At 40.1% G+C, this 57,671-nt stretch carries 47 protein-coding genes, 2 tRNA genes and 2 pseudogenes (2 of these 51 only partly in view); 28 read left to right on the forward strand and 23 right to left on the reverse strand.

Going from position 1 to position 57,671, the window contains the following annotated elements; all coding sequences use genetic code 11:
• A protein-coding gene (locus BDD26_RS12460; RefSeq protein ID WP_115826697.1) for a nucleoside hydrolase crosses the window boundary here: on the reverse strand, window positions 1-23 show its 5' portion. Its footprint begins 904 nt before the window's first position; 23 of the gene's 927 nt are visible here — the first part of the coding sequence; its start codon is at window positions 21-23; its stop codon lies beyond the left edge, outside the window.
• Between the two features lie 256 nt (window positions 24-279).
• Between BDD26_RS12460 and BDD26_RS12465 the strand changes: the two genes are divergently transcribed.
• Window positions 280-936, forward strand: coding sequence for a Crp/Fnr family transcriptional regulator (locus tag BDD26_RS12465; protein ID WP_115826698.1), 657 nt, complete (start codon window positions 280-282; stop codon window positions 934-936).
• Here BDD26_RS12465 and BDD26_RS20220 read toward each other — a convergent pair.
• Complete coding sequence (locus BDD26_RS20220; RefSeq protein WP_244922729.1) at window positions 917-1,057, reverse strand: transposase; 141 nt, start codon at window positions 1,055-1,057, stop codon at window positions 917-919. The genes BDD26_RS12465 and BDD26_RS20220 overlap by 20 nt on opposite strands.
• 57 nt (window positions 1,058-1,114) lie before the next feature.
• The gene (locus BDD26_RS12475; RefSeq protein ID WP_115826699.1) at window positions 1,115-1,885 is read right to left on the reverse strand and encodes an SDR family oxidoreductase; all 771 of its coding nucleotides are present in this window, start codon (window positions 1,883-1,885) and stop codon (window positions 1,115-1,117) included.
• Window positions 1,886-2,255: 370 nt separating this feature from the next.
• On the opposite strand from BDD26_RS12475, the gene BDD26_RS12480 reads away from it, so the two are divergent.
• A complete protein-coding gene (locus BDD26_RS12480) occupies window positions 2,256-4,250 on the forward strand; it encodes a BCCT family transporter (RefSeq protein ID WP_115826700.1) in 1,995 nt (664 codons plus the stop codon).
• Window positions 4,251-4,404: 154 nt separating this feature from the next.
• On the opposite strand, the pseudogene ccdB reads toward BDD26_RS12480, so the two are convergent.
• The 4 genes and pseudogenes from ccdB to BDD26_RS12500 form a co-directional block, all read right to left on the reverse strand.
• A pseudogene (gene ccdB / locus BDD26_RS12485) lies at window positions 4,405-4,713 on the reverse strand (type II toxin-antitoxin system toxin CcdB).
• Window positions 4,714-4,884: pseudogene (locus tag BDD26_RS20660) on the reverse strand (type II toxin-antitoxin system CcdA family antitoxin). It lies immediately after the preceding pseudogene.
• Between the two features lie 403 nt (window positions 4,885-5,287).
• Window positions 5,288-5,686: a type II toxin-antitoxin system VapC family toxin gene (locus tag BDD26_RS12495; RefSeq protein WP_115826701.1), complete on the reverse strand. Its 399-nt coding sequence runs from the start codon at window positions 5,684-5,686 to the stop codon at window positions 5,288-5,290.
• The gene (locus BDD26_RS12500) at window positions 5,683-5,934 is read right to left on the reverse strand and encodes an AbrB/MazE/SpoVT family DNA-binding domain-containing protein (protein ID WP_115826702.1); all 252 of its coding nucleotides are present in this window, start codon (window positions 5,932-5,934) and stop codon (window positions 5,683-5,685) included. The genes BDD26_RS12495 and BDD26_RS12500 overlap by 4 nt, the downstream gene beginning before the upstream one ends.
• A gap of 734 nt (window positions 5,935-6,668) precedes the next feature.
• Between BDD26_RS12500 and BDD26_RS12505 the strand changes: the two genes are divergently transcribed.
• From BDD26_RS12505 to BDD26_RS12515, 3 genes are all read left to right on the forward strand, one after another.
• The gene (locus tag BDD26_RS12505) at window positions 6,669-8,210 is read left to right on the forward strand and encodes a hypothetical protein (RefSeq protein ID WP_115826703.1); all 1,542 of its coding nucleotides are present in this window, start codon (window positions 6,669-6,671) and stop codon (window positions 8,208-8,210) included.
• Window positions 8,211-8,284: 74 nt separating this feature from the next.
• A complete protein-coding gene (locus BDD26_RS12510; RefSeq protein WP_244922730.1) occupies window positions 8,285-8,965 on the forward strand; it encodes a Ku family protein in 681 nt (226 codons plus the stop codon).
• A 13-nt stretch (window positions 8,966-8,978) separates the two neighbouring features.
• Window positions 8,979-9,413 carry a hypothetical protein gene (locus BDD26_RS12515; protein WP_115826704.1) on the forward strand — a complete coding sequence of 145 codons (435 nt, stop codon included), beginning with the start codon at window positions 8,979-8,981 and terminating at the stop codon, window positions 9,411-9,413.
• A 106-nt stretch (window positions 9,414-9,519) separates the two neighbouring features.
• Here BDD26_RS12515 and BDD26_RS12520 read toward each other — a convergent pair whose 3' ends face one another.
• Window positions 9,520-12,327: an autotransporter family protein gene (locus BDD26_RS12520; protein ID WP_115826705.1), complete on the reverse strand. Its 2,808-nt coding sequence runs from the start codon at window positions 12,325-12,327 to the stop codon at window positions 9,520-9,522.
• An 879-nt stretch (window positions 12,328-13,206) separates the two neighbouring features.
• Between BDD26_RS12520 and BDD26_RS12525 the strand changes: the two genes are divergently transcribed.
• The 7 genes from BDD26_RS12525 (at window position 13,207) to BDD26_RS12555 (ending at window position 16,751) form a co-directional block, all read left to right on the forward strand.
• Window positions 13,207-13,650, forward strand: a complete 444-nt coding sequence (locus BDD26_RS12525; RefSeq protein ID WP_038261820.1) for a PTS sugar transporter subunit IIA — start codon at window positions 13,207-13,209, stop codon at window positions 13,648-13,650.
• A 29-nt stretch (window positions 13,651-13,679) separates the two neighbouring features.
• Window positions 13,680-13,967: a PTS sugar transporter subunit IIB gene (locus BDD26_RS12530; protein ID WP_038261818.1), complete on the forward strand. Its 288-nt coding sequence runs from the start codon at window positions 13,680-13,682 to the stop codon at window positions 13,965-13,967.
• A gap of 12 nt (window positions 13,968-13,979) precedes the next feature.
• Window positions 13,980-15,236 (forward strand): PTS ascorbate transporter subunit IIC, encoded by a 1,257-nt coding sequence (locus BDD26_RS12535; protein WP_038261815.1) that lies wholly within the window; start codon window positions 13,980-13,982, stop codon window positions 15,234-15,236.
• Window positions 15,237-15,320: 84 nt separating this feature from the next.
• On the forward strand, window positions 15,321-15,440 hold the full coding sequence (locus BDD26_RS20230) for a CPCC family cysteine-rich protein (protein ID WP_244922811.1): 120 nt from the start codon (window positions 15,321-15,323) through the stop codon (window positions 15,438-15,440).
• A 51-nt stretch (window positions 15,441-15,491) separates the two neighbouring features.
• Window positions 15,492-15,944: a hypothetical protein gene (locus tag BDD26_RS12545; RefSeq protein WP_099119393.1), complete on the forward strand. Its 453-nt coding sequence runs from the start codon at window positions 15,492-15,494 to the stop codon at window positions 15,942-15,944.
• 94 nt (window positions 15,945-16,038) lie between these two features.
• Entirely contained in the window at window positions 16,039-16,314 is a 276-nt protein-coding gene (locus BDD26_RS12550; protein ID WP_115826706.1) for a helix-turn-helix domain-containing protein, read from the forward strand.
• A 107-nt stretch (window positions 16,315-16,421) separates the two neighbouring features.
• Window positions 16,422-16,751: a hypothetical protein gene (locus BDD26_RS12555; protein ID WP_339353119.1), complete on the forward strand. Its 330-nt coding sequence runs from the start codon at window positions 16,422-16,424 to the stop codon at window positions 16,749-16,751.
• Window positions 16,752-17,063: 312 nt separating this feature from the next.
• Here the strand turns inward: BDD26_RS12555 and BDD26_RS12560 are convergent, their stop codons facing one another.
• The 8 genes from BDD26_RS12560 to pgaA all read right to left on the reverse strand — a co-directional run bounded on the left by BDD26_RS12560 (window position 17,064) and on the right by pgaA (window position 27,240).
• Window positions 17,064-18,071: an EAL domain-containing protein gene (locus BDD26_RS12560; protein ID WP_244922731.1), complete on the reverse strand. Its 1,008-nt coding sequence runs from the start codon at window positions 18,069-18,071 to the stop codon at window positions 17,064-17,066.
• Between the two features lie 338 nt (window positions 18,072-18,409).
• The gene (yfiB, locus tag BDD26_RS12565; RefSeq protein ID WP_115826708.1) at window positions 18,410-18,895 is read right to left on the reverse strand and encodes an outer membrane lipoprotein YfiB; all 486 of its coding nucleotides are present in this window, start codon (window positions 18,893-18,895) and stop codon (window positions 18,410-18,412) included.
• Window positions 18,892-20,154 carry a diguanylate cyclase DgcN/YfiN gene (gene dgcN / locus BDD26_RS12570; protein WP_115826709.1) on the reverse strand — a complete coding sequence of 421 codons (1,263 nt, stop codon included), beginning with the start codon at window positions 20,152-20,154 and terminating at the stop codon, window positions 18,892-18,894. The genes yfiB and dgcN overlap by 4 nt, the downstream gene beginning before the upstream one ends.
• Window positions 20,155-20,158: 4 nt before the next feature.
• A complete protein-coding gene (yfiR, locus tag BDD26_RS12575; RefSeq protein ID WP_115826710.1) occupies window positions 20,159-20,740 on the reverse strand; it encodes a regulatory sequestration protein YfiR in 582 nt (193 codons plus the stop codon).
• Window positions 20,741-20,926: 186 nt separating this feature from the next.
• Window positions 20,927-21,358, reverse strand: coding sequence for a poly-beta-1,6-N-acetyl-D-glucosamine biosynthesis protein PgaD (pgaD, locus tag BDD26_RS12580; protein WP_115826711.1), 432 nt, complete (start codon window positions 21,356-21,358; stop codon window positions 20,927-20,929).
• Window positions 21,358-22,683 carry a poly-beta-1,6-N-acetyl-D-glucosamine synthase gene (gene pgaC, locus BDD26_RS12585; RefSeq protein WP_038261797.1) on the reverse strand — a complete coding sequence of 442 codons (1,326 nt, stop codon included), beginning with the start codon at window positions 22,681-22,683 and terminating at the stop codon, window positions 21,358-21,360. Before pgaC ends, pgaD begins: the two co-directional genes overlap by 1 nt.
• The gene (pgaB, locus tag BDD26_RS12590) at window positions 22,676-24,727 is read right to left on the reverse strand and encodes a poly-beta-1,6-N-acetyl-D-glucosamine N-deacetylase PgaB (RefSeq protein ID WP_115826712.1); all 2,052 of its coding nucleotides are present in this window, start codon (window positions 24,725-24,727) and stop codon (window positions 22,676-22,678) included. Before pgaB ends, pgaC begins: the two co-directional genes overlap by 8 nt.
• A gap of 29 nt (window positions 24,728-24,756) precedes the next feature.
• Window positions 24,757-27,240, reverse strand: a complete 2,484-nt coding sequence (gene pgaA, locus BDD26_RS12595; RefSeq protein WP_115826713.1) for a poly-beta-1,6 N-acetyl-D-glucosamine export porin PgaA — start codon at window positions 27,238-27,240, stop codon at window positions 24,757-24,759.
• A gap of 665 nt (window positions 27,241-27,905) precedes the next feature.
• Between pgaA and BDD26_RS12600 the strand changes: the two genes are divergently transcribed.
• The 7 genes from BDD26_RS12600 (at window position 27,906) to BDD26_RS12630 (ending at window position 35,866) form a co-directional block, all read left to right on the forward strand.
• The gene (locus BDD26_RS12600; RefSeq protein ID WP_115826714.1) at window positions 27,906-29,270 is read left to right on the forward strand and encodes an isochorismate synthase; all 1,365 of its coding nucleotides are present in this window, start codon (window positions 27,906-27,908) and stop codon (window positions 29,268-29,270) included.
• Window positions 29,271-29,401: 131 nt separating this feature from the next.
• Window positions 29,402-31,126 (forward strand): 2-succinyl-5-enolpyruvyl-6-hydroxy-3-cyclohexene-1-carboxylic-acid synthase, encoded by a 1,725-nt coding sequence (menD, locus tag BDD26_RS12605; RefSeq protein WP_115826715.1) that lies wholly within the window; start codon window positions 29,402-29,404, stop codon window positions 31,124-31,126.
• Window positions 31,123-31,923, forward strand: a complete 801-nt coding sequence (gene menH / locus BDD26_RS12610) for a 2-succinyl-6-hydroxy-2,4-cyclohexadiene-1-carboxylate synthase (protein WP_115826716.1) — start codon at window positions 31,123-31,125, stop codon at window positions 31,921-31,923. Before menD ends, menH begins: the two co-directional genes overlap by 4 nt.
• A 12-nt stretch (window positions 31,924-31,935) precedes the next feature.
• A complete protein-coding gene (gene menB, locus BDD26_RS12615; protein WP_115826717.1) occupies window positions 31,936-32,793 on the forward strand; it encodes a 1,4-dihydroxy-2-naphthoyl-CoA synthase in 858 nt (285 codons plus the stop codon).
• Entirely contained in the window at window positions 32,793-33,803 is a 1,011-nt protein-coding gene (menC, locus tag BDD26_RS12620; protein WP_115826718.1) for an o-succinylbenzoate synthase, read from the forward strand. The genes menB and menC overlap by 1 nt, the downstream gene beginning before the upstream one ends.
• Entirely contained in the window at window positions 33,794-35,212 is a 1,419-nt protein-coding gene (gene menE / locus BDD26_RS12625; RefSeq protein ID WP_115826719.1) for an o-succinylbenzoate--CoA ligase, read from the forward strand. Before menC ends, menE begins: the two co-directional genes overlap by 10 nt.
• A gap of 111 nt (window positions 35,213-35,323) precedes the next feature.
• Window positions 35,324-35,866 carry a YfaZ family outer membrane protein gene (locus tag BDD26_RS12630; RefSeq protein WP_115826720.1) on the forward strand — a complete coding sequence of 181 codons (543 nt, stop codon included), beginning with the start codon at window positions 35,324-35,326 and terminating at the stop codon, window positions 35,864-35,866.
• Window positions 35,867-35,992: 126 nt separating this feature from the next.
• On the opposite strand, the gene tyrP is transcribed toward BDD26_RS12630, so the two are convergent.
• From tyrP to BDD26_RS12645, 3 genes are all read right to left on the reverse strand, one after another.
• Window positions 35,993-37,138 (reverse strand): tyrosine transporter TyrP, encoded by a 1,146-nt coding sequence (gene tyrP / locus BDD26_RS12635; RefSeq protein ID WP_342353467.1) that lies wholly within the window; start codon window positions 37,136-37,138, stop codon window positions 35,993-35,995.
• A 504-nt stretch (window positions 37,139-37,642) separates the two neighbouring features.
• A tRNA-Thr gene (locus BDD26_RS12640) sits at window positions 37,643-37,718 on the reverse strand.
• Window positions 37,719-37,724: 6 nt separating this feature from the next.
• Window positions 37,725-37,812 (reverse strand) — tRNA-Ser (locus tag BDD26_RS12645).
• 212 nt (window positions 37,813-38,024) lie between these two features.
• Here BDD26_RS12645 and rcsD point away from each other — a divergent pair.
• Window positions 38,025-40,724 (forward strand): phosphotransferase RcsD, encoded by a 2,700-nt coding sequence (rcsD, locus tag BDD26_RS12650; protein ID WP_115826722.1) that lies wholly within the window; start codon window positions 38,025-38,027, stop codon window positions 40,722-40,724.
• 8 nt (window positions 40,725-40,732) lie between these two features.
• On the forward strand, window positions 40,733-41,383 hold the full coding sequence (gene rcsB / locus BDD26_RS12655; protein ID WP_038261116.1) for a response regulator transcription factor RcsB: 651 nt from the start codon (window positions 40,733-40,735) through the stop codon (window positions 41,381-41,383).
• A gap of 90 nt (window positions 41,384-41,473) precedes the next feature.
• Here the strand turns inward: rcsB and rcsC are convergent, their stop codons facing one another.
• Complete coding sequence (rcsC, locus tag BDD26_RS12660) at window positions 41,474-44,362, reverse strand: two-component system sensor histidine kinase RcsC (protein WP_115826723.1); 2,889 nt, start codon at window positions 44,360-44,362, stop codon at window positions 41,474-41,476.
• A gap of 239 nt (window positions 44,363-44,601) precedes the next feature.
• Window positions 44,602-47,241 carry a DNA topoisomerase (ATP-hydrolyzing) subunit A gene (gene gyrA / locus BDD26_RS12665; RefSeq protein WP_115826724.1) on the reverse strand — a complete coding sequence of 880 codons (2,640 nt, stop codon included), beginning with the start codon at window positions 47,239-47,241 and terminating at the stop codon, window positions 44,602-44,604.
• 209 nt (window positions 47,242-47,450) lie between these two features.
• On the opposite strand from gyrA, the gene ubiG reads away from it, so the two are divergent.
• The 7 genes from ubiG (at window position 47,451) to BDD26_RS12700 (ending at window position 55,831) form a co-directional block, all read left to right on the forward strand.
• Window positions 47,451-48,185: a bifunctional 2-polyprenyl-6-hydroxyphenol methylase/3-demethylubiquinol 3-O-methyltransferase UbiG gene (gene ubiG, locus BDD26_RS12670; protein ID WP_038261110.1), complete on the forward strand. Its 735-nt coding sequence runs from the start codon at window positions 47,451-47,453 to the stop codon at window positions 48,183-48,185.
• Window positions 48,186-48,544: 359 nt separating this feature from the next.
• Entirely contained in the window at window positions 48,545-50,836 is a 2,292-nt protein-coding gene (gene nrdA / locus BDD26_RS12675; RefSeq protein WP_115826725.1) for a class 1a ribonucleoside-diphosphate reductase subunit alpha, read from the forward strand.
• 12 nt (window positions 50,837-50,848) lie between these two features.
• The gene (nrdB, locus tag BDD26_RS12680) at window positions 50,849-51,979 is read left to right on the forward strand and encodes a class Ia ribonucleoside-diphosphate reductase subunit beta (protein WP_038261104.1); all 1,131 of its coding nucleotides are present in this window, start codon (window positions 50,849-50,851) and stop codon (window positions 51,977-51,979) included.
• 1 nt (window position 51,980) lies between these two features.
• A complete protein-coding gene (yfaE, locus tag BDD26_RS12685; RefSeq protein WP_038261101.1) occupies window positions 51,981-52,247 on the forward strand; it encodes a class I ribonucleotide reductase maintenance protein YfaE in 267 nt (88 codons plus the stop codon).
• A gap of 494 nt (window positions 52,248-52,741) precedes the next feature.
• Window positions 52,742-53,512, forward strand: a complete 771-nt coding sequence (locus BDD26_RS12690; RefSeq protein WP_115826726.1) for an N-acetylmuramoyl-L-alanine amidase — start codon at window positions 52,742-52,744, stop codon at window positions 53,510-53,512.
• Window positions 53,513-54,277: 765 nt separating this feature from the next.
• On the forward strand, window positions 54,278-54,730 hold the full coding sequence (locus BDD26_RS12695) for a hypothetical protein (protein ID WP_115826727.1): 453 nt from the start codon (window positions 54,278-54,280) through the stop codon (window positions 54,728-54,730).
• Between the two features lie 666 nt (window positions 54,731-55,396).
• Window positions 55,397-55,831 (forward strand): lysozyme, encoded by a 435-nt coding sequence (locus BDD26_RS12700; protein WP_115826728.1) that lies wholly within the window; start codon window positions 55,397-55,399, stop codon window positions 55,829-55,831.
• A gap of 162 nt (window positions 55,832-55,993) precedes the next feature.
• On the opposite strand, the gene BDD26_RS12705 is transcribed toward BDD26_RS12700, so the two are convergent.
• Entirely contained in the window at window positions 55,994-56,587 is a 594-nt protein-coding gene (locus BDD26_RS12705) for a lytic polysaccharide monooxygenase (protein WP_038261067.1), read from the reverse strand.
• 448 nt (window positions 56,588-57,035) lie between these two features.
• Window positions 57,036-57,671, reverse strand: the 3' portion of a protein-coding gene (locus tag BDD26_RS12710; protein WP_115826729.1) for a glycosyltransferase family 25 protein. The gene runs 114 nt beyond the window's last position; only the last 636 of its 750 coding nucleotides appear in the window; the start codon falls outside the window, past its right edge; the stop codon is at window positions 57,036-57,038.

The raw sequence follows: 57,671 nt of genomic DNA on the forward strand, positions 1-57,671 counted from the left end.
GTATCTATCAGTAATTTTCTCATCAGTTTAGTCCTTGTGTCAGTATAGGATTTTGTAACCCTACCATCGGCTTGTTGTTCAAAAAAAGGCCATATGGCCTTTTTTTAATTTATGTTCGGGCGTGAAAGGCTTCTCTGTTATTGGTGGGGACATTTATTCAGGTTTTGTGAAAAAAAACTTATATCAGGGAGGCTCTTTAAATAAGAAAGTGACATGGTGAATACTTGTATGGGATCTATCTTAATCCGCGAATATGATTGCCATTATTAGGAGCAAAAAATGAAATCCATCCGCAGACCGCTATCAGTGGATCATTTTGTAAGCAAATATAATTTGCAGAGTTTCTTTCCCGAAGCATTACTCTCTACAGCCCGTTTGATCGGTATGGATAAAAATAAATCTATTGTTACACAGAATCACCGACTTTCTTTTTTGTATTGTCTTGTAGAAGGGCGATTGCAGGTGGAGTATTACGATCTGGATGGAAGAACGGTGGTATTTTCTATTCAGGAACCTCTGTCTTTGACTGGGGATCTTGAGCTGCTTTATGGGGAAGAAAAGAGGACAGTCAGCACAGTAAAAGCACTCTGTGCGTCACAGCTACTTTCTTTCCCTGCTACTGCTGTCCGTGAGTACGGATATAATAATCCGGTCTTCCTGAGATTTATCTGTAGTAACCTGTCCAGAAAATTATTTGATGCCTCACAAAGTAAAACCACTGTGACGATTACATCAGAAAATAAGCTGCGCCGATATCTGGTAACACAATTTCAGCTCTACGGAAAGAGTTTTACACTGGAGAAAAGGGAGACACTGGCATCAATGCTCGGGATATCTGTAAGACAATTAAATCGGAGCCTTTCAGAATTAGTCAGAGTTGAAGTTATTTCATTAAAAAACCGGACCCTCCATATTATTAATCATGACTTACTATAACTTTAGATTTTCTTAAGTGTAGTGAAATCTGAGAAATATTTTTGAGCTGGTTAACGACAGTTTCTATCGAAGATCGTGTTTTTAATATCAGATTATCCCAGAGAGATAAAGAAAAGCGCACAATGGAATGAGCGCTTTTTTCTTCACAGTTAATATTCAGGTGGAGATGACTAATCGACTATAACTGCTTAATATCCTCAAAAGTGGGGCCCTGAAAATAAATCGCACTAATATGGCAACTGCGAGGTTGGGTCAAAACAAATCGTATCGATTCCCAGACTGAGCGTCCATTCAGTACTTGTTTACCCATTGTTTTATGGTCGTCCAGGTCTTCATCAAAACCATTAACTTCAAAATCAGGGGGATAGATTCCGGTTACGCGAATATTATCTTTGCTTAATTGATGGGAAATCGTCTGGCAAAAGCCACTCATCGCATGTTTGGCAGCAAAAAATACCGGATGAGCGGCAGAGCGGATAAAGTTTGGAATGCCGCAGACTGACACCATCGCAATAATATCGGCTCCCTGAGATTTATGCAGGCTTGGTAATAACATCTTGGTCAATAGCATGGAGCCTGTTGCACCGGAATTCATCGTGCTGATAATATCTTCATCACTGTCATCATCATTCAGATTGCCTTCCAGCCATTGGGCTGCACTCAATATCAGAATATCAATGGGTTTACTGTCTTGCAGTAATTGATTGGCAAAGTTGCGAACTGACTGTGCGTCACTGATATCACATTGATAACTCCTTGCGATCCCGCCTTCACCCTGAATAATTTTACAAGTCGCTTCAGCACTTTTTAATTGACGAGCACAGAGGTCAACATGAGCACCTTCCCGTGCTAACCAGACAGAAATAGCCTGTCCAAAATCGCGGCCTCCGCCTGTCACCACAACTCGTTTACCTTTTAATCCATCTAACTCATCCAATTTATTTAACATGGTGTTAACTTCCTTATGTCAGTTATTAATCTAAATGAGAGATCATTGCACTATCGGTTATATGTTATTAATAAATTACGCGGAAAAATGAGGTTAAAGTTTTTTATTGTTAATTTATTAACCATTAATGTTATTTGTTTGTTAATAATGATGTTTTATATACCTCTCTATCAGTACAGTTGCTCTGATTTTTATGTTAAGGTGATCATGAATGTAGATTGAGTGAATTATGAGCGAAAAATATCTGCGGGACGGGTAACCCTAATTTGGGTTACATTTATTTTATTGAAATTTCGGCAAAATATTTTTTTGGAATGATATAGGAGATAGTGTCGGAAACTAGTTTTGAAGGATGAGTATAAGGATGAGTATGAGTCAAGATAATACTGGACAGGTAAAGACGAAAACTTACATTAACCCACCAGTCTTTTTCTTCTCGGCATTTTTGATCATTGCACTGGTCGCATTTGCCGGTTTGAAACCGGAGCTTGCCGATAGGTGGTTTAAATCTTTGCAGCAAGACTTGTTTGTTAATGCTAGTTGGTTTTATATCCTTGCCGTTGCGTTGATTTTACTTTCAGTTACCTATTTGGGTTTATCCAGATACGGCAATATAAAGCTTGGCCCTGACCATGCTGAACCTGATTTCAGTTATTTTTCTTGGTTTGCCATGCTTTTTTCTGCGGGGATGGGTATTGGATTGATGTTCTTTGGTGTGGCTGAGCCTGTCATGCACTATCTGTCACCACCGGTGGGCACACCTGAAAGTATTGCTGCGGCTAAACAGGCTATGAAGTTAACTTTCTTTCATTGGGGGCTGCACGCCTGGGCAATCTATGCCATTGTGGCTTTGATTCTGGCATTTTTTAGCTATCGGCATGGTTTGCCTTTAACACTGCGCTCTGCGCTGTACCCGATTATTGGTGATAAAATTTATGGGCCGATTGGCCATGCTGTTGATATCTTTGCGGTTATTGGTACGGTATTTGGCGTAGCCACGTCTTTGGGCTATGGCGTTCTCCAAGTGAATGCTGGTCTTAACCATCTATTTGATTTGCCTATCAATGGGACGGTACAGGTTATCTTGATCATTGCAATCACCGCTCTGGCAACCATTTCGGTTATTTCTGGGTTAGAGAGAGGCATCCGTGTTCTATCTGAGTTGAATTTAGGGCTGGCATTTTTACTGTTGATCCTGGTTGTTGCTTTGGGGCCAACGGTGCTGCTGTTGAAGTCCTTCGTGGAAAATACGGGCGGCTACCTTTCGGAAATTGTCAGCAAAACATTTAACCTGTATGCCTATGAACCTAAATCCAGTAATTGGTTAGGAGGATGGACATTACTGTATTGGGGATGGTGGCTATCCTGGTCTCCATTCGTTGGGATGTTTATCGCCAGAGTTTCCCGGGGCCGGACAATCAGGGAATTTGTCACGGGTGTTTTGTTCGTACCCAGTGGTTTTACTCTGATGTGGATGACGGCATTTGGTAATAGTGCGATTGACATGATTGCCAATCAGGGAGCCAAAGAATTAGCCAACGTCGTACAGACAGATGTTTCTCTGGCACTGTTTAATTTTCTGGAACATTTTCCATTGCCTGCCGTTTTATCGTTCATTGCAATGCTCATGGTCGTGATGTTCTTTGTCACTTCTGCTGATTCTGGTGCCATGGTGGTTGATACACTGGCTTCTGGTGGAGCTCATCATACACCTGTCTGGCAGCGGATCTTCTGGGCAGGTTTGATGGGAGCGGTTGCCATTGCTCTATTGATTGCAGGAGGCTTATCTGCTTTGCAGACAGTAACGATCGCCAGTGCGCTTCCTTTCTCGATAATTTTATTGATATCGATATATGGCTTGCTTAAGGCATTACGGATTGACGCATATAAGAAAGACAGCCAGCAGATGACTACAATAGCACCTCCGGCCAGCCGTAACCCGATCCCGTGGCAGCGAAGATTAAGAAATATCGTTTATTATCCTAAAAGTTCGCAGGTAAAACGCTTTATGAACGAAGTCATCCAGCAGGCAATGAGTATGGTGGCTGGAGAATTAGCAAAGCAGAACAAAGTTGTTGTCATCAATGATGAGATGGACGACCGAATTCATCTGGAAGTGGATTTTGGCGAAAACCTTAACTTTGTCTATGAAGTTCGTCTGCGAGGTTATATTCAACCAGCGTTTGCTATTGTAGGTCTGGAAGATGATGAGAGAAGTGAGGAACAAAAATATTATCGTGCTGAAGTTTACCTTAAAGAGGGTGGACAGGATTATGATCTGATGGGATGGACTCAGGAACAGATCATCCACGATATTTTGGATCAATACGAAAAGCACATTCATTTTTTGCATTTGGTTCGTTAAGCAATATGGCCTGTGTATTTTTGCATATGACTTCAAAATATGAATAATGGATATAAAGTCTTCTACAACTGAAAGTTATCAGATTGAGTTGTGATAACTCCAACTAACATAACATTAGCTGCTTGCATTAGATTTTGAATGCAGGCAGCTCTATTTAAATTCCCCAAAATAAGAGATTAAGCTTATCTTTGATATCTGATGACCAGCTGGATTACATCAGTAATTTTTTCTCCAATTACGCTTTCTGAGACATTTGAAAGTTCTGTTGTTAAAAGCCGATAATTTTTACCTTTGATTTGCACTATGGGGAATAGATGGCGACTTACCTTGTCTGAGAAATGGTGCGCTTCAACCAAAGGAATAACCATACGTCTTCCCGGTGTTTCAATGATATAGCTTTGTACATCAACAAACAGGCTGTATTTGCTTCCTTTCCGTTGTATTGATAAACAACATATTGCATTTACCAGTTCCTGTTTTCATCAGTAAATGAGCCGTATTGTTCAGTAAATTGAGCAACCTCTTCCATTCCTTTACGATTATCTGCTTTTCAATTTTCAGCTTTGATGCGCTGAGCCTCCCTGGTCATGATTTCATTAACAAAACCCGAAATATTTATGTCAGCGGAACTCAAAATCAGATAATTTTCTTTATCAACTGATTACGTTAACTCTATGTTTCATTACACACCTCAAATACACACTTTAAGTATAAATTTAAAGTATGTATTTTATACAAGCAAAAGGCAATCTGATTTTTTTATGGAAGAATGGAAGAGAAAAAGTCCTGAATACGACCGGGTAGCAAAGTTCATCAATACTTCCATTAGGATAATGGTAACCATCAATATCATAATAACCATGTTTCCAGGGAGCTATACCTCAATCTATTAAATGGACACTCATTTAATACTTTCTGTAATTTATTCAGCCATTTCTTTTCGGCTACTGTTAATTTACTCATTTCTGAATCTCCTTTTTTCCCTGCAATCGTTCTATTTAATTTAAAATTCAATTTTAGTAGATAATCTACCGAGCCTATTTTAATAATTTTGTCTTTTTTCCTTGTTTTGAGAGTAAAATCACAGCCTCTTTATCGAAAGAAATGAAAGTTTCTCCCCCTAACCATGTTCCTTCATACTCCATAATACCATCAGCAAAGTCGCCCCCTGCTTCTAACAGTGCAAGCCCTGCCTCAACTGCGGGGCGATTCATAGTTATTTTCTCCGTATTCAGTAGCGTCCTAATTGTGGAATAAATCGTTTTATTATCAATGTTATAAACTCGACTCAAAACCCATACAAATTCGCACAAACACGGAAGAGAAATTGCAATCAGAGCGGCTTCTTTTAGAATTTTTTGAGCAGTTTTGGCTTGTTTAGGATCATCACATACTACGGCACGGATAAGCACATTTGTATCAATCGTAACTTTCATTTATCACCTGACCAACCGATCGCAGCGGCTTCATTTATTTCTTCAATTGTAGCTATTTTCGTGGTCTTGCCTGCAAGCAGTCCAAATAAATCATCGATAGTGCCAGTAGGCCGTGCGGCACGAATCCGAAGCTCGCCATTGGGTAACTTATCAAGGTTAATTTGCTCCCCTGGCTTAATACCAAGGTGTTGTAATAAATCACGTTTAAGAGTGATTTGTCCTTTAGTTGTGACAGATAAAGATACCATATTGACCCCCATTAGAATCTTATCAATTTCACCATAAATGTAATGTAAAAATACATTACCGTCAATGAGTTTGGTTCATTCCAATTTCTGACCTGATGCCAGTTCTTCATATTCTATTGAAATCCCTATCTTTAGTTGATGAGTTCGTCATTAGATGATTTAGCTATATAGATATAGCGAAAATAAGGATACCCGTTTTCCATATTTTTCTCTGTTTATTTTTTTATTACAAAAAAATGATTACTTTATATTTTGTTATTTCAATATTTATATTTTTTGTTTTATATAAATTTAAAAGAAGAAATTATAATTTTAAATTACATAAGGTTGTGATTTTAAACATGCTTTAATTATCTCTAAATGTAATATTTTTTGTTGCTTAGTATAGAGAGTAGTCCTGAAATAACAATTGAATTGTTTTTATTTTACTCAGTTTTGTAATAAGAATAAGTCGATTAGAGATAGTATTGAGAGGTTTTTAATATAATAATATTTTTTATTATACGCATATTGACATTTATTTTCTTGAATGTAATCTTGATTGTAAATTCCAGAAAAATAGCCTTGTCATAAGGCGGTATTAATTGCGTCCTAAAGGGATGCATGAAAAGTCCTAAATATAAATGCTGTCATTTCTGTTACTTTCGAAACTGAGTCAAAACCTGCTGTTGACCACATCTAGTGGATGTGGTTTTCAGCTAAGAATAAACTTTACACTTTGAAAGGATAATATAATGGCTGGACAAATCACGACAGTTCCTACAGATGGTAAAAGTATTATCAAAGGGCAACCCTTCAGTGTGGTTGTTTTGATAACGGATGAACCACATATAAATGTTAATAGTACAAAGGTCAGTGTCGTTTCTCATTCACCGGGTGTGAAACTAATAAAGACATTCCCCGGCGCAATTGTTAAGGGGAGGTTTTCCCAGCAACTGATATTCCAGGCTGACGAAAGTGGCGGCGAGCAGAAAATCCAGTTTACTGCAAATACGACGGGCAACCCAAAACATGAGGTAACTTATCACGCTGTCGATAACCCAGACTTGGAACCAAATACTTGCATACTGAGAGGATCTGCGGCTTATTTGTATGACTCTAAGCCTGTTAACTTCACTGGCCAACCCCCAGATGCAAACAACCCATTCGTTTCAGCATCAATCAATCCGATGGTAAAACACGGTGGTCCAATTTCAAACTATGATATTCCGCTTCGAACAACAGCTCCGCTACGAATATTCACGGCGGAGGACATGAATGAAATTCAACCTTATGATATTGATCTAGATAAGCAGTTTTATTACTACCTGATTCAGAAAACATCAAACGCTGCGGTGAATCTAAAAATATACGCCACTCAGGGTGTCAGCAAGTTCGTTGAACTTGATACGATATTCAATTATGAGGGATACAATCAAAGACAAGTCATATTTATTACGACTGTTCCGACTAATGTATCCGATGACCTTGAGCCACCAAACATTGAAGAAACATTTTTGTCTTCTACTTTAACAAGGCCGGATCAATTGGATGATTTTACTTTCATGGTTCCGAGCTACAAGGGGGCCAAAATCGGCGATTTTATAATCGGGTTTGTGACGGACGATAGGAAAGACACGTTTAAGAAAGAACTCTTCGTAGGGCAGCTAACAGTTGAAGAAAGCGGATATTATAGATTTAAAGCCGCTTACAGCGACATGTATTCGGGTGATAATCATATCAGCTATGTTACGCTTAACCAAACAGGTACGCCAGTAAGATCCAAGCTTAATTACATAAATTATGATAACGATGGTATTAACGGTCCGAGTCCCAATGACAAACATCGGACTCTGGTTGCGCCAAAGGTGTATGACCAATACAATCAATTTATTGGCATATATGACCCAGTTAATATCAATAGCATCGGTACAAAAGGGCTTGAGGTTCGATTACCATCCGATCCCAATAATCCAAATCACACGATTGCCCCAGGTGACATGATCACGATTAAAGCCTATATCTCACACTATGTCGACATCTTCCCAGAAAAAGCACGTCCTTTACCTATTATGGTTGTTAAAAATCAACCTGTGAAATCGACAGAAATAACAAATGGTTATTATAAGGTTACCATCACGCCTGATAAACTGATGGGGTATGACTCAGCAGATGGTTATGATGTAGCAGTACTCACGATAGACTACAGCCGTCTTGCCCAGAACCAGAAATCGAAAATTTTCACTAGGAGCTTCGGTACAGTAGCACCAGGAGAAGGAGGAGACTCGGTAGAGTAGCACCCTAACCAGAATATGTGACTGCTATTTTGCAGTCACTTTCATTAAGATAATTGTTTGTGAAAGGTGATAGCATGTCTATAAAGAACATCATAATGAACGACAGTCTTGTTCCTCTTACTTTACCACAAAGCTACAATGGTATTATTGATGAATCAGAACTAGACCAAGACGAACTGGTAGTTATAATAAAAAGACATGAAGAAGTTCGTGTTGGATACCAAATCATTGTTCACTTGACTCCATATCTATCGTCAATACCGCTTTTCATCACAGATGAAAATATCGAGAATCCAACGTATCAAATAACCATCCCTTTTTCTGCTATTCCTCTCGGTAGCTATAATATTTACTATACCATCACCGATTTAGTCGCGAATATAGCTAAATCTGAAAGTACCCACGTCACAATTAAAAAATCAGACTCTCCGCAACCATTTCTTGAAGCAACGCTAATAATAACCGGATATCAGCCAATCGGTGACGAATATGAAATACTGACAATTCAGATTCACGATAAACAGACATCTGAACAAATTAAAGACACAGCCGTCTCTTATAAAATAGATCAGGCCATAAACATAAGTGACGTGTCAGAAATTGGTTCAAACCCCGATACGATACAATCAATGAATACAGATGAATACGGGCAGTTTAAAATAAATCTGAAAGGCGAGGTGGGAGGAAATTGTATTATAAGGGTTACTGCCAATAATCGTGTCGGAAGCATAAAATATACTATGGGACAACAGTAAGGAGATATTAGCAATGGCAACGAAAACACTTTCTTTTCCGGGTATAAAAAGTGGTTGGTATGTTTCGTATTTCTTACAGACGTTAGCTGGATATGATTATACAGTGACGATACAAGATAACGTCACTGGAAATACTTACGCCACTTGGAAAAAACAGAATGATGGAGATGATTCTCCCTATAGCAATACCAATTCATTTTGGTACACAGGACCAGACGGAAAGCTTATATGTACTGTTGATTGCCCAGAAAGCAGTCGTCTTGATAATACTTGGGCTGAAAGTATAATAACGCCAAGTTCAGGGAACCCAACTCTGGGAAGAACCTATTGTGCCGCCTTTGAGGATAACGGCGTTAAGAATAATGGCACAGACTACAGAATCGAATACAATAATTTATTTATCTGTCTGGTCGGGTGGTCTCACTACCGCGACGACCCCAACGAATAAGTATCCATTTTGCAATCAGGAAAAACCTCCGACGAGAGTTCTCACCGTGGGATATGAAGGGTATCATCCCCACGGTTTTCTGTTAATTCCTGTGGCTCTTATTTAATCACCATGTCATCCTTAGACCAATTTTTGCGCTCAACTCGTAGCTGTCTGCAAAATTATTCAGGCTGGTGTTGACTGAAGTCTGACCATAGACGAAAGAATTGCTGTCATTCCAACTGTAGGAACCACCGATACCAGTCTCACCCCAAGTGCGGTCATTTCCACTGTGGAAGGCAACATTAGCAACATCAACAGCATCATTACGTCCCAGAAGTTCCTGTCGAATGTTGAAAAGGCCGTAAAGGTTAGAGGCTTTTTCATCCTTGCTTTGATCATCGCTCCACTTTTGGCTGTAGTCTATAGTCGCGCCCACGCGTAATTTCATGTTCCTGCTTTGATCAAAGCGGACTTTGGCTCCAAATGTGTCATGGAATTCATCCATGTCTATGGAAGAGAACACGAACTGCGCCTGCGGGGTCAGTGACCATGCTGGACTTAAGTCAAATCGTTGTCCTGCTTCCAGGCTCAACGCATATCCCAGAGCGGACTTATTATTCCCCAGTTGCCGATGGGCAGTCTTTGAATTCAGGTCATTGCCAAAGTAGGTCACCTGAGCTAATCCATCCAAATAAAACTTATTATTGCCGTACCACGTGCTTGTCATGCCTATCGTGTAACCATGCGCACGGATGTTACCTTCACCATGCACAGAGCCTGCATCAGCACCAATATTCGAATATTGCAGGAAAACACCCCCTGCCGCTGAACCCTGATCATTTTCATAAAAGCGTCTATCTATGCCGAGTTGAGCACGGGTCATATTATAGGTGATGGCGCCAGCACCCGATGTAGAGACACGTGGCGATAATTTACCGTAAGAGGCTGTCATCCGTCCCCATACCCCATTGAGTATCTGGTTTGTACTATCGTCTGTGCTGTGCTCACCAGCGGCATTTTTGAAACCATCCATTTCACGCTGCTTGCCCTTACGTCCTCCGATCCGGTCACGCAAGGACGCTGGCGTATTCAGAATCTGTAAAACCCGGCCATAAGCCTCGTAAACACTAACACCAGCCTGATAGAGCCGTGTCGGTTCCGGTATAATCTTAGGATTAGGTTTTGAACTGATCAACGATGAGCGCAGATACCAGTTTCCATCCGTATTGCCAGTGCCATTTTTATAAAGACGGTAGGCATACGCCCCCCCAGCCACAACGACAGGCTCTCCTTTATGATTATAGTCACCAACCAAATGGAAAATTCCGTCTGATGCCCCTTGTACGTCAACAACCTTAATGCCTTCAGTCGTCTGTGCACCCGTTCCACCGATATTTTTGATCACGAGATGAGTTGTACCCGATGTGCTGCCCTTCACCACCAGTTTGTCAGTTTTTGAGTGATCCCCGCCCAACATAGTCGATATAGTCACCGTGCCGTTATTGCCCCTGTAATCCCCCGCGATCGTCAGTGTACGCCCGACAGTTTTGTTATCTCCGCCAACGAACACTGTGCCACTGTTATTCAAGGCGGAAATTGTCGTATTAAAGTTGAAATAAAGACTCCCTGCATTATCAATGTTACTGGTGATGCTTCCCGTTTTATGTCCGTCGCCAAGACGTAACGCGCTGCCGGATAATATCTTGACAGTGCCGACATTCATGTCGTGGGTATAGGTAAGATCCAGGTTTTCCGTCGCAGCGCCTTTTCCCCCTATAGTGACAACTGAATCTTTCGACCCGGATACATTGCCCTTCAGGGTTGCATTTGGGCCAGACATATAAAGACGGGTATTGCCAAGCTCTACATTGCCATCAATTGTGCCTGAATTATAAATACCGTCAGTAATGCGTCCCTTATTACTTATCGAAAAATTATCCCCCTTTATCACACCGCCATCCAGATTCGTTATGGTATTAACAATGCTTTTATCGCCGATATAAATTCCATTTCGCTTTCCATATAACAAGGAAGCATTGGTAATCTGTTTAATTTTGGACGACCTGATGTGGGGATTAACATCCCATGTCATGCCTTGCCCAGTGACCTGAATTGCGTCCTGGTCAGCCGTTATCCCTTTACTCCCGGAGTGATTATAGAGGTTTTCGAGGTATCCTCCATCTTGAATCAGAACGCTTTGATTAGGTCCGGTCACTGTTCCATAGTTATTGAAAGTGCTGACATTACTGCCAGATTCGATAATAAACGTTGCGCGAGCAGAGTTGGCAATATTCCCCTGAGACAGTATTCCATAATTATCAAGAGTCTTAAGTGTTGAAGTTGTAACAGATATCCCATCAATTGATCCTTCTTTCCGATTCAGGATGGTATCTACGCGTCCATATTGACCCTTATTTGCCTTAATCGCCTGCTCGATTGTTATTGAATTGAATGAATTAGGATCATCATTGCCTGTGATTGAGCCATAATTATCTAGCATATTTATTTGACCAGAAACCCATACGGCTCCGTTCGTTCCATTTATAGTTCCGTGATTAAGCAGATTTCCAACAGAACCACTGTGAGTTACTGTGACTCCACTAGATCCCTGCAAAACTCCGTTATTCTCAATGTCATCAACTAAAATTACGGGGGCCAGATTATTGTTAACGCCGACATTAACCGCACTGTATTTCAGACCGTAGAGATCCGAGAAGTCTGTTCCCTGAGGAACATCAACTGATGCGTTCTTCTTGATAGTAAGATTTTCGCCCGGTGAGAGGTTACAGGATTCTGTCTCATTTCCAGAAATGATGGTCTTCGTATTCGAAGAACCACATGATGAGTCCGCTATTGCATTAATACTTATTCCAGGAAAAAACAAAGCCACTCTTAGGGCTATTGGGAATACAGTGTGCCTGTACATCTTCATAAGAGGGACCCCTAAAGAACCAGATTTTGTTTAAGTAAGGGAACTAAACTGCTTGAGGCACGATAAAAGTGTTAGTCAAAGAACATAAAGTAGTGGAGCCTCGTCAGACTATCATTACTTTAGAATAACTTTACTATTGCGTCGATTATTTCTGCCAAAAATTGATACTTTCCTAATATGGATTTGATGCTAATGATGATTTCAAAGGAGCTATCGGTGCAGGTAATCTTGTTGTGAAGCCTATTTTATCTACTAAAAATAGGGGCATGTTTTACCTGAAATAAAGCTTATGTGTGAATATGAATATTACTCTTATTTTCACGTACCTGATTGCCGTTGTCAGAATGAATCCTCAATTACAGTGAAAGGAAAAGAATGGTGAAGTAAAATATTTCAATATATTCACTGGAAATAAATTCTGAACTCTGTGTAAAACGCCTTTATTCTTTATAAAGCGTTTTTTTGCAATGATTTTCAATCATTGACGAGCATGAATTGTCAGTGTGGTTTTTTTACTGTTGTAACGTTACATTATGGTAGCCAATCAATGTTCCAGCAATTTCGGAGCAAAAACGAGTTACGAGTTAGCCATCGGTCAACCCAACGGCTGCTTTTGGCACAAAGCAGTCCGTCAGATTTGGTCACGCTCTACAACTGAAAGTTATCAGATTGAGTTGTGACCACTCCGCATAATTTTATATAAGTGCATATCTCTTCATCTCAGTCTGTAATGTGACTTACCCCGTATTATTGTGCTTTTTCTCTTTTTCCATCGGTATGTTTGATTTGTAGTGACTATGCTTTTACTCAGTGACGGACTTTTGAAAGCATTTTACAGATGTAATGTTGGCGGAAAACGCGTTAAGTCAGGAGAGTTCAATGTTAAAAACCCTACTGAATCGTGATGTTATTCAATGGATTCCTGGTGTTAAAGATTGGCAAGAGGCCATTGAGTTAGCCTGCCAGCCACTTATTGATAATGCAGCGATTCAGCCGAGTTATGTCGATGCCATTTATCGTGCCCATGAAGAGTTTGGCCCTTACTACGTGATTGGCTCAGGTATTGCGATCCCCCATGCGAGACCGGAGCAAGGGGCCAATCGTCTTGCATTGAGCCTGACGTTTATAAAACAGGGTGTCATGTTTGGTTCTGTAGAAAATGATCCGGTCAAGTTACTGTTTGTATTTGCCACAACAAGTAGTGATAGCCATATAGAAGTGATCGCTGAACTTGCAGGATTATTTGATGATCAGGAAAAAATAAACCAATTAATGCAGACCAAAAATCAGGATGAGATTTTTTCTATTGTTCAAGGATATTAACCAATATTTTTATTTAACAGGAAAATAAGATGAAAATTACAGTTGTTTGTGGTCATGGTTTAGGAACCAGCCTGATAATGGAGATGAGTATTAAAAATATTTTGCAGGAATTAGGCGTTGAAGCCCGTGTTGAACATACAGATTTAGGTTCAGCAAAAGCGGCCAAGAGCGATATTTTCATTGCTACAAAAGATATTGCAGAACAACTGATTAAACAGCAGATAGCTGGAAAAATCATTGTATTGGAAAATATGCTAGATAAATCTGCAATGAAAGTGCGTTTATCTGCGGTATTACAAGAACTCGGCAGATTGTAACTGGAGAAAAATATGGATTTCTTCCGATTTTTGATGAACGACGTACTGGCAGAGCCTGCGATTTTAGTCGGGCTGATTTCATTAATTGGTTTGGTAATGCAGAAACAGCCTGTGACAGAGTGCATCAAAGGAACAGTAAAAACTATACTCGGATTCGTTATCTTAGGTGCAGGAGCGGGCCTGATAGTTACTTCACTAGGTGGATTTGCCACTATCTTTCAAGATACTTTTGGTATTCAGGGCGTTGTACCAAATAATGAAGCTATCGTTTCGATAGCGCAGAAAAGTTTTGGCAAAGAGATGGCGATGATTATGTTCTTCGCTATGGTGATTAACATTCTAATTGCCCGTTTCACACCGTGGAAATTTATATTCTTGACCGGACATCACACCTTATTTATGTCGATGATGGTGGCAGTTATTCTTTCTGTGGCAGGAATAAATAGCACGATGCTGGTTGTGATAGGCTCAATTGTTGTTGGTATTTCAATGGTATTTTTTCCAGCGATTGCTCATCCTTATATGAAAAAAGTGACAGGTTCTGATGATGTGGCACTTGGTCATTTCTCGACACTTTCTTACGTCTTGGCGGGGTTTATTGGCAGCAAATTAGGTAATAAAGCGCATTCTACGGAAGAGATGAACGTGCCTAAAAGTTTATTGTTTCTGCGCGATACTTCTGTCGCCATCGCTTTAACTATGGCGATTATTTTTATTATTACCGGTTTATTTGCTGATCAGGACTTAGTCCGACAAGTCAGTGGTGGAAAAAACAGAGTAATGTATTCACTGATGCAATCAATCATATTTGCAGCGGGTGTATATATCATTTTACAAGGTGTCAGAATGGTGATTGCTGAGATTGTGCCTGCATTTAAGGGTATTTCCGACAAATTAGTACCGAATGCCAAGCCTGCACTGGATTGTCCGGTGGTCTTTCCTTATGCACCAAATGCTGTCCTGATAGGCTTCCTGAGCAGTTTTATTGCCGGTGTTGTTGGCATGTTTATTCTCTACTTGCTGAACATGACGGTGATTATTCCCGGCGTTGTTCCTCATTTCTTTGTTGGTGCAACCGCGGGGGTTTTCGGCAATGCAATGGGAGGAAGACGAGGGGCGATCCTTGGAGCGTTTGCGCAAGGGTTATTGATTACATTCCTGCCCGTATTTCTGTTGCCTGTTCTGGGAAGTATTGGTATTGCCAATACCACATTCAGTGATGCGGATTTTAGTGTAGTAGGGATTTTATTGGGGATGATTGTTCGTTAATTTTCTAACTTTGAATCAAAAATACCCTTGTCCATGCTGCTAAAATAGAGTTTTAGACTCACTTGGTGAATATTTATTTGTGATATTTGTAATTGGGAAGATGATCCTGTTCAATCCGCAAATCCTGAGCTTACCGGAGATGCTGATTCTATGAGTTTAAATGAAGCCAAAAATGCCTTTAAACAAGGTGGAAGGGCAGAATAATTTTATGTATTGTTAAATGACATTAAACTATATGAAATAAAGACTGGACGAATGGAAAATTATAAAAAATATACTATGGATAAGGCCGATCGAATGTTACAACCTGCAATTGGCGGCGAGTTAATATTATTAAGTTATATAGGATTTTCACAAGAAGGTAGATTTGAATTCTTGGAAAAAATAGATAATTGGGAAAATCGGGGTGATGCTGAGATATTAGAACATACTCACTTTAAAAAATATCTTGCAAATGATGTGTTTATAATAACTGATAACTCTTATATAAAAGACGAAGTTTATTTCATGGATATCAATCATGTTGAACCATTTGTTAATAGTTATTTAAATAAAAATTCAGAATGTTTTTTTGATGGTGATACTTTCTTTATCTCACCTTCAACGAAATCTTTAATTGAATTTCAACATGATGGATATATATTTTCACATAGATTACCCATTGTGATAAATGAGCATGGAAAGAGGGTAATAGCAAGAAAGGTGTAATAAAAAATCCAGTTTGGATTATTATGTTACTATTGTGACAATTTAGTATAGTATTTCCCATATAATTGTCATTATAGTGACAAAAGAGGCTACCATGCTTTCATTCTACACGGCTTATGATGTACAGCATGAATTAAAAGGCTTTATTAAGCGGCAGCGTAAACAACAAAAAATCACCGTTGAAATGTTGTCCAGGCGTTCTGGTGTGCCATATAGCACTATCAGGAAATTTGAGCGTACAGGTAACATTTCCCTGCGACAGTTTTTAATGTTAATGGAAGCGATTGGTGAGTTATCCCCACTCCATGAGTTAACTAAAGAGCGTGAGCGGGAACCAACGACAATTGCCGAGGTGCTTAAAAATGCTTAAGACACCACTTAATGTCAAAAGAAAACTTTCTGATGGAAATCAGCTAATTCATACAGAAAGCACCAAAAGAGCCACATTATGGCTTACATGGTGTTTTCGGCGTTAGTTTGCCAGATAGATGGGGGCTTTATTTAATGGATCGGATATTTCGCGAAAATGGTTTTAACCCGCGAATGATAACGGCCTTAGAACGGCTTGCTTATATCGGTGAACATTGTTCTGGTGCACTCTATTATGAACCGGCGATATCCTTTGCTGATACTGGTGAAAGAGACATCGATCTTATTACACTCGGCCAGGAAGCCGTTAAGGAATTTGAAGGAACAAATTCTGATTTTGTTGAATATCTAATGAATGCCAGTGGCTCCGGTGGTGCGCGTCCTAAGCTTAATCTGACAAAACATACCGATGGCTGCACAGGCCGGATTTACCAGTAAAAAACCGTTACTTGATATGCTGGAAGAGATTTATCATGCTACCCGCCAATTTAAGTTTTTTGCTAATGAGTTGGGGGTGGATAAGTCATTGGTAACAATTGCAGCAGAAATGGATAGAGTTAAAATTATAGTACGATATACCCTTTGTCTTTTAAGTCACCTCTTTATTGGCTGCGCTCATTCACCCCGGCCACATAGTTATCTGTGTTTTCAGGGGTTAATGAGAGGCTGCTGCCTCTTGCCGGAGGCTGGGTACAGATATCTTTTCAAATTATTTCTTATAGGTTTAAGACTTAAGAATAGTTGTATTATTTACTTCAACCATTTATGGACAAATTCCTCCAGCGACACGGGACAATCAAAATAATACCCCTGTAAATAATTTACGGAATAGCTTCTTAGTTGATTCACCTGTTTTTGGTTTTCAATGCCTTCTGCCACAATTTCTAAATTCATTCGCAATGCTAAGTCAATGATATTTTCAACAATATGCTTCGAAATCATATCAGTATTCATTTTGCTAATGAAGTTATGACCTATTTTCACCATATTGACATTAAATTTTTGTAAATATGTGTGGTTTGAATAACCTGTGCCGAAATCATCTAAAGCGATTAATACACCTAATTCATCTAATTTATTAAATAGTTTAATTGAGTATTCATCTGGCTCCAGTAATTCTCTTTCTGTAATTTCTAATACCAACCGGACAGAATCCTCAGGGAATGCCCGCAGAAAATCACGACAATCATCCAATAAGCTGGTTTCTTTATAATGTTTTGCGCTGATATTGAAACTAAAATGAAAGTTCTTAGGTAGCTGATGGGTAAGCGGAGCGAAGAAATTCCGTACTTGCGTGATTAAGTTACGTGTTAAAGGAACAATCAGATCTGATTTTTCAATTTGCGCGATAAAATCTTTTGGTGCCAATAGCCCCTGTATTGGATGTTGCCAGCGTACAAGGATCTCACACCCGATGATGGTGTTATTTTGGCTACAAATAATAGGTTGTATATAAGGGATAAATTGTTTATTTTTAACGGATTTTTTTAATTGATATGACGGGATAATAACAGTTTTAGTAAATTGATATAAAAAAATGGCGAATAAGAGCATGAGTATTGCCAATGAAAGCAAAACTCCTTCCAGCTCCATATCAGGCTTGATATTATTCTGATAATTGGAAAATACTTTCCATAATATATTACTAACACTTAAGGTGATGACGACGAATAATATTACAAATACCCGATACAATGTTCGGTATGATTTAAAATTCAGCCCCATCATTTCTCCTTTTTGATAAAGCCCATTACCCAACAGTAGACTTACCGTCTAATTTTGTAAAATTCTGTGAGCTTGTTGTTTATGAAAAATGGCTTTCTGTTTGAAAAACAACGTCGGCTATCTTACAGGAAGATATTGAAGACAGGAAATATATATAGCTGTATGGGAAAGCTCGGCTAATAAATTACGTAATCAATGGTAATAAATAGAATAAATCGATTATTATTGCCATCCTTGGCGAAATAATTAAATTATTTTATTGATTAATGCCAATTTTTTATCAGATTATTCCTTATCTTATTTATACTTGTTGTTCTTCAAGTCATCATTTTGTTGGTTGCATCTTGAAATCCATAAGGTTTATAAGTTATTTACTGAGCAGTAATCACAATCGCTACACGGCGGTTTTCTGCCCGGCCTTTTGATCTGCGGTTATCTGCAATAGGCTGGCTTGGCCCCAAACCACGGGTTTTCAGGTTGGATCTCTGCATTCCTCCATGTGTCAGGGCATCCGCAACCGTGTTAGCCCGCTTTAGTGAGAGCTGGTTGTTATAGCTCAGTTCACCATAATTGTCTGTATGACCATCCAGGCGTGCGTGATGAATGCCGGCTTTGGATAAAGCCGCAGCCAGTTCTTTCAGCTTTGCTTCACCTTCAGAACGTAAATGATATTGATTATTACCGAAGAGCACTTTTTCTGACATGCCAAACAGCCATCCTTCATCGGTCTGATGAAATCCCTGCTGTTTAAGGATTGTGATCTGTTCTGCCGTTAGGTTCCTTTTATTCTGGCAGGCATTAAGGAGAATAGGGGTAATAAATGCAATCACAAATATAAAAACACGGTTTTTTATCATGATGAATTCCTGGATAAGTAGTTTATTTTTGTTGTATCAACGGAGTACCAGCCACCACCTCGTTGTTTGATGTGATACATGGCAGCATCTGCTTCAGAGAGTAGTTGTTCTGCTGTTAAATCAGCGTTTGACAGGGCGATACCAATACTGAGTGTGATACGCAGGTATTGACCGCTGGGGAGCTGAATTGGGGTGTCCATAGCGTGGATAATGTTTTTTGCGATCCTTTCTGCATCTTCCAAATTGGCTGAAGGTAATAAAATAGCGAACTCATCACCTCCCAGGCGGGCGACAGTATCGGTTTTTCGTACTTTCATTTTTAAGGTATCAGCTATTGTGATCAGGACGTGATCGCCTGCTGCATGTCCATAGATGTCATTAACATATTTCAGTCGGTTGCCATCAATAAATAAGATCACTGCGCTTTCACGCATGAATTTATCATTCATCACAGTCGATAATACGCGTTCAAAAGTGGCTCTATTGGGTAATCCTGTAAGGGAGTCATGCTGAGCCTGCCATGCCAATGCTGCTTTTTCAGTTTGTAAATGGTGTTGCCACTCTTCCAATTCTTCAAGCAGATGATTAAAAACCTGGCTTAACTCATGCAGTTCTGCAATTTTGGCGGAAGGAACACGTTGTGAAAAAGCCCGTCGTTGCCGGACATCATGGGCAACACCAGCAATGTTTTGTAATGTCCTGACAATACCATCGTGCATATGCAGGGAAAGATAGAGTGAAAGTATGGCGCTAATCAGTAAACAAGCGAATAGTACCAATAAGGCTTGATAGATAAATTTGATGATGTGTTCACTATTGCCGATTAACCAAACCGAACCTACCTGTTGTTGATGGTGATATATGGGAAAAGTGATTGGTTCAGGGAAAATCCAATATTCAACCAGTTTCTTGAAATTACCGGTTCGGGTTGTTTGACTAGCTTGCCAGCTAGCCAAAATTTGATTTTTGGCATCGAAAATTTTCGCTGCTGTAAAATTATTATGAACCGCGATCATTTCCAATATTTCGTTCGCGGCTGTCTTATCATTAAATACAACCGCAGCCTGAACAGTGTGGGCTATTGTCGATGAAGTCTGTTTTAAATTATTTTCAGCATATTTCTGCATGGCAAATAGTGCCAGTAATGAAAGAAACAGGCCGACAACGGATAATGTGACAAAAGTAATGATCAAATGAATACGATGAACAGCTTGACGTAAGGTCGGGCGTGATGGCATTAGTGAATAACGCTTTTTCATACAGTTATTCCGCCTTGCGAGCCAATTGCAGGACATTTGGATCTACGCGTACACCACTGCGTGTCAAAATATCGAGATTAAGGTTAAAAGTCGTTTGTGTACTGTCAATATTGAGACAAAATGCACTACCGATTTCACAATGTTGATTCTGTTCAGCAATTGTGAGAAGGGGTTTGCCATTTTTTTGACTAATCACTCGATGTTGAAGTATGGGGTCAATTTGACCGTAATAAACAATATCACATTTCTTTAATAGTTTTTCTGCGTTGAAGTTCAGAATTTCTACTTGTAATTTTGTGTCGTCAGTGGGCATATTGATGTTGGCTAAGACATCAATGTAATTAGATGGTGCTACCAGACACAAATGTAGCGTTGAGCGTGTGACTGGCCAGTGTGTATAACTGATAATACCAGAAACGACACGTACAACGTTTTCATTGAGTTTTATTTTTTCTTTAGCATCAGGCATGGCTGTTACTATTGAATTACATATCACAATGGTTGAGCAGAAAATCGTTAGTACCCGTAGAAATACTTTGGAAACATAACGTCTAACAATACAATGAATCCATTCAATCAAGCGCATAACAAGTTCCAGTATTTGCTTTTCATTTAATCCAGATAACAAAATTATTGATGGAATATATCCTCAATTAGAACCTATCTCATAATGGTGTTTTTGCAAGTGTTATTAATTACCAGACGCAAGTAGCATTGGTTGAGATAGGTTACAAAATGTTTAAGCAAACGGAGGTTTTAATTTCCTTGCTAATTATTCTCTGGCTAATTGATTTGCTTTTTCAGTTATTCCTATTATATGTCCATGGTTGTTATAAGTGATACTGGAAATTTTGCCTTGATTTAGTCTGTTTATTAATTTCTTTTCTAAAGAAAAACTCTTTGCCACTTCTTCATTATTTAATGCAGGTCGATGGCGGCGACGTTCTATACGAAAGCGGATTTGATTGTATCTCGCCCAACCGATCAACAGGAGTGAATTAAATATAGCAATGATAATATAAAGCACAATTGAACTTACTTCTGAGGTAAATACAGACGTAACAGGTTTGGGGCCATGATGGGGCGAATTAAATAGCCCCACAATGAATAAATAGGCAAATCCAGCCCACGCTATCATAGTGAGTATAATATCAATAAGACGAGGTAATAATCTTTGTTCTGTAAATATCAACGGATCTTTCATTATTCTATTCTCTCTATTCCACGATCAGGGCTTTCCCAACGGGCACGGTTCCGGCGTACTTTAAGCATGACTTTGGGGAAAGATACTAGTGTAGTGAACAGGTTCAGCATCCAGTACACCACTGGATACCAAATCACCCAGAAAAGTGATGATGCAACGTGTTTCTCATAACGTCTCTCAATAACCAGACTGACAATAAATTGGATCAGGCAAGTTACGGCTAATACCAACCCTGTATACCCAGGCGGGAAAAGTGTATAGACGCGGATATTTTCGGGTAATGTGATAAACATGCCGAGGAAAAACAAAAGGATTGAAAGGGCAAAGGTAAATGACCAAATTACGGAACAGCAAAATTCCGTAAATAATACCCACATGCGGCGATATTCCCATGACCAGAGTTTACGCAGGTTTTTGAGGAATACTTCAGCCCCACCCTGTGCCCAGCGTAGCCTTTGTTTCCATAGTCCCCGGAGAGTTTCGGGCATCAGAATCCAACAGACGGCGCGAGGCTCGAAGAAGATAGACCAGTGGTGTAATTGTAGTTTCCAGCTGACGTCAATATCTTCGGTAATCATATCATTGCTCCAATAGCCGACGTCAGCAAGGGCACGGCGGTTAAAGGCAGCAACAACTCCAGAAACGGTAAATACCTGACCATAAACCCGTTGGGTACGCTTGATTAAGCCAATGATAGAAGAAAATTCACCCACCTGAATTCGTCCAATCAAGGTGGAACGGGTACGGACACGAGGATTGCCTGTGACTGCACCAACACGAGGGTGATCGATCATGGGTTTTACCATCCATACTGCTGCGTCACGATCCAGCAGAGCATCGCCATCAATACAGACCAGATAATCACTGTTGGCAGCGGCAGCGCCTGCCTGAAGTGCTGTAGCTTTCCCCTGATTTTGTTCTAAGTGTATTACTTTCAAGGCGCTATGCTGTTTGGCCATCTCATTGAGTTCATGGGCAGTACTGTCAGTTGAACCATCATTGATTGCGATCACTTCAATATGAGGGTAACGCTGGTTTAATGCTGCCCGTAATGTTTCGCGCACATTCGGCCCTTCGTTATAGCAAGGGATTAAAATAGATATCAGAGGCTCCCCTTCCAGATGGGGAGGGACATCGTTTTTTTTCCAGTGTCTTTCACGGTAGAACCAGAAATAAATCCCTCCTGAGATCCAGATAGCAGACATGAATAACGGCCAGAAAAACACAAAGTGCAACATAACCTCACCTGTAAAGGTTATGGCGATACCGACCGGAATGCTCAATACAATGCAGAGCACAATAAAAGCAAGAATACGATCAATCATTAAGTGGATACCATTCTGGAGAAAGAACAGGACGGATTTTGTTCATTTCTGGTTGATTATTAAGAAAATCATCAGGGTAGTAACCAAAATTTTGGGCGCCATTCAGTTGTAATTGACGCATCCATTCAGCCATTTGTTCGCCTGATATCGCTCTTTTATTTAATGGTTTTCGCCAGTCAACAGCCTGAAGCTCAAAAACTGTTTTATCCAGTGCTTCCGGGCGTTGAGCAACAGCTTTCACTAAATGGGATAACCACTGATTACTTTCTGATAGCGGTATTTTTTCCATTAATGGCATTGCCATTGGTGCAACCCAATCATAATGGGTAAGAAAATCATCCAGATTTTGAGCAAACCACTCTTCACTATCCGGCTCCAGAATAGGCAGGGCGAAAATATTACGGGCTGTTTTTACCTGATAACCTCGGACTGATTTAACAGTTTGAGTCAGTTCTTGGGTGAATTCAGTCAGATATCGGCTCTTGAAACGGCTCCAACGGGCGAATTGTTCTGGATCCTGACGAATTTCGGCAACAGATGCCGGAAAACCAGCCTGTTGATAAACTTTAATTGCGTCTGAACTGGCATCTTCAAAGTCTGACATGACAGCATCATCGTGATACAGCACACCCTGAAATATGGAATGAGCAGCCAAGTCCTGGTAAATCTCTTTAATTCTCCGGCGGTTTTCCGGGTTATAAGGAGATAAACGGCGATATTGTGTTTTACTCACAGATAACTCACCGTTCTCTTCGTTATAGCTTGTTACGCGGGGTAGTGAAGGTTCTAATTCAAATGCCAGAACTGGCATCCACGCGTAAACATCAATATTCAAACGGCTGTGTAGTTGCCAGGAAACCCGGTTAAATAAATCTGCCCGCATCGGTAACCAGCGGTTAGGGAAATAAAGCTCATGGATATTGCCATCGCCTTTAGGATCGGCGAATGCTTGCAGGAAAACAGCATTAACACGGAGATCAGCAATACGTTGTACTAGCTGATCGAGATTACGCGCCTGTTGAATAGGGTCAGGATCATACACATAATCCAGGTCAATATGAGCAATGCGTAGGATACGTTTATTCTGAACCTGAATAACCTGCTCAGCGAATTCTTTTAACGTTGGGTTATTAGTGAGCAATATTCGCGGAATATTATTTAAATTTTCTGCTTTGGCCAGTCCATTGCCGAGTGTCAGTGCCATCTTGTAACCATGACGTTTGGCAATATCCAGAGTAACACCGCTATCAATGCCATAAGGCCAGACCCAGACGCGTGGTTTTTTGCCTGTAGCAGAAACGATTCTCTGGGTGATTGTGGCGACATCCTGTTCCATACGTTGGCGGAATTTCTGATCGCTTTCATATTTACCTGTTTTGGGATCATAGATCCGGATAGCGGCGGCAGGCTCAGTATTTCCTTGTGGATTACCGATAGCACCATAGTGGTGTTGATAGGTATGAGAAGCAATCTCCACTAAACCAGAACGGGACATCTCCGCAATTTGTTCCCAGGTCGTAAAGCGTTCCCGTGATACCTTCAAGCCACCAAAATTCACTGGCTTTCCTGCGGGAACATCAACCCAAACGCCGACTGGTGCCAGAATTGCGGGCCAGTTATAGGCTTTCAGCAAGGGAAAAACACGGTGATAAAAGCTGCTGTAACCATCATCAAAAGTGAGTAGCACAGCTTTCGGGGGTAATGGAGTTCCTCCCTGATTGGCAGCGAGGATCTGATCAACGGTAATAGGCTGGTAGCCATTTGCGCGCAGCCAGGCAAATTGTTCGTTCAGCGCACTGGTACGAACTGACATAAATCGTTGATCAGCTCCGTCGTCTTCAACATCATGGTAAGCCAGTACGACGAAACCATTGTGAGGCCAGGGGCGCTCATTCATGGATAAAGGACGCTCTGCTGGTGGAACGAACTCTGGTTTTTCAGCATAGGCCATTATGCCCAGTTGTGGGAAAATAAGTTGCGCAATAAACAGGCTAACCAGCAAGGCTGAAGTGATTAACCAGTAGCGAATTACGTTGAAAGTCATAAAAAATCCTTTAGAACCGATAGATTAAATCAAAAGCAGCTTGCAGGTTTTTTTTCACGTTTACCGTCATAAGGGCGTTTATCCAGCGTGATCCTCACGCCTGCATCCACAACATCATTCCACTTAATACGTTGTCCATAGCTCACAGTTGTTATCAGCCCCCCGCCATACCCGTTCTGCCAGTATTCACCGAGACCCGCTGCGAGCTGCTGACTCCAAACGGTTTGGTAATGCCGATACATGATGTGGTCAGCTTCCAATACCGGCAGGAAGGTAAAATCATTTTTTGGATTGAAATAAGGGGTATTTTGTTTGCTGTTATGTGTCGTACTGATTTCCAGGCTGGCATCGAGTTTCAGGTAAGGTGTTGTGTAGATGCGTTGCATACCGTCAATAGCATATGCAAAGCGATTATTGCCATCAGAAAAAAATGAAGGAGCAAAACGAGCTGTCCATTGACTGCGCTCACTGTGTCTCCAGCGGGTATAAAGTTGCCCGCCATTAGCGTAAATATTGTTGGTTAATGCCCGCAAAGGAGTATTACGGGCCAGTCGTTCTGCTGAACCTCCCAGACGCCATTGGTCATTAAAATCATACCATCCGGCAAAACGCAGACCGATTTTATTGCCGTGCCGATAATTACGGCCAGAAACTTCGCCTTCCAGCCAAATATCCCGTGCCCGCCATTCCATACCACCACGTAAATCGCGGTTTAAGCCACGGCCTTCACTGAATTGGCTGCGATTATAAGCACCGCCAGCAAACAAGCGCCAATTATCATTAATAGGAGGGCTATAAATGGCAAGATCAATGTCTGAACTACTTTTACCACTCGTGGGGCTGTCCGAATCAATACCCTGATTAACTCTGACACGCAGTTCTGACATATGATGAACATTGCGCAGACGATTAAAACGTTTGGCCAGCATATTTTCAGGGACACGGGTGATGACATCATCAGACAGCAGATCGACCTGACGCCATTCTTGTAATGCTAAAGCGGTATAGCCTTGCTGAATTTCCAGTGACAAATTACGGTGATCAAGACCCTCAACTTGTTTCAGTTCACTTTCTGCCTGACGTGGCCAGCCACGATCCAGCCAGACGGCTGCCAGGTCAATACGTAATTTCTGATTACCAGGAGCGGTACGAGCCAAATGGGTAAAACGTCTTTCTGCTTCGGGAAGATCTCCACGCAATTGGGCTGATTCAGCCAAAAACTGCTGCCCTTGCAGCCAGTCATCATTAGGCACACGGATTGGAGAGCCATAAACATTAGTCATATAAGCATTACGTTGTTTGATATTAGTTGCCAGTTGTTGAGCTTCATTAAGGTGTTCACTCTCCACATCGGCATAAAAAAGGACGCTATCATCTTCCTGTGAGATATGGTGCACCGGTGTTTTTTTATCCGGATATTTTCCAGTTGGATAATTCAGTGAACGCAGAATATTCCTTGCTTTATCTGGCTGGCGAAGGTTCAGATAGGCAGACGCAGCCCATTTATGTGTGTAATCAGGTATAACGATGTTTTTTTCTGTCTGGGAAAGTTGTTGCAGGCGTAAATACTCTTCAATAAGTTCCTGAGTCCGGAAACGGGCGAGCAGTGCACCGAGGCGGTCAATACGGGCACGGCGATAATCTTGCTGGGCATCCGGTTGTCCCCGCCATTGATTGAGCATATGTTCATAGCGGGCAAGTGCTCTGTCAGCGATATCAAATCGTTCTTTTTCGCTACGGTTGGGGATCATTGCAAGGCGGACTAACTCTGCCGCAGCGTCAGCTTCCAGTTTGCGTTGTTGGCCGGGGGATAACTGTAATTGTGTGGTGTGTTTTTGTTCCAGCAGCCAGGCCGGACCATTCACCCGATTGTTTTTCAGGCTGAACAGATAATCGTGGATTGTAGCTTTATCTTTGGGGAAATGTTCGTGGGCGATAGTGAGCATCTGCATGGCATCCCATGAGCGTCCGGCGGCTTGATCCACATAGGCCATTAAACGGTAATTAGCAGCACTGGGTTGATGGGACAGTAAGTTTTTTGCCAGGCGACGGGCTTCACTGTCTCGCTTGGCATCTGCCAACGTCATAATCAAGCCCGCTTTTATATCGTGGTTGTGTTTTTCAAGAATTGAAGCCAGGTGCCATAATTGAATGGCTTGATTCCACTGGCGTTGATTGCGATAAGCGCGTGCGGCAGCGGCTATCCCTCTGGCTGGTAATTCCATAGCATGATAGCGTTGCCAAAGATTAATCACTTCATTGTCATGATTCGCCCAGCTTGCGACCTGTAACCAATCAGCAACCTGAGAAGGAGAGAGTTTCCGCCGTTTTTCTGCTTGACGAATATATTCAAGTATGGGGATGGTATTACCACTTCTGGCTTGTTGAATTAAAGCATCGTAATCCGCTGTCGCGGTCTCTGTTGTTATTAGGCAACCTAGTGATATAAATAACGATAACAGTCTATACCGATATCTACGAAAGCCTATCGGCCTAAAATAAAGATATAACACGGCATCCCCTTTTTATACTGCTTATTTATTTTAAAAACAGCAGAATCAGACGAAATGAAATTGGATTTTGATTAAGAACAGCATTTTGTTTCTTCATTTTGGAAGAGGCAAAATAATACGTATTGTGTGACTTTATATCAATGGGTATTTTATGAAAAACAATAGATGTAACATCAGGTAATATTGTTTCTTAATTTTATTATGGGTTTAATAAGTAATACCTTATTGTTATTTTTCTATATGAAATAAAGGTATTGTATTTAACCTGTTGTTTCTAATTGCTTTTGGGAATTTTCTTATAGTATTTTGAATTTAATATTTATGAAAGAAATTAACCACAATAAAAAATGTTAATTATGAGTGTGAATATTTTTCATTGCTGATATTTTTGATAATTATTATCGGTGGGTAATTTGTTTTTTTAATCTTATTTTTGAGTTTTGAGAATGATTTTATTATCTTTTTGCCAATGAGAATTATATTTTAGGTTTTTGGTGAGGTGACATTCACAAACATTAAATTAGTTATTTTTTTGATAACTAAGTTTGGTATGTGAGCCTTGTGTTGTCCAACCGCATAAACAACTATACAAACAATAAGTACTTTAATAATTCCTGCCGACTCGTATAATTTTGCGTTTTATTGTGTTACTAGTGGGGAAGCTTGTGGATCAGATTGCCAATATCATCGCTGATATATGCGAAATTCTTAATACCAAAAATATTAGCGAAGTTGGTATTCAGTCGTTCAGCTTTTCGCTTCCGGCAACCAGTGATACTGATTGGCTGGAATGGCTGGCAGTTCAACCTCATTATCCACAGTTTTACTGGCAACACCGGGATGGGCATGAAGAAGTTGCTGCCTGTGGGCAAATTCGCCTCTTCAGTAATGCAATTAAGGCAGAGAAGTTTTTACATCAACACGCTCAATTTCCCCAAATGCGTATTTGGGGATTAAATGCATGGGAAAAGACTGATGTTTGCCATATCAGGAATAATCAGAATAAAGAGCAATTGCAGGAAAGTAAGAAAAGTACAGGTAATGAAGAAAGTTACTTGTTCTTACCGAGAATGGAAATACGTCGTTATCATGGTGCAACCCATTTATATCTGAATATTGATGGACAGGCTGATATCGATAATATTCATCTGTTTCTTAGACAAATTGTCCCGCGTCAACCATTCCAGACATCGTATGCAGCGGTATTGAATGCAACTCATACGCCTGAAAATGAACAGTGGAATATTTTGCTGAAACAAGCATTGAATGCTATTACCCAGAAAAAGATGGAAAAGGTTGTGATGGCACGGAAAACAGAACTTACGCTGAATATGCCCTTGCAAGCTGCGCAATTTATGGCTTCCAGCCGTGGAGTAAATCATCGTTGTTATCATTTTATGCTGGCGTTCAATGATAATCGGGCTTTTCTTGCTTCTACCCCGGAACGGCTTTATTACCGCTATCAGTTACAGATATTTACTGAAGCATTAGCAGGAACAACGGTAAATTCTGAGGATGCTCAGAAAGCAAAAGAGTTAGGGCAATGGTTATTGGCAGATAAAAAGAACCAACATGAAAATTTGATTGTTGTGGATGATATTTGTCAGCGTCTGCAAGGTGGAGTCGAATCTATTGATGTTGCTCCTCCTGACGTGATCCGTCTACGTAAGGTGCAACATTTACGCAGGCATATTCACGGTGTCTTAAATCAGGTATGTGACAGTGATTGTTTACACCGTTTACAACCGACGGCTGCTGTCGCAGGTTTACCGAGAGAAGCCGCTCGACAATTTTTGGCAGAAAATGAACCATTTCACCGTGGCTGGTATGCCGGATCTGCGGGGTATTTATGTTTGGAGCAGAGTGAATTTGCTGTTTCGTTGCGATGCGCCTATATAAATGGTGATTTATTGTCATTATATGCGGGAGCTGGCATTGTTTCCGGCTCTGATCCTGAGCAGGAATGGATGGAAATTGAGAATAAAGCCGCAGGACTACGTTCATTGTTAGGTAACTTGGCAAATGAATAATTTCATGGAAATAACGTCAATTACATGGCATTTATTTGAGCTATGACAAAGAAGGCGTTTTTAAGAGAATAAGTGTGAATAATGTCTTATATAATCCATTCTATTTTTTAAAAGAAGTTTTCTAACACTCTATGTCAAACAGCGCACTGAACCGTCGTTGGGCGGAACTTTTACTGGAAGCACTGACTCGTCATGGTTTGCGTCATGTCTGTATTGCTCCCGGTTCTCGTTCCACACCATTGACTCTTTCCGTTGTAAAGAAAGCTGCCGTTGAGAACGGTAAACTGATATGCCATACCCATTTTGACGAAAGAGGGCTGGGCCATCTGGCGCTAGGATTGGCAAAAGCGAGTCAGGAACCCGTTGCTGTTATTGTGACGTCCGGAACCGCAGTAGCTAATCTGTATCCTTCCCTGATTGAAGCCGGGCTAACCGGCGAGCGATTGGTTTTTCTTACTGCGGACAGGCCACCGGAATTAATCGATTGTGGTGCCAATCAGGCTATTCGTCAGAGTGATATTTTTGCCTCACATCCGACTCAAACACTTTCTCTACCACGGCCGACCACTGATATTTCAGCCAGTTGGCTGGTTTCTGTTGTTGATAATGCGATGTCAAATCTAAAGCAAGGAGGATTGCATATCAATTGCCCTTTTGCTGAGCCGCTATATGGTGACGATGAAAAATATCAGGCATGGCTGCAAGCCCTGGGCGATTGGTGGCAAGGCCACCAGCCGTGGCTTAAACAATCGGTAACGCATATGATTGCCAAAGTAGCGGATTGGGATTGCTGGCGGAAGAAACGCGGTGTCGTACTGGCAGGAAGAATGGGAGCCGAAGAAGGGAAACTTGTTGCACAGTGGGCGAAAGAAATGGGCTGGCCATTGATCGGAGATGTGTTGTCTCAAACAGGTCAGCCTTTGCCTTGCGCTGATTTATGGCTGAACCACCCCTGTACGCAGGAAATCCTGGCAAAAGGGCAGTTGGTTATTCAGTTTGGCACCAGTCTGACCGGAAAAAGATTATTGCAATGGCAGGCAAAATGTCAGCCAGAAGAGTATTGGATTATTGATCCTATTGTGGGAAGGCTTGATCCCGCTAATCATCAGGGACGCAAGTTTACCTGTCATGTGGCTGATTGGTTACGGGATCATCCCGCTCAAACGGAGATGCCTAATGTTTTTGAGACGAGGACTTTTGGGACGAATGTTGCTTGGGCGAATGAACTGGGGATTTGGTCTGAAAAAGCATTCGGCTGTGTTAGCGCACAACTGGATGGAAAATTCAGTGAGGCAGCGGTTGCTCATCAGCTACATCAATTATTACCACAGCAAGGGCAGCTATTTGTCGGCAATAGTTTGATTGTGCGTTTGATTGATGCGTTAGGGCAACTCCCTGCGGGTTATCCGGTTTACAGCAATCGTGGCGCAAGTGGTATTGATGGGTTAATAGCAACTTCTGTCGGGGTGCAACGGGCAACCAGTAAACCGACTTTAGCGATTATTGGCGATATTTCCGCGCTTTATGATTTGAATAGTTTAGCTTTATTACGGGAGAGCACCTCACCCATGGTGTTGTTTATCGTAAATAATAATGGCGGCCAAATTTTTTCATTACTGCCCACGCCGCAGGAAACACGCCAGCGTTTTTACTGTATGCCGCAAAATATCAATTTTGACCACGCTGCTGCCATGTTTGGCTTGAATTATAGCGCGCCACAAAGCTGGTCTGAATTAAAACGGTCTGTTGAACAGGCATGGCAGCAAAAAACAGCGACAATCATTGAACTAATCGTGACAGATAACGAAGGTGCGGTATGTTTGCAAGCGTTGCTGAAACAGGTGACTGAACTATGAAATTGGCCTGTCAGATATTCAATCCAGACAGGCAGGCTACATGGCTGGTTTGGTTGCATGGTCTGCTAGGGTGTGGCAATGAATGGCTGCCCATTGTAAGCGCCTGTAACCAACATGCTTCTTTAGTGATTGATTTACCCGGTCATGGTGACTCTGCCGATATTACGGCTGTAGGTGGTTTTGCAGGAATGAGTAAGCTATTGAATGAAACCTTGCTTGCCTGCCAGATCCATGATTACTGGCTAATCGGCTACTCCCTTGGTGGGCGGTTTGCTATGTACTATGCGACTCAAAACTATGCAACTCAAAACCATGCGACTCACAGTCACCAAAAAGGATTAAGGGGAATATTGGTAGAAGGGGGAAATCCGGGGCTGTTTTCTCAGCAGGAGCGCGATGCCAGATTGTTGCATGACAGGCATTGGGCACAACGTTTTCGTAAAGAATCCATGTTGGCAGTTTTGGCTGACTGGTATCAACAACCTGTATTTGCAGATTTGTCACCGGAACAGCGCTCCCATTTTATTCATCTCCGCAGCCGAAACAGAGGCTGTAGTATTGCCGACATGTTAGAAAATACCTCACTTGGGCACCAGCCATGGCTGGTGCCTGCCTTACAAAAATTGACAGTACCTTTTGCTTATTTATGTGGTGAACACGATCAGAAATTTAAAGAAATAGTGAAACAGTATGCACTACCATCAAAAATAATTCCCCAGGCTGGACATAATACTCACAGCAGCAATCCCGCAGATTTTTCTGCCGCAGTGAACCATTTTTTATCACTTTTTGGTTAAGGAAGTTCAATAATGCTCTATCCAGGCGAAGAAAAATTGTATGCCCCGATTGAATGGCAAGATTGTTTCAACAGGTTTGAAGATGTTCTCTATCATAAATCTCCGGACGGTATCGCCAAAATCACCATTAACCGTCCACAAGTGCGTAATGCTTTTCGTCCTCTGACCGTTAAAGAGATGATTCAGGCACTGGCTGATGCCCGCTATGACGATAGCATTGGCACGATTATCCTGACAGGAATGGGAGAAAAAGCATTCTGTGCAGGAGGAGACCAGAAGATCCGTGGCGATTATGGTGGTTATAGAGATGAAGGCGGAACACATCATCTGAATGTATTAGATTTTCAACGTCAAATCCGTACCTGCCCAAAACCAGTTGTTGCTATGGTTGCCGGATATGCTATCGGTGGAGGACATGTATTACATCTGATGTGTGATCTGACCATTGCAGCAGACAATGCAATTTTTGGTCAGACAGGCCCCAAAGTGGGTTCATTTGATGGTGGCTGGGGAGCATCTTATATGGCGCGGATTGTGGGGCAGAAAAAAGCCCGTGAAATCTGGTTCCTGTGCCGCCAATACAGTGCACAGGAAGCGCTTGATATGGGGCTGGTCAATACCGTTGTTCCTTATGCTGAGCTGGAAAAAGAAACAGTACGCTGGTGCCGTGAAATGCTGGAAAACAGCCCAACGGCGTTGCGTTGTCTGAAAGCTGCATTAAATGCGGATTGCGACGGCCAGGCTGGTTTGCAGGAGTTAGCGGGAAATGCCACCATGTTGTTCTATATGACTGAGGAAGGGCAGGAAGGACGTAATGCGTTCAACGAGAAACGTCACCCTGATTTCAGTAAATTTAAACGTAATCCATAATGCGTAAAGCAACCTTATATCAATACAGCCTGCCTATGGAGGCAGGTGTTATTTTACGTTACCAACGTCTGAAAACCCGCGATGGTCTTTTAGTGCATGTGCAGGAAAATGGCAACCATGGTTGGGGAGAAATTGCCCCACTGCCGGAATTCAGTCATGAAACGCTTGAGCAAGCCCGCCACGCTGCGGTGAAATGGTTAACGCTTTGGTGTAAAAAACCTTGTTGGCAAAACGAGACAGGACGAAATAAAAAACCAGAGCAAAGTGAATTACCTTCTGTCGCATTTGGTATCAGTTGTGCCCTTGCTGAATTACAGGGTGAACTTCCCGCAGAGGCTAATTATCACAAAGCCCCATTATGTACGGGAGATCCTGATGATGTGATCTTGCGTCTGGGAAAAAGAGCGGGGCGGAACATTGCTAAGGTGAAAGTCGGGCTTTATGAAGCCGTACGGGATGGGATGGTAGTTAATCTCTTACTGGAAGCCGTGCCCGATCTACAACTGAGGCTGGATGCCAACCGCAGTTGGACGCGGGCGAAAGCTGACGGATTTGCGAAGTATGTCAATCCTGATTATCGGCAGCGTATTGCTTTCCTGGAAGAACCTTGTAAAACCCGTGAAGACTCACTGGCATTTGCCCGTGAGACAGGTATTGCCATTGCGTGGGATGAAAGTGTTCGTGAAGCAGGTTTCACAGTAGAAGCCCAGGAAGGTGTTACAGCTATCATCATTAAACCGACGTTGGTCGGTAGTATTGCCCGTTGTCGTCAATTGGTCACTGAGGCTCATCAGGCCGGGTTAGATGCAGTGATAAGTTCAAGTATTGAAACCAGTTTTGGTCTGACACAACTGGCCCGTTTAGCATATTGGCTGACACCAGAGACACTGCCGGGGCTGGATACGCTCGATCTGATTCAATCGCAACTTATCCGTTGCTGGCCAGACAGTGATATTCCTTGTGTGGCATTAAACGAACTGGAAGTGATGTGGAGTTATGAATGTCGTTAGTGTCGTTTAATCAATGGCCATGGCATCATTGGGCGGTTTGCTATCCAGAAAAACAGGCAATTTGGTTGTGTGATAAAGCAGTAACCTGGCAGGAATTGGCAAAAAAAATTATCACCATTGCAGATTGCTTCCGGCTACAGGGAGTATCACAAGGTGATGGTGTGATCCTGAGAGGCAAGAACAGCGCAGATCTCTTGTTGTGTTATCTTGCTGTTCTGCAATGCGGGGCAAGAGCCTTGCCGCTCAATCCTCAGCTTCCTGAATCGTTGTTGATAGAATTACTTCCTCACCTGAATCTGGCATTTGTGGCTGATTTTACCGATTTACCGGTATCGGTCATTCAGGCAACGGAACTCGACTGGCAAGCTGCGTTTACAGTTACGTCAGGCGAAAGCATGTCAGGTAAATGTGTTTCATGGGATATCAATCGCCCGGCCAGCATGATCCTGACTTCAGGATCTTCCGGGTTGCCCAAAGCCGTGGTGCATTCTATTGGTGCTCACCTTGCCAGCGCACAGGGCATCCTTTCACGCATAGATTTTCAGCCAGATGATCGTTGGTTACTGTCATTGCCACTATTTCATGTCTCTGGTCAGGGAATACTTTGGCGCTGGCTATTGAAAGGTGCAGAACTGGTGCTGCGGGATATCGACTCTCTGGATAAAGCCTTATCGGGTTGCACGCATGCTTCATTAGTACCGACTCAACTGTGGCGCTGGCTTTCCCAACCTCGTGATCATGATCTGACTTTGAAAGATGTGTTATTAGGCGGGGCAATGATACCGTTGGAACTTATTCGACAAGCTGAGCAGCTTGGGGTCCGCTGTTGGTGCGGTTATGGTTTGACTGAAATGGCATCAACAGTCTGTGCAAAACGTGCAGATGGTTTATCAGGAGTAGGAACGCCATTACCGGGAAAAGAGATCCGTTTGTTGGATGAGGAAATACAGATCCGGGCAGACAGTCGCGCTATGGGTTATTGGTTTGATGGGAAATTAAAACCATTAGCCGAAGAGGAAGGCTGGTTTCCGACCCGTGACCGGGGCGTTTTTAAACAGGGCGAATTACGTATTTTGGGACGTTTTGATAATCAATTTTTCAGTGGTGGTGAAGGTATTCAGCCGGAAAATATTGAGCGTATTATTAATCTGCATCCCCAAATCCAACAAAGTTTTGTTGTTCCAGTGCCTGATACTGAATTTGGGCATCGGCCTGTTGCAGTGATAGAAACAAACTATCCTCAACTTACAAAAATACTTGCTGATTGGCTTTCCGATAAACTTGCTACATTCCAACGACCTGTAGCTTGTTATTTGTTACCGGAACATTTGAAAAATGGCGGGATAAAAACTTCACGTCAACAGGTCAAAGAATGGGTACTGAAACGATACAGTGTTTACATATCTTGATGAATCTAAATAGTTTATTACATTCATTATCTATAGTGTTTATTGGATTTCAGTAAAATGGCTCACGAATATTAGCAAACTCCCATAATTACTGATTGAGAAGAGATAAATATGAAAGGTTTTATTGCTGTCAGTGCAGCCAGCTTGCTCTTTGTGGCAGGTACTGCAAATGCAATTTCTGTGAATGTAGAAGCAGGAAAACACTATACTAGCACGTCTGCGGGGATTGGTGATAAAAATGCGGGATTGTCCCTCAATGGAAATTGGACTCGCAGTGATCATAATGGCCAGCTAGGGAGCCTGGGGGCTGCTTTTGCTTTGCCGATTGGCCCGATAACAGCAAGTGTTGGTGGTAAGGCTCTCTACTTGTCACCCAAAGTGGGGAAAGATGGTGCTGCATTGGCTGGTGGTGTTGGCCTCAGTTGGGAAGTAATGCCTTCTTTGTCATTATACGGTGAGGCCTATGGTGCTCCATCGGGTTTAACTTCTGGCATTGATTCTTATACTGAGGCAGCAGGCGGAGTTCGTTATACTCTCTTTAAACCAATAACCATTAATGCTGGTTATCGGATTATTGATTTAAAAGGAAAAAATGGAAATCGCAACAATAAAGTGTCAGACGGTTTTTACATCGGAGTGGGTGCGAGTTTCTAACATGTTCTATACCCAATTTCTATACCCAATGGATTTCAAGATGCAGCCAACAAACAGGTAGCTTGAAAGACGAAGGGTATAAATTAGGGTTATCCGATCCGCATCATTAAAGATGCGGATAATTATTTACCCTACTTCTGGCAGCATACCTGTGACAATTCCAATCTGAATGGCAATTACAGCCAGGCCACAAAGGAAAACCAATATCAATGCGGGGTTGCCACCTTTAACACGATATCCACCCTGATTTTCTTCACGGCTGCGCCAAACCAGCAGGCAGGGAAGTAACAGAGCCAGAATAGACAGAGCAACAGCAGCGAATGTCAGCGCCATAACAAAGTTAGGGTAAAACAGGGCGCAAAGCATGGGGGGAGTAAAAGTCATCAAACCAGTTTGCAAACGTCCTTTGGCGTGGTTACGGCGTTTTAGCAGGTCAGCAAGATAATCAAACAGACCGAGTGAAACCCCAAGGAATGATGTCGCCAGTGCAAGGTCAGCAAACAGGTGGACAGCAAGTTCTACTTTTGGTGAAGCAACAACTTCTCTGACTGCTTGCAGTAAACCGTTCAAACCAGATTGCTGTGCAAGAATACCGACAAAGGTGCTGGAAGAAATAGCTCCAAGAGTAACCAGTTGCCACAGGATGTAAGCGCCCAACGGAATAGCACTACCGATAATAAATATCTTCCGTAGCTTATTTGTATCTCCTTTCATATAGGAAACAATACTTGGCACACTGCCGTGAAACCCGAACGAAGTAAAAATCACCGGAATAGCAGATAGTACAAGCCCTTTTTCCATTGGCATAGATATCAAGTTGATTTTATCAACATGAGGCATCATCACACCGAGTACGACTACCAGAAAAACGATTTTGGCGGTAAACAGCAGGCGATTAATTACATCAACGGATTGCGTGCTGATACAGACTACACCTCCGGCAACTATCGTAAACACAATGATCCCGGTAGAGACAGTAATTGTTTTATCCATCCAGGCGGAAAGACTGACAGCCAGTAATTCACCTGCACCACTGATATAGGCTGTTGTCAGGGCATACATCAGAAATAGCATACTGAAACCCGTTAACACTTGTCCGCCGATCCCCAGATAGCGTTTGGCAATGGTGCCCAAGCCTGTATTGGCTTGATTATATTGATAAACTTCTACCAGCAGAAGTGCAGTGTAACTCATCAATGCCCATAAAATGATTAACATGGCTAGTATTGTTCCAAAACCTACACCTGCCGCAGCCAATGGCATTGCCAGCATCCCGGCTCCAATCGTCGTCCCGGCGACGATAAAAATACTGCCAATAGTGCGATTCTTCACGCGATCCTCGTCTCTGAATATGTTGGAAAAATAGTTATAAGACAGGCAGGGTAAAGGATTGATTTATGGCTGTCAAATTTATAGTACATTTGATGTAAATAAATAATTACACTATATGCCAGTGGAAAAAAACAATGAAAACGGATAATTTCTTATCGTTATTTGTGGGAGCATGATTTGGGTGAAAGAGGATAGTATTTTGGAGGAAAAATGAATGCAAAGGCAGTCTTCACCTTAACTTGTATAATCAGGTTGCTACTGCTTTATGTATCTGGTCGATAGCTCAATCTCTGTTACTAAAATAATTAGCTCTGAGATACCCGTGTTTTTAGCCTTATGTTTACATTTCGTCAGTGTCCGGTTGAAAAATTGAACCTGATAGAGACGTCAGAAAAAACAGAAAAGAAAAAACCCGTTATCCTGAGATAACGGGTTATTCTTGTATGGTGCCGGCTACCGGAGTCGAACTGGTGACCTACTGATTACAAGTCAGTTGCTCTACCAACTGAGCTAAGCCGGCGAAATTTGGCGGAAGGATAGAGATTCGAACTCTAGGATGGTTTCCCATCGGCGGTTTTCAAGACCGCTGCCTTCGACCGCTCGGCCATCCTTCCATGGCGCGAGATTATGCCTATCTCTCTGAGATGTGTCTAGCCCTTAAAAAGAAAAAATTGTGATTTTTTTACTGCTTGCTCAATCTTCGAACGCTAATGGCCTTTTTATCCGCTAACCTGCTAGTATTATCACAGCTCAATAAATTAGTTAACTTCGAATTGATTTAAAATTAACCACAAATATATCCACATTAAAGGCAGCCATCCAAAGAATGTATAAACAAGCATCTATTAAACCATCTGTTGTTCCCCGATTTTACGCGCTGTTTATTATTTTGCTTTTTACGTCTCTATTTTTATTCGGGTATAACTATTTTGATAGTTGGTTGACGGAGAAAAAATATGCTATCAGTAGTGTAACGGCCAAGATGCGATTGCAGATCCAAGATTATCGCTATCATGCTGGTCGTATCTTCGAACAGTCTAATATTCAGCCATCCTCCTCACAGGAGATTGCATCATCATTAGAATTGCGTCCCAATATTTATTGGCTGGAAAATCATAACAAAAATATCGATGCAATTATTTTTGGTCGTTACAACGATTCAAGTGTTCAACTGGCTCAGAGGCTATCTAACTATCTTGAAATTCTTTGGGGATCACGTAGTGAATATGAATCCATGTATTATCTCAATGGCAAGGATAACAACTTACTATTGGTGACTACACATCCTATTTTAAAACCGGAAATCAGGTTCAAAGAAAGTTATCTGACTCTAACTTCTGACATTAAGCGTTCTGAAATGTTGGCACAATCAATAACATTGGATGAAAAGGAAAGTATTTCATCCATTCACGTATTACGTGGTGAGAATGTTTATTACTATACTTATAAAGCTGTGTTCAATTTACCAGGGCAATTAACTACGGTTATTGCCTTTGATTTACCTATTAATAATCTTTTGTCGGTTGATATGTTGCCAGCAAATTTTCGGTTGTATCCGAATAACGAATATGATCTTGAGAAGACGGATAAAGTTGATGTCTCGTTAATCGGTTTTTGGCTGGAGTTTTCTCAACCACTTAAGATTATGCAGTATAAATTGGTATATCAGGTTCCTTTAAAAGCACTTATTGTGGATTTCTTGATCAGAAATATCTGGTTATTGCTCTCGATATTGCTTTTTTTACTATTTTCATTCAGTGGATTACTTTATATCCGTCGTCGATATATCACTCCTAATGCATCAATGGATCAAGAGCTAAAAATCAAAGATTCTCTGAGGAATGATATTATTTCTAATATTTCTACCGGATTATTGGTTTATGACTTTATGTCAAATCGGTTGATCAGTAGTAATAAGATTGCAGAGAAACTGATGCCTTATCTTGATTTGAGTAAAGTTAAGATCATGGCAGAACAACATAATGGCGTTATTCAGACATCCATTGAGGATGAAGTTTATGAAGTAAAAATGTATAGCAGTAGTTTATTACCAGAGACTTATCTATTCTTATTGCAGGATAGAGATCAAGAAGTGATGGTTAGTAAGCGATTACAACTTGCTCAACGAGAATATGATAAAAATGTGTATGCCAGACGTTCAATGTTACAGAATATTAATTCTGAAATAAAAAAGCCGATTCAGGAGTTGAGTGATATAGCTATCCAATTGAAAAATATATCACAAGATGAAAATAAGTATGGCTTGCTGGATAAATTACTGCGTAAATCAGAATTCATTACAGAGTGGGTTGAAAATATTTCTTTACTCAGCGAGTTAGAGTCTGGTGATTGGCAACCAGCTAATGAAGTATTTTCTTTATCTTCACAATTGGAGAATTTATTGAAATTATCTCTGCCAACACTAAATTCTAAAGGATTGAGGATTTATTATCATTTTAATATTTCTTATGAGTCGGTATTTTCTGGCGACAGAATAGCATTAAATAAAATCGTTTTGCTGTTATTAAATTATGCTATCACAACAACCAGTTATGGTAAAATATCCCTCAGTGTCAATAGCTCTGATAAACATGACAATTATATACAGATTGATTTGATTGACAGTGGTTCAGGTCTTAGTAATAAAGATCTTGCCAGCTTAAATTATCCTTTCTTGAATAAATTAGCAGAAGACAAATATTATACAAATTCTGGATTGGTTTTTTATTTATGTAACCAATTGTGCAAAAAAATGGAGGGGAGTTTTGAAATTAAAAGTAAGCAGGGATTGGGAGCCCATTATATTGTTAGTTTACCTCTTCCTCAATACGGTGAACATGTTGAACCCCCTCAGCTATTGGAAGGTGTTATAGCACTAATCGATATCAGTAATCCCGAAATTAAAAAAATAATCCGTAATCATCTTGATAATTATGGAGCAATATATTTTGACAATAGTACGGAGAGTGTTACGGAAGAATACGATATCATTCTTACTGATAAACAGTACAAAGTAGAAAAGCCAACTATATTATTAGTAGGTAATTTGATAGGGTTTAAGAAGATGAGACCTAGTTTGGTTCAGTGTAATTACAACTTTGCTGGTGCTGTTATCAATGCGATATCGTTACTGATTGAAGAAGATTTCAGTTTAGTTGAATCCGAAGAGGTTTACGGGAGTCCGAAACAAGAATGTGATCTTGTTGAGAATGTCGATAGTAATATTTGTAATACCCTCAAAAGTTATCAAACACAGTTAGTAGACAGTAATTATAAGAAATTATTTGTAGAGACAGTACCGATGGATATTACTAAACTGTATACTGATATGGAACAATATGATTTGATATCACTTTCGCAAACGGTACACCGCCTTAAGGGTGCGTTTGCTATGTTAGACTTTAAATTGCTCAAATCATCATGTGAGGCGTTGGAACAACACATAGCAGACAATAATGAAGTAGAAATCAAAAGTAGCATCAGCCGTATTGATTCCTTTGTCACAAAGCTGTTGCAGCCAAGGTAACCAATAATATGAATAACCTTAATGTTATTATTGCTGATGACCATCCCATTGTTTTATTTGGCATCCGCAAGTCACTTGAACAAATTGAGTGGATTAATGTTGTCGGTGAGTTTGAAAATTCGACTACACTGATTAATAGTTTGCCACATATAGAAGCAGATGTTCTCATAACGGATTTGTCAATGCCTGGTGACAAATATGGTGATGGTATCACCCTGATAAAATATATTAAACGCCATTATCCGACACTGGCTATCATCGTTCTTACGATGAACAATAATCCAGCTATTTTAAGTGCAGTACTTGAACTTGATATTGAGGGGATTGTGTTAAAGCAGGGAGCACCAACAGATTTACCTAAGGCACTTACTGCACTGCAAAAAGGGAAGAAATTTACACCTGAAAGTGTTTCTAAATTGTTGGAGAAAGTTAATGCTAACGGTTATGGAGATAAACGTTTATCTCCGAAAGAGAGTGAAGTATTGCGTTTATTTGCTGAAGGTCTTCTCGTTACAGATATTGCTAAGAAGCTTAATCGCAGTATAAAAACCATTAGTAGCCAGAAAAAATCAGCGATGATCAAACTGGGAGTTGATAACGATATTGCATTACTTAATTATTTATCTTCAGTCACTATTGATAATGATGTGATTAAATAACCAATAGTTATTTTTTCTGAGTGTAAGATCGGTGATTAAAATTACCGATCTTATATTATAAAATAAGCAACCATCATCTAATCCAATTGATTATGCTTTTAGAGATTCTTTTCTTTGTTGATGAACTACAGCCTGATATCTTTCAGGTAAATATTTTATTAATGTATCTTTCAGTTTTGTTAGTGATACAGGTTTCAATAGACAATAATCCATGCCGACATCGGCACAACGTTGTCTTTCTTCTGCCATTGCATTAGCTGTGACACCAATAATCGGTTTATTATACCCTTTATTTCTTAAGTATTTTGTGAATTCATACCCATCCATATTTGGCATATTAACATCTGTCAGAATAATATCAGTTGTATTATTTTCCAGATGTTCAATAGCATCAATACCATCGTTGGCCATTTCTGTCTTGAATCCTAGCGAATTTAATTGTTCGACCAATAAATGACGATTGATGGGATGATCATCAACAACTAAGATTTTAATTGAATTTAATCTATCATCTGTTTTGATAGAGTTTGTTGAAACAGGGGATTGGAGAGTATGATCATTATTGGATAACAAATCATCAATGAAATAAATAAAATCACTGATTTGATAAGTGTTATGTAACCAGTAATTACTTTGAGTTTTTTCTGGTGAGCCAATATGGTTTTCTGATATTTCAATAAAATAACGAACGGCAATATCCAGTTCAATAGGCTGGTCACTGATTAAAAATTCAGTACCGTCGATTTGACTTTCATTATACGAAGTAATTTGAAAATGTGCTCTTGTCAAAAGATTATATAGATATTCTTCTAAATAATCATTACGAACAGCCAATATAATTTTCTGTTGAGTATGGTTTGGAGAAAATGTGTTAGCATGATATTTTTCCTTATCATATTTTGCATTATATAGAGGAAGCCGGATAGAAAAAATGCTACCAATATATTGTTGTGATATAAATTCAATATCACCATCCATCAGATTGATTAGTTTTTCACAAATCGCTAAGCCCAACCCTGTACCTTGTGATGCATTCTCTTTATTGGCACTGGTCTGAAAAAATGGTTCAAAAAGTTGCTCTTGTAATTTATGCTCGATTCCTAATCCTGTATCTTTAATACTGATATACAGGTAGCCATGTCTCACTGTAATGGATATGACAATACAGCCAGTCTCTGTAAATTTAATGGCATTATTTAGTAGATTAGAAATAATTTGTTGTAATCTTACCGGATCGTTATTTATATAGTCAGGAACATCTGGGTTGATGTAACAGTAGAATCCCAGATTTTTTTTTGTTATAAGAGGAAGATAGTTTGAGATTACATGCGATATGACTTCTTTACAGCTAAATTCTTTAACATCAATTTTAAGTTGGTTAGATTCTATTTTGGAAAAATCGAGAATATCGCTAATGATTTTCAACAATAGTGATGATGAGTTATTCATTGTTGATAATAACCGCGCAGCCTCTGATGCTAATGGATAAGATTGCAATAATTCCAGATTTCCAATGATGCCATATAGTGGTGTTCTCAATTCATGGCTGACGGTTGCCAGAAACATTGATTTCGCCTGATTAGCTTGTTCTGCGGCTGAAGCCATCTCTTGTAATGATTTCTCCATTTTAGCTCGGGTACTGATATCAACCAGAACACAGATTGCTACTTCCTCATTGCGATAACGTGAATGTACGAAGCTAATTTGTAGATGATTATTATTACTAGTAACAATATCAATATAGCTGCTGGTTTTATCACAAATGATATCAATGATACGTTTTTGATCTTCCAGCGTCAGCATTCGAGTATAGTTATGTGCAAGTTCATTACTCAGTATATTAGCACCATCACTGATCCGTAAAATACTAATGCCGACAGGAGCAGAGGCAACGATTTTATGATTGAATTGTTCGTGTTCTTCAAGGCGAAGAGCATTATTTTCAGCAGGGGAAAACATTTTACGTTCGAACAGCCAAACGAAAGAAATGATCAGAATTGCAGAAATAATATTTAAGATGAGACTGTTAATGATTTTTATCTTGAAACCATCAAAAATATTTTTTACAGGCAAGGCATATATGACACTGAATGATGATGGAGCCAAACGCCGCTTTAACACTAAGTGGCTATAATCTTCATTATAGCCAAAGTAAGGGATCTGTATATTATGATCTACGGGATAAGCTTTACTATCCTTTCTTAAAGGATAATGTAACACAGGCTTATTGTGCTGATTAAGTAACGTTAGCGTTGCATCTGTATCAGGTCTTTGTAAAAAGGTTTCCAGCCTGATAGGTTGTTCGACACCTATCATTGCGACCATTTTTCCATTGCTATAAATAGGGGAAAGAATATAAAAGCTACCATTGTCTGGAGTTGTACCCACCGAAAGCCAATAGACATTCTGTTCTTTTCCCTGTTGCTGCGCGAATACTAACTGGCGGTAATTTTCATAGACCATCTTTTTCAGCGTATCAGGCTCTGTTATTGCCCCACGAATTGGAAAATTCACCATACACATGCTTTGAACGTCTGCCAAAAAAATTTGATTTACTCCCTGTGGCATCACAACATTATCTTTCCAGAAAAAGATCAGATTATTTAAGGCATGTAAATAATTATAAGGTTCTTTACGTAATAGTTCACAATTTGAGTTCATATTCAGAGGAGTATACAAAAATTGTGAGTTATTATATGGTGGGTTAATAGTCAGAGTTTTTTTATTCTCTTGTGATAAATATTTCTCTGTCATATATTGAAGGTCGTGTAAGGTATTAGTAGTTTCTCGCACATAAGAGAACATTATATCGTAGTCAGAATTATATTCTTGACGGATGTCTGATGTCGCTTTATTAAAAAGATTTGTCAGATAAAAAATGGTTAATAAGGCACCTAATGCCCATAACATAAAACCAAGCACCCGAAAAAGGTAGCGGGATATCTTTAGTGATGTTCGGAATGAAGATAGATATCTCAAGAGGTCGCCTGATAAAAAATGTGATTAATAATAACTATTAACAGCATATACTAGTGTAGCAGGGAATACAAAGCAGCATTTTGTACCTGGTAATTCTTTGAAAAAAATGGCACAAAAAAGCAGGCATTAAAATGCCTGCTTTTTAATACATTGTGGGTTTTTCAGATTTGCAGCTTTATTGGCTGCAATCCGAAATTCATTAAGTATAATTTTATGGATGAATCAGGAAAAGGCAGATATTATTCCTGACTTTCTGATTCATTACTTCCTTCATCAGCGGAAGAGGCTGCTGTATTGCCATCCTCTTCATCATCAGGTTCAGCAACACGCTGCAAACCCACGACTTTTTCATCATCTGCCGTGCGGATCAAGGTGACCCCTTGAGTATTACGTCCGACAGTACTGACTTCAGAAACACGAGTACGAACCAGTGTTCCCGCATCAGTAATCATCATGATCTGGTCAGTTGGTTCAACCTGAATTGCACCAATCACGTTACCGTTACGTTCACTGACTTTGATGGAGATAACGCCTTGGGTTGCACGAGACTTCGTTGGGTATTCTTTCTGGGCAGTACGTTTTCCATAACCATTTTCAGTGACTGTCAGGATTTGACCTTCGCCACGAGGAATGATCAAGGAAACAACTTTATCTCCTTCCGCCAGTTTGATACCACGGACTCCGGTTGCAGTACGCCCCATAGCGCGAACGCCTTTCACTCGAACCGTCCCATCTTCCAGTGCCTCCTCTTCCTCTTCAAGGAAGCGTACAACCTTGCCCTGTGCAGAGAATAGCATAACTTCGTTGCTGCCATCAGTGAGGTCAACGCCGATCAGCTCATCTCCCTCATTCAGATTAACTGCAATGATACCGGCACTACGCGGACGACTGAACTCGCTGAGTTTAGTCTTCTTGACGACCCCACTTGCTGTCGCCATAAATATGTTCAATCCTTCTTCATATTCACGAACAGGCAGAATGGCCGTAATACGTTCGTCTTGTTCTAATGGCAGCAGGTTAACTATAGGTCGGCCACGGGCACCACGGCTTGCTTCTGGCAGTTGATAAACTTTCAGCCAGTACATCTTGCCTTTGTTGGAGAAGCAAAGAATAGTGTCGTGGGTATTGGCTACCAACAGACGTTCAATGAAATCTTCTTCTTTGATACGCGCTGCTGATTTACCTTTACCGCCACGGCGTTGTGCTTCGTAATCAGATAAAGGTTGGTATTTCACGTAACCCTGATGGGATAGTGTTACCACAACATCTTCCTGATTGATCAGGTCTTCAATATTGATATCTGCGGAATTTTCAGTCAATTCAGTACGACGTTTATCTTTGTACTGCTCTTTGATAGCAATTAACTCTTCCCGAATAACTTCCAGCAAACGTTCCGGGCTTTCCAGGATGAACAACAGTTCAGCAATGACTTTCAACAGTTCACGATATTCATCGAGCAGTTTTTCATGCTCCAGCCCTGTTAATTTCTGTAAACGCAGATCCAAAATGGCCTGTGCCTGCTGTTCGGTCAGGTAATACTTACCGTCATGAATACCAAATTCTGGTTCCAGCCATTCAGGACGTGCAGCATTATCACCAGCCTGTGCCAGCATTGCTGCAACATTGCCTAATTCCCATGCTTGAGAAATGAGGCTTGCTTTAGCTTCAGCAGGCGTTAGAGCCTGGCGGATCAGTTCGATCACAGGATCGACATTCGCCAGTGCAATAGCCAGTGCCTCAAGGATATGAGCGCGGTCACGAGCTTTGCGCAGTTCAAAAATTGTTCTGCGAGTGACAACTTCGCGGCGGTGGCTGACAAATGCAGAAAGAATATCTTTCAGGTTAAGTAGCTTAGGTTGTCCTTGATGTAGGGCAACCATATTGATACCGAATGAAACCTGCAACTGGGTGAGTGAATACAAGTTATTCAGGACAACCTCACCGACAGCATCGCGTTTCACTTCAATAACGATACGCATACCATCTTTATCAGATTCGTCACGTAATGCACTGATCCCTTCAATACGCTTTTCCTTCACCAGTTCAGCGATTTTCTCGATCAGGCGGGCTTTATTTACTTGATAAGGGATTTCACTGACGATAATGGTTTCACGGCCATTTTTTTCATCAGTCTCTATTTCTGCACGGGCACGGATATAAATTTTACCGCGGCCGGTACGGTAGGCTTCCTGAATACCACGACGTCCATTAATAATGGCCGCTGTTGGGAAATCAGGCCCCGGGATATATTCCATTAGGCCTTCAATACTGATGTTTTCATCATCAATATAGGCCAGACAGCCATCAATCACCTCAGATATATTATGAGGTGGGATGTTAGTCGCCATACCGACCGCTATCCCTGATGAACCGTTCACAAGTAAGTTAGGAATACGGGTTGGCATTACATCGGGAATTTGCTCTGTACCATCGTAGTTAGGCACAAAATCGACAGTTTCTTTTTCTAAGTCTGCCAGCAATTCATGGGCTACTTTTGCCATGCGTACTTCGGTATAACGCATCGCAGCCGCAGAATCGCCATCAACTGACCCGAAGTTCCCCTGGCCGTCAACCAGCATGTAACGCATGGAGAATGGCTGTGCCAGACGTACAATCGTGTCATAAACAGCGGTGTCGCCATGTGGATGGTATTTACCAATCACATCCCCAACAACGCGGGCAGATTTTTTATAGGGTTTATTCCAATCGTTTCCTAATACATGCATCGCAAAAAGTACACGGCGATGTACTGGCTTCAGTCCATCTCGAACATCTGGCAGTGCGCGTCCAACAATAACGGACATCGCATAATCCAGATATGAGCTTTTCAGCTCTTCTTCGATATTGACCGGGGTGATTTCTCTGGCAATGTCGCTCATGGAGCCACTGTCCCTCATACTCCGAATTCAAAGGCTTAGAATTATACCACAAATTGACAGTTTTATAAAAACCAGATGCGGGTATTTCAAGATTAAGATGTGTATAATAATTTCGTATCACACATCCCCATAATACTGTTACATTTTCTGTGAATCAGTTTTCTGTGAACCAGTTTTCTGTGAAGCAGCCTCCAGGAGCGATATTGCTGATGAACGCTAAAACCCCCGATTCACCCATTCAATCACACGCTAATGTGGATCAACAGGAAATCGAAAAATTTGAAGCCGTTGCTTCCCGATGGTGGGATCTTGAAGGTGAATTCAAACCATTGCATCGCATTAATCCATTGCGTTTGAACTACATCCTGCAACGGGCTGAGGGTCTTTTCGGTAAGAAAGTATTAGATGTTGGATGTGGTGGCGGGATCCTATCAGAAAGTATGGCTTGTGAAGGGGCAGATGTGACCGGTCTGGACATGGGTTTTGAGCCACTACAAGTTGCCCGGCTGCATGCGTTGGAATCTGGTATATCAGTTAAATATGTGCAGGAAACGGTAGAAAGCCATGCTGAGCAACAGCCACATTCCTATGATGTAGTAACTTGCATGGAAATGCTTGAACATGTACCGGATCCTGAATCTGTCATTCATGCGTGTGCCAAATTAGTTAAGCCTGGTGGTCATGTCTTTTTTTCAACTATTAACCGCAATCGAAAAGCATGGTTAATTGCTGTCATCGGTGCAGAGTATATTTTAAACATGGTGCCAAAAGGGACACATGATGCGAAAAAATTTATTCGTCCTTCAGAGCTGATTGGCTGGCTGGATAAAACCTCTCTGAAAGATCAACATATTATCGGTTTACATTACAATCCGTTAACAGATAAATTCCGGCTTGGACACAATGTGGATGTGAACTACATGCTTCATACCCGATCAGCCTAACAGAATCAATTAAGGGATTAATAAAGCAACAAATAGATCTTATTTTTAAGATTTTATTTTTGGGTTTTCGCCGATAGGCTTGCGAAAGTAACATCAAGTAACTACGCAGGTTATCGGCTTTTCGGCAAAATTAATCCTCAAGTTATCCACAAAACTTCCTGATCTTGTACACTTGATAAAACGCGAAATTAACATTATCTTGTTATTACAGTTTTATTCACCCCCTATATATTGTGTTTCTGGACGTTTCACTGCTACTAGTTCCCAACGGGTTTTCAGTCATCTTGAGGGCATCGTGCTGTCAACGATCAGAAAAGGCAATTATAGGTGAAATACGAAAAGAGAAGGTGTATTTCCTCATGAACCAGAGTCTGCTAGTAACCAAGCGTGATGGACATAAAGAACAAATTGATCTTGATAAAATTCACCGGGTTGTCACCTGGGCTGCTGAAGGTCTGAAAAATGTCTCAGTGTCACAAGTAGAACTGCGTTCCCAGATTCAATTTTATGATGGTATTAAGACATCTGATATCCATGAAACTATGATCAAAGCCGCGGCTGACCTGATTTCAAGTGATGCTCCGGATTATCAGTATCTGGCCGCTCGTTTAGCCATCTTTAACCTGCGCAAAAAGGCTTACGGTCAGTTTGAGCCACCTGCGTTATATGACCATGTTGTACATATGGTTGAGTTAGGTAAATACGACAAACATTTGCTCGCAGACTACTCCAAAGAAGAATTCGAGCAAATGAACAGTTTTATTGACCATCTGCGTGATATGGATTTTTCCTATGCAGCGGTTAAACAGCTTGAAGGAAAATATCTGGTACAAAACCGTGTAACTGGCGAAATTTATGAAAGCGCTCAGTTCCTGTACATTTTAGTTGCGGCATGCCTGTTTTCCGCTTATCCGAAAGAGACGCGCCTGGATTACATTCGCCGTTTCTATGATGCGGTTTCTACTTTTAAAATTTCGTTGCCAACACCAATCATGGCAGGAGTTCGTACACCAACCCGTCAATTCAGTTCCTGTGTTCTGATTGAATGTGGCGATAGCCTTGATTCTATCAATGCAACATCCAGTGCGATTGTCAAATATGTTTCTCAACGCGCGGGCATTGGTGTGAATGCTGGTCGTATTCGTGCAATGGGTAGTCCAATCCGTGGTGGTGAAGCTTTCCATACTGGCTGTATTCCATTTTATAAACACTTCCAGACAGCAGTGAAATCCTGTTCTCAGGGGGGCGTACGTGGTGGTGCTGCGACGTTGTTCTATCCACTGTGGCATCTGGAAGTAGAAAGCTTGTTGGTACTGAAAAACAACCGTGGTGTTGAAGGTAACCGTGTTCGGCATATGGATTATGGTGTGCAGATCAACAAACTTATGTATGAACGTTTGATCAAAGGACAGGAAATTTCTCTGTTCAGTCCGTCTGATGTGCCTGGCTTATATGACGCTTTCTTTGCTGATCAGGATGAATTTGAACGTCTGTATACTCTGTATGAAAATGACAACGACATTCGTAAACAGCGCGTCAAGGCCGTAGATCTGTTCTCTTTGATGATGCAGGAACGTGCTTCAACTGGACGTATTTATATCCAAAACGTTGACCATTGTAATACACATAGCCCGTTTGATCCGGCTATTGCACCTGTTCGTCAATCTAACCTGTGTTTGGAAATTGCACTGCCAACCAAGCCATTGAACGATATTAACGATGAAAACGGCGAAATTGCGCTGTGTACGTTGTCTGCTTTCAACCTTGGCGCTATTAAAAATCTGGATGAGTTGGAAGAATTGGCAGATTTGGCTGTCCGTGCACTGGACTCTCTGCTGGATTATCAGGACTATCCGATTGTTGCTGCCAAGCAGGGTTCAATGGGGCGTCGTACGCTAGGCATTGGTGTAATTAACTTCGCTTATTATCTGGCGAAAAATGGTGTTCGTTATTCTGACGGTAGTGCCAATAACCTGACTCACAAAACATTTGAAGCCATTCAGTACTATTTGCTGAAAGCTTCTAATAAGCTGGCTAAAGAGCAGGGAGCATGTCCGTGGTTTGGTGAAACTACTTATTCGCAGGGCATCCTGCCGATTGATACGTATAAAAAATCACTGGATGCATTAACCAGCGAACCGTTGCATATGAATTGGGAAGCACTACGTAGCGATATTCTGCAATACGGTCTGCGTAACTCAACTTTATCAGCACTGATGCCTTCAGAAACATCCTCGCAGATTTCCAATGCGACCAATGGTATTGAGCCACCGCGAGGCTACGTCAGTGTTAAAGCATCAAAAGACGGTATCTTGCGCCAGGTTGTACCGGAATATGATCGCCTGAAAAGGTCTTATGAATTGCTGTGGCAAATGCCTGGCGTTGATGGTTATCTGCAATTGGTGGGGATTATGCAGAAATTTATCGATCAATCGATTTCTGCTAATACTAACTATGATCCGGCACGTTTTCCTAATGGCAAAGTTCCGATGAACCAATTGCTGAAAGATTTACTGCTCGCTTACAAATATGGTGTGAAAACACTGTATTACCACAACACCCGTGATGGTGCGGAAGATGTTCAGGATGATTTGGAAGAGGTTGTTGAATCTGCTGATTCCGATTGTGAAGGCGGCGCGTGTAAAATTTGATTTGAGGAAACTATGTCCTATACCACTTTTTCACAAGTAAAAAATGATCAATTACAGGAGCCGATGTTTTTCGGCCAATCTGTGAACGTAGCGCGTTATGATCAGCAAAAGTATCCTATTTTTGAAAAATTGATCGAAAAACAGCTCTCGTTTTTCTGGCGTCCAGAAGAAGTTGATGTTTCCCGTGACCGCATTGATTTCAATGGGTTGCCAGATCACGAAAAGCATATTTTTATCAGTAACCTTAAATATCAGACATTATTGGATTCTATTCAGGGGCGTAGCCCGAATGTGGCGTTTCTACCGTTGATTTCGATTCCTGAATTAGAAACGTGGGTTGAAACATGGTCGTTTTCAGAGACAATCCATTCGCGTTCTTATACGCATATTATCCGTAATATTGTTAATGATCCTGCGGTCATATTCGACGATATCGTGGCAAATGAGCAGATCTTGAAGCGTGCGAAAGACATTTCGAAGTATTACGACGATCTGATTGAAATGACCAACTACTATCATCAGTTGGGCGAAGGTACGTACAGCGTTGCTGGTCAAGAAATAACGGTTAGTCTGCGTGCACTGAAAAAACAGCTTTATTTATGTTTGATGAGTGTTAACGCATTGGAAGCAATTCGTTTCTACGTCAGCTTTGCATGTTCATTTGCTTTTGCTGAACGTGAATTGATGGAAGGAAATGCGAAGATAATCAAATTAATCGCCCGTGATGAAGCCTTGCATTTGACAGGTACTCAGCACATGTTGAACTTGCTGCGTTCTGGTCAGGATGATCCTGAAATGGCAGAAATTGGCCAAGAGTGTGAACAGCAATGTTATGACCTGTTTGTGCAGGCGGCAGAGCAGGAGAAAGAGTGGGCGGATTATCTGTTCAAAGATGGCTCCATGATTGGTCTGAACAAAGATATTCTGTGCCAGTATGTTGAATATATTACCAATATTCGCATGCAGGCGGTGGGCTTGAAGTTGCCATTTGAAACACGCTCTAATCCAATTCCTTGGATTAATTCGTGGTTGGTTTCTGATAACGTTCAGGTGGCTCCACAGGAAGTCGAAGTCAGCTCTTACTTGGTCGGTCAGATTGATTCGGAAGTCAATACTGAGGATCTCAGCGGTTTCGAACTCTGATATGGCTGATTACAAAGTTACCCTGTCGTCTGGGCGGGGATTATCTCTCTATTATTCTTCCAGTTTACACAGTAATTTGTTGGAAGCTTTAGAACAAGGCAAAGTACAGACTGAATATCAATGCCGTGAGGGGTATTGTGGTTCCTGCCGGGTAAAGCTAGTGAAAGGGAAGGTAGGGTATCCTTGTAAGCCGTTAGCGTTTGTTAATGATGGTGAAATCTTACCTTGCAGCTGCTACCCCCTTTCTGATATCGAAATTGAGCTGTAATTTTTTCATCGTTGATGATGACAATTGTTACCCCAACAGAAAGGATTAACAATCCTTTCTGTTTTGCAATATCAAGCTTGTCTTTAATTGTGAACATATCAGAGTCATGAGTTGATATGCTCACTTATTTATTCTTTTGTCTTTCTAATCTGACAAGAAAAAATTGTGTGTTATATACACAGGTCATCAATTTTTTCATAATTTTAATTTAATCTGCTTCTTTATTGATTCTTCCTATCTGATCTGGTATCAAGTATATAATTACCTATATGCCTTTGGGTTCATTCCTTTGCTATTGTATTACTTCTTGAATCCCCTGTTGTGTATATCAGAAAATTGATTTTAGCTATTTCAGTGAATATTGACCGAATATAAGTATGTTATAGATTTCAAATAACTATTTATAGAAATTCTGGAAAGTAAAAGATAAATATAATTTACTCAATATAATCTAATCTATAGGATAAGCTAAGAAAAATGTAAGGAGCATAACTATGTATAAAATTGACTATAATTCGTACCGTTCAATTAAAAGTTTTAACCGACGTCCTCGATTTTTAGTGCTGCATTATACTGCATTAAATTTCGAGAAATCTATTGAGGCATTAACAGGAGAATCAGTTAGTGTACATTATTTAGTACCTAACCCAGATGATCAAACATATAAGGAAGCAGGGTTTAAGGAAATACATATATTTAATTTGGTTGATGAAATTGAAAGAGCCTGGCATGCGGGAATCAGTAGCTGGTCAGGCCGAAATAATCTGAATGATACAGCTATTGGTATTGAAGTTGTTAACGAAGCCAGTGATGATTGCGGGGTTATGACCTTCCCCCCGTATCATCCGGAGCAGGTTAATGCAATTAAAGAGTTGGCAATTAATATACTACAACGATATCCAGATATTACTCCAACTCACGTTATCGGGCATTCTGATATTGCTGTGGGTAGGAAAAGTGATCCAGGCCCTGCTTTTCCCTGGAAAGAATTATATGAAGCAGGAGTTGGAGCATGGTATGACGAAGAGACTAAACAAAAATATATTGAAGAGTTTGAGCAATCTTTTCCTGAGAAAGATAAGATTTTAAAGAAATTCAGCCAGTATGGTTATGATATTTCTGGTGCAAATGAAAACGATGGATACCAAGGCTTGATTAAAGCATTCCAAATGCATTTCCGTCAATCAAATTATGATGGGATCCCAGATATAGAAACTATCGCAATTATATATGCTCTAGTTGAGAAATATTTCCATAGGGTATAGTAACCTATATCCTCATATTGAGGAGTAAGACTATACTTAACCAGCTAAAATATAAATAATAGCTATAAATTAACACCCTGATAATTACCTTGTATTAAACACATTCTTGATGAGTTTTAAGGTGCAGCTAATGGCAAAGGAATGTAGATATTTATATGATCGAGGAAGAGCGGTAAAGGGTAGTGAAACCAGTAAAGCAATAATCTGGAAGATGGAGAGGATAAGTGTTTTGCAGTGTATTATCAGGGGATCTTTTTGTTGGCACTTATTAATTGAAAAAATTATATTTTTTCTATGAAATTAAACTGAGTAGTGATATTCAAGTTTCCATTTAGATTATAGGGTCTTGATAATTTTAATATTTTTACTAAAAAACGTGGTGATTTGTAAGGTAAGATTTATTTCAGGTGAAATTTTCTACCTGAATAGCATATATTGCTGTATTTTATTGTGTAAAAGTGGAAGTTGAAATATTTTAGAAGAGATAATTGTTTGTATTATTTGTTTTTTTGATTGATTGTTTTAATTTAATGACTAATTTCACTATATTGTTTCTTGTGCAGTTTGCTTGAAATAAAAATTATTTTTTAGTCTAAAATATTTTCCTGGTTATTTGGTTTCTACCTTGCCCTTTGATGAATGTTCATCTAATCTAAATATTTTCTTTTAGGTAACTTGTATTTAATTAATCATATAATATTTTTTTATCTTTTTTACTATTCAACAAAGGCTGTTTGGTACAAAAAAGATTATCAGGAGCTTAAAATGGGGAGACTGTTGGCTGTCATTGTTGTAGTGATGGGAGCAGTAGCGATGATATGTAATATTGCGGAAGCAAAATCACCTCATGATGGTGAGTACTTGTGTAGGGTAAATAAAGAATTAAATGATGCTACTGTCAAAAATGATGGGATGTACTTTTTTCCGACGAATCAGGGTGTTGTCAGAGTTTCCTATAAAAATGCAAGTTTTATTATTCATGAAATAAAACCAGAAATTTTTGTTAGCCCTAAATTAATGCCTGTAACCCAATTTGGAATATTAAATAAAGAGGAACTTTTAGATATAGGTGAGAATACCTTAATATATGGTGGAAAAGGTTATGGGTTGGGGTATTTTAGGCCAGATAAAAATGAGTTTTTTATTTCCAAAATAAACATTCCTGGTATAAAAGGTGCTTATATATTATCTTTAGAAGATTGTGTCAAACAGTCATAAACAATATCAAGAAGATTATTTATACCATAATTCTTCCCTCAAAAGAAGTTATCAAATATATCAACTTAATTATTTTTATTCTATATCAGTTGTACTGACTTGAGAAGGTTGAACAGCTATATTCCTTGAAAGAATATACTCATTTGTTATTGTATAATTCAGGTTATTTAGGGAATGCCAAATAACAAAAAGCTTTGCACAGTTGAATAATATCCGAACGAGGTTAATAAAAAAGCCAGTTATTGTGTTTAAACTGGCTTGTCTTCCCTGTGCTAACACAGCTTTTACATAAAGCGTTTTGTTGACAGACGAATAACGACGCAATGTACATTAGAGAGGAAAGATTTTACAGATTTCATGATGATTTCCCTTGAGAATTATAAATTGTGATTTACTTCACGAAAATCTAGATTCTGTGAGGCATTTTATGCTCAAAATGAAAAGAGTCAAGGCATTTATTAAATTATTTTTTAAAATTTAAAAATTTTCTTCAAATTAACATTAATTTATTGAAAATTAAGGTTTTTTTATTGATTAGGAAAGAGGTGTTTCATCTATCTCACTGTCTTTTATTGTTCGTATTGTGATATAACCGTAGGAATTTTTTTGCTGTCTATACTTTATCCATAGGGCGCGATGATAAGCCAGACTATTGGAGATAGCTTTATGGAGATAAGTGAAAATGGCATCAATAAGATAAAAAGTTATGAAGGCTTGAGATTAAAAGCATATCCTGATCCTGCTACTGGGGTTGAGCCTTGGACAATTGGTTATGGACACACAAAAGGAGTAGTGCCAGGGCAAGTGATCACAAAGCAACAAGCAGAGGTACTGTTGCGTGAAGATTTAAATCCTATTTATGCTGTATTAGGACAATGTGTTAAAGTGCCTTTAACACAAGGGCAATTTGATGCTTTATGTTCGCTTATTTTTAATGTAGGAATCGGAAACTTTATTCATTCGACATTATTGAAAAAATTGAATCAAGGTGATTATCAAGAAGCTGCACAGGAATTTCTGAAATGGGATAAAGTTAACGGGAATAAACTACCAGCTTTATTTGCTCGTAGAAAATCTGAGCAAGGAATGTTTTTATCGTAAGTTTATTTGCAAGAATACCAGACGAGATAAATAGTGATGTAAACTTTGCAACAATAACATTCTTATTCACTAATATAATTTATCAATAAATTAACCTGATACTTACTTCAGTCACTAGCATGTGCTGGCAAAATACCAGCACATAATTACTATTTGCCAATATTATTTTATCTCAGTATCAATAACTTGATAGAAAGCATTAGCTGTATCAGCGATTGTCCAGACGCCAAGAATAACATGGTATCCTGAGCGTTCAGGTACTTCACACGTTATATTAACTTCTTTTGATGGGTGTTTTCCATTATCCTCTTGTGAACAGAAAGGAGTGAGATCAAATTGTGCACGAGTAAGAGGTTTATTAGGATCCCAATTAGGTTTAGTAATAAAGAACTGCCACGAAGTTGTACTATGCTGCGCAGTTAAATGCCATTTAAATACATTTTGGCCTTTGTTGATAGGGATATGATGCCAACGATTTTCACTTTGTCCATTGAGCTGTTTAAACTGTCCAACTCCTGCACTGGCAATTTGACCATCAGGAGGCCCGGCTTCAGGAAAACCTTTAGGACCTTCAACAGATTGTGGTTCATACATGACAGGTCCACAATTTTTATTGATACCTTTTTTACATAAAAGAGCCCTACTTGGAGGACTCTCTATATATCCATGGCGATTTTGGGTTTCAGTATTAGCAGATAATGGGATTGCATATAAGGCCGTCAATCCCACTAAAAATAATGACTTTTTAATGTTCATGATTGAATTTCCTGTTTTTCCGTACTTGACTGTAAAATGAGTAAATTTACTAATATTTATTATATTAAGTAGATTTTATGAATTTAATTAATCTGACATAATAATTCATACAAATGTTTATAATAAAATTATTAAGTTATAAATACTTAATTTATGATAGAGGTATAATAGAAAGAGACTCCAGGTGACTTTATAAGAATCATATGGGAAATGTTTTGATTTATCTATAATATATTTTAATGCAGAGGGATAAAATTCCATCTCTGGAACTAATTGTATGGTTTGCTAGTAATCATACTAAATTTCATTTGATTACTCTTAGTGTTGATGGCAGAAATACTTATTGCCAAAATTCGTCATGGTCAATGGGAGATGTCTGGGTAAGCGATTAATACATATTAGAAAATATGAATATAATAGAAAGCCGGATTAGGCCTTCTATTTGTATTTAGATGATTTTTTCTATTTGGTAGAATAATTTTTTTAAAAGCAAATCCCTTAACCTGTTAATCTGATAATTAGGTTCTGTTTTCTTTAATAAGTGACGATAATTCTCTCTGAGTTTTTTTTGTTTAATTCTCTCTTCGTGTAAAGTTGAAGAAACACTATTGGAATCTCCATTTAACACTACGGAGGGTAATAAACAGTACACGTTAACAATTCTTTGCATTCTAAAAACTCCCCACATATCACACTCCCATTTTAGTGGAGACATTCTTCTGATTAATTGTTTAGCTGATTTATTGTTTATTATATAGCCATAAGCCCCAGATGCTTCATAAATAGAATAAATGTCGTATTTTCTTGATTTTAGTTTAATATTCTTTATATAACTTTCTGGTGGTGATAGCAGAAAAACATTTGGTTTTCTTACACTGTCAATCAGCTTTATTTCGTTTAATACATTTATCAGATCTTGAGATAATATCGCATCATCTTCCAGTATTAGTGCATGTGGAATATTCTCATCTACTATTTTCTTATAAATAAGTAAATGACTCAGTGAACACCCTATTTCTCCTTTGGTTAAATTGCACTCAGGATAATCATATACTATTTCAGAAAGATAAGTATCTGATAAGCC

This window comes from Xenorhabdus cabanillasii (assembly GCF_003386665.1).
Lineage (GTDB): Bacteria > Pseudomonadota > Gammaproteobacteria > Enterobacterales > Enterobacteriaceae > Xenorhabdus > Xenorhabdus cabanillasii.

Bases quoted from the DNA above. Each gene is read 5' to 3' on its own strand.
- BDD26_RS12465 (WP_115826698.1), top strand. From the start codon at position 280: ATGAAATCCATCCGCAGACCGCTATCAGTGGATCATTTTGTAAGCAAA.
- BDD26_RS12475 (WP_115826699.1), bottom strand. From the start codon at position 1,885: ATGTTAAATAAATTGGATGAGTTAGATGGATTAAAAGGTAAACGAGTT.
- BDD26_RS12480 (WP_115826700.1), top strand. From the start codon at position 2,256: ATGAGTCAAGATAATACTGGACAGGTAAAGACGAAAACTTACATTAAC.
- BDD26_RS12495 (WP_115826701.1), bottom strand. From the start codon at position 5,686: ATGAAAGTTACGATTGATACAAATGTGCTTATCCGTGCCGTAGTATGT.
- BDD26_RS12500 (WP_115826702.1), bottom strand. From the start codon at position 5,934: ATGGTATCTTTATCTGTCACAACTAAAGGACAAATCACTCTTAAACGT.
- BDD26_RS12505 (WP_115826703.1), top strand. From the start codon at position 6,669: ATGGCTGGACAAATCACGACAGTTCCTACAGATGGTAAAAGTATTATC.
- BDD26_RS12510 (WP_244922730.1), top strand. From the start codon at position 8,285: ATGTCTATAAAGAACATCATAATGAACGACAGTCTTGTTCCTCTTACT.
- BDD26_RS12515 (WP_115826704.1), top strand. From the start codon at position 8,979: ATGGCAACGAAAACACTTTCTTTTCCGGGTATAAAAAGTGGTTGGTAT.
- BDD26_RS12520 (WP_115826705.1), bottom strand. From the start codon at position 12,327: ATGAAGATGTACAGGCACACTGTATTCCCAATAGCCCTAAGAGTGGCT.
- BDD26_RS12525 (WP_038261820.1), top strand. From the start codon at position 13,207: ATGTTAAAAACCCTACTGAATCGTGATGTTATTCAATGGATTCCTGGT.
- BDD26_RS12530 (WP_038261818.1), top strand. From the start codon at position 13,680: ATGAAAATTACAGTTGTTTGTGGTCATGGTTTAGGAACCAGCCTGATA.
- BDD26_RS12535 (WP_038261815.1), top strand. From the start codon at position 13,980: ATGGATTTCTTCCGATTTTTGATGAACGACGTACTGGCAGAGCCTGCG.
- BDD26_RS12545 (WP_099119393.1), top strand. From the start codon at position 15,492: ATGGAAAATTATAAAAAATATACTATGGATAAGGCCGATCGAATGTTA.
- BDD26_RS12550 (WP_115826706.1), top strand. From the start codon at position 16,039: ATGCTTTCATTCTACACGGCTTATGATGTACAGCATGAATTAAAAGGC.
- yfiB (WP_115826708.1), bottom strand. From the start codon at position 18,895: ATGATAAAAAACCGTGTTTTTATATTTGTGATTGCATTTATTACCCCT.
- dgcN (WP_115826709.1), bottom strand. From the start codon at position 20,154: ATGAAAAAGCGTTATTCACTAATGCCATCACGCCCGACCTTACGTCAA.
- yfiR (WP_115826710.1), bottom strand. From the start codon at position 20,740: ATGCGCTTGATTGAATGGATTCATTGTATTGTTAGACGTTATGTTTCC.
- pgaD (WP_115826711.1), bottom strand. From the start codon at position 21,358: ATGAAAGATCCGTTGATATTTACAGAACAAAGATTATTACCTCGTCTT.
- pgaC (WP_038261797.1), bottom strand. From the start codon at position 22,683: ATGATTGATCGTATTCTTGCTTTTATTGTGCTCTGCATTGTATTGAGC.
- pgaB (WP_115826712.1), bottom strand. From the start codon at position 24,727: ATGACTTTCAACGTAATTCGCTACTGGTTAATCACTTCAGCCTTGCTG.
- menD (WP_115826715.1), top strand. From the start codon at position 29,402: ATGTCAAACAGCGCACTGAACCGTCGTTGGGCGGAACTTTTACTGGAA.
- menH (WP_115826716.1), top strand. From the start codon at position 31,123: ATGAAATTGGCCTGTCAGATATTCAATCCAGACAGGCAGGCTACATGG.
- menB (WP_115826717.1), top strand. From the start codon at position 31,936: ATGCTCTATCCAGGCGAAGAAAAATTGTATGCCCCGATTGAATGGCAA.
- menC (WP_115826718.1), top strand. From the start codon at position 32,793: ATGCGTAAAGCAACCTTATATCAATACAGCCTGCCTATGGAGGCAGGT.
- menE (WP_115826719.1), top strand. From the start codon at position 33,794: ATGTCGTTAGTGTCGTTTAATCAATGGCCATGGCATCATTGGGCGGTT.
- BDD26_RS12630 (WP_115826720.1), top strand. From the start codon at position 35,324: ATGAAAGGTTTTATTGCTGTCAGTGCAGCCAGCTTGCTCTTTGTGGCA.
- tyrP (WP_342353467.1), bottom strand. From the start codon at position 37,138: ATGCTGGCAATGCCATTGGCTGCGGCAGGTGTAGGTTTTGGAACAATA.
- rcsD (WP_115826722.1), top strand. From the start codon at position 38,025: ATGTATAAACAAGCATCTATTAAACCATCTGTTGTTCCCCGATTTTAC.
- rcsB (WP_038261116.1), top strand. From the start codon at position 40,733: ATGAATAACCTTAATGTTATTATTGCTGATGACCATCCCATTGTTTTA.
- gyrA (WP_115826724.1), bottom strand. From the start codon at position 47,241: ATGAGCGACATTGCCAGAGAAATCACCCCGGTCAATATCGAAGAAGAG.
- ubiG (WP_038261110.1), top strand. From the start codon at position 47,451: ATGAACGCTAAAACCCCCGATTCACCCATTCAATCACACGCTAATGTG.
- nrdA (WP_115826725.1), top strand. From the start codon at position 48,545: ATGAACCAGAGTCTGCTAGTAACCAAGCGTGATGGACATAAAGAACAA.
- nrdB (WP_038261104.1), top strand. From the start codon at position 50,849: ATGTCCTATACCACTTTTTCACAAGTAAAAAATGATCAATTACAGGAG.
- yfaE (WP_038261101.1), top strand. From the start codon at position 51,981: ATGGCTGATTACAAAGTTACCCTGTCGTCTGGGCGGGGATTATCTCTC.
- BDD26_RS12690 (WP_115826726.1), top strand. From the start codon at position 52,742: ATGTATAAAATTGACTATAATTCGTACCGTTCAATTAAAAGTTTTAAC.
- BDD26_RS12695 (WP_115826727.1), top strand. From the start codon at position 54,278: ATGGGGAGACTGTTGGCTGTCATTGTTGTAGTGATGGGAGCAGTAGCG.
- BDD26_RS12700 (WP_115826728.1), top strand. From the start codon at position 55,397: ATGGAGATAAGTGAAAATGGCATCAATAAGATAAAAAGTTATGAAGGC.
- BDD26_RS12705 (WP_038261067.1), bottom strand. From the start codon at position 56,587: ATGAACATTAAAAAGTCATTATTTTTAGTGGGATTGACGGCCTTATAT.